Here is a 49,494-nt window from a genome sequence, read left to right as displayed (position 1 = left end):
ATCCAAGAAGATCCGCGCCTATCTCCGCGGCCGAGGCATCAAAGCAGCGATCCCTGAACGGATCGACCAGATCAACGGCCGCATCCGGCGAGGCGAGAGCAGGTGCCGACTCAACCGCGCGGCCTACCGCCGCCGCAACGTCGTCGAACGCTGCTTCAACCGGCTCAAGCACAACAAAGCCCTGGCCACCCGCTACGACAAACGCGCCCGCCACTACCAAGCCCTGGTCACCCTCGCCTGCCTGCGACTCTGGCTGCCCTGACTTTGCGGACACGACCTAGGTGGGCCGTCGGGCCGGCCGGGTCGGGGCCCTGGCGGCCCGCGGGGCTCCGCCCGTCCGGTCCCGGGTCCGCTAGTGGCCACGGCCCCGGTCGCCGTGCGGAGCCGGATACCCTGGAGGGCGACTGTCACTGCCCTCGACCGCAAGGAACCGCGACCGACGTGTTCGATACCCTGAGCGACCGCCTTGCTGCAACGTTCAAGAACCTCCGAAGCCGGGGCCGTCTTTCCGAGGCGGACATCGATGCCACCGCACGCGAGATCCGCATCGCCCTGCTCGAGGCAGACGTGGCGCTGCCCGTGGTTCGCGCGTTCATCAAGCAGGTCAAGACCAGGGCGCTGGGCGCCGAGGTCTCCCAGGCACTGAACCCGGCCCAGCAGGTCATCAAGATCGTCAACGAGGAGCTGGTGGGCATCCTCGGCGGTGAGACCCGCCGGTTGCGGTACGCCAAGCAGCCCCCGACCGTGATCATGCTCGCCGGCCTCCAGGGCGCCGGTAAGACCACCCTCGCCGGGAAGCTCGGGCGCTGGCTGAGGAACCAGGGCCACGCCCCCCTGCTGGTCGCCTGTGACCTGCAACGCCCCAACGCGGTCAACCAGCTCAGCGTGGTCGCGGAGCGGGCCGGGGTCGCGGTGTACGCGCCGCAGCCGGGCAACGGCGTCGGGGACCCGGTCCAGGTCGCCAAGGACTCCATCGAGTACGCCCGCACCAAGCAGTTCGACGTGGTGGTGGTGGACACCGCCGGCCGCCTCGGCATCGACGCCGAGCTGATGCAGCAGGCCGCTGACATCCGCGACGCGGTCAGCCCCGACGAGATCCTGTTCGTCGTGGACGCCATGATCGGCCAGGACGCGGTGACCACGGCGCAGGCGTTCCTGGACGGCGTGGGCTTCGACGGGGTGGTCCTCACTAAGCTCGACGGCGACGCCCGCGGTGGTGCCGCGCTGTCCGTGGCGCAGGTCACCGGCCGCCAGGTGATGTTCGCGTCGAACGGCGAGAAGCTCGACGACTTCGACGCCTTCCACCCCGACCGGATGGCCTCCCGCATCCTCGGCATGGGGGACGTGCTCAGCCTGATCGAGAAGGCCGAGGCCACGTTCAGCCAGGCCGAGGCCCAGAAGATGGCCGACAAGCTGGCGCGCGGCCCCAAGGAGTTCACCCTCGACGACTTCCTGTCCCAGATGGAACAGGTCCGCAAGATGGGCTCGATCTCCAAGCTGCTCGGGATGCTGCCCGGCATGGGCCACATCAAGGAGCAGATCAACAGCCTGGACGACCGGGACGTGGACCGGGTCGCCGCGATCATCAAGTCGATGACCCCGGCCGAGCGCGAGGACCCGAAGATCATCAACGGCTCCCGCAGGGCGCGCATCGCCCGGGGCTCCGGGGTCGAGGTCAGCGCCGTCAACAACCTGGTGGAGCGCTTCTTCGAGGCCCGCAAGATGATGTCCCGGATGGCCCAGGGCGGCGGCGTCCCGGGCATGCCGGGCATCCCGGGGCTGCCCGGCGCGGCCGGCGGCGGTGCCCGGAAGAAGACCAAGGCCACGGCGAAGAAGGGCAAGAAGCGCAGCGGGAACCCGGCCAAGCGGGCGGAGCAGGAGCGGGCCGCGGCCGAACGCGCGACGGCCGGCGGCGGGGCGTTCGGCCTGCCCGGCCAGGACCAGGTGCCGCAGGACTTCGAACTGCCCGAGGAGTTCAGGAAGTTCATGAGCTGAGGCGGGCACCCGGGCGCGGCCGGACCCCCTGCGGCCGTGCCCTGATCCCGTCCGGGCCGCCGCGGTTGCGATGATGGACGCATGCGCGTGCACATTCGCCCCCCGCTGCCCAGCGACGCTCCGGCCTACTCGGCCGCGGTGCTGCGCTCGGCCGACCACATCGGCCCCTGGAACCCGGTGGATCCCAACGGGCTCCACGAACTGCTGCGCCGCCAGGGCCCGACCCTGCGTTCGTACTTCATCCTCGACAACGAGGACGGCGGGATCGTCGGCAAGGTCAACGTCGCCAACATCGTGCGTGCCCGCTTCCGCAACGGGGCCCTGGGTTACGACTCCTACGTGCCCTACGCCGGGACCGGTCGGATGACCGAGGGCATGCGGCTGGTCGTCGACCGTTGCTTCAGGGACTGCCCGGACGGCCTCGGGCTCCACCGCCTGGAAATCAACGTGCAGCCGGACAACGTCCGCTCCATCGCCCTGGCCAAGCGGCTCGGCTTCCGGCACGAGGGGTTCTCCCCCCGGATGCTGTTCATCAACGACGCCTGGCGGGACCACGAACGGTTCGCCCTGACCGCGGAGGAGTGGCCGGGCCTGGAGGCCGCCGAGCCGCCGGTGCGCTGAGGCCCCGGCGGGGCGACCGGTCGTCCCTCAGGGCACCCTGGCGACGGCGTACCGGAACACGTTGTCCAGCCGGACGCCGCCGTCGGCCCGGCGGAAGCAGCGCAGCGCCCCGACCAGCTCCTTCCTGACCCGGGCGGCGCCGGTGGCCCGCACCGCCGCGTCCAGCAGGCCGGTCGACCACAGACCGCGCACCGCGCTGTCCACGTCCGGGTAGGCGAACGGGCACGCCACCCGCCCCGAACCGTCGGGCTCCAGCCCCGCGCGCAGGGCGATCCGCTCCAGTTCGTCCGGCCCGACAAGCCGGAACGGGTCCGTGGCCGGTGCCTGGAGGACCTGTCCGGCCGTCCGGGCGGCGACCCGCACCACCCGCTCGGTCGCGCACCGCTCCGGTGGTCCCCAACCGCCGAGCACCACGGCACTGCCCCGCTCGGCCAGGCGGGCCGCGTGGGCGAGCGCGCGCTCCGGTTCCGCGAGGGCCGGCAGCTCGTCGAAGACCGTGATCAGGTTGACCGGGACGTCCCCGGGGACCGCGTCCGGCACCGTGGGAAGCAACCGCACACGGCCCCGGCGGGTACCCGGGTCCGAATCCGGGTCGGGGCGCCACCGGCGAACGGGGTCCGCCGGCCCCGCCCCCTCGTGCGGCAGCAGCCGTTCCCGGGCCAGCTCCCGCCAGCGGCCGTCGCCCTCCACCCCGGTGACCCGGGCGCCACGGGCCGCCGCCATCAGCAGCGCCAGACCGGAACCGCAGCCGAGACCGAGCAGGTGGGTGCCGGGACCCACGTCGAGCCGGGCGTACACCGCCTCGTACAGGGGGACCAGCATGCGCTCCTGGACCTCCGCCCAGTCCCGGGCCCGGGTCCGGGCGTCGGGGACACCGTCCCCGCTCCGACGCTCCGACGCACGCCTCAACCCGGGACCGACCAGGGAGCCGTCGCCCAACGCCCCGTTCGCCCCGCCGCTCACCGCACTCGTCCGCGTGCCCCCGCCCCGTGCCTCCGCCACGCCGGGGAACCCCTGGTTCCAGGCGGAGTCCGCCAGGGAACCAGGGGTCGTCGAGGCTCCTTCCGGCGACTCGGAGCACCAGGCGCCGTTCCCGGCGCACCCGTGCGGATTCACGGTGGCGGCGGCGTTCGCCGTACCATCTGCGCCATGGCAAAGGCTCCCGTGCTCACTCCCCAGGCGGACGACTTCCCGCGCTGGTACCAGGACCTGATCAACAAGGCCGAACTGGCCGACAACGGCCCGGTGCGCGGCACCATGGTCATCCGACCGTACGGCTACTCGCTGTGGGAGCGGATGCAGCAGGAGCTGGACGCCCGGATCAAGGAGGCGGGCGCGTCCAACGCCTACTTCCCGCTCTTCATCCCCCAGTCTTACCTGACTCGGGAGGCCGAGCACGTCGAAGGGTTCAGCCCCGAGCTCGCCGTGGTCACCCACGGGGGAGGGAAGGAGCTGGAGGAGCCGGTGGTGGTCCGTCCCACCTCCGAGACGATCATCAATGAGTACTTCTCCAAATGGGTGCAGAGCTACCGCGACCTGCCGCTGCTCATCAACCAGTGGGCCAACGTGGTCCGCTGGGAGATGCGTCCCCGGGTCTTCCTGCGCACCTCGGAGTTCCTGTGGCAGGAGGGCCACACCGCGCACGCCACCTACGAGGACGCCCGTGCGTACGCCGAGCGCATCCTGCACCGGGTCTACGCGGACTTCATGGTGAACGTCCTGGGCATCTCGGTGGTGCCGGGTCGCAAGACCGCCAAGGAGCGGTTCGCCGGGGCGATCAACACCCTCACCCTGGAGGGGATGATGCGCGACGGCAAGGCGCTCCAGCTCGGCACCAGCCACGAGCTGGGGCAGAACTTCGCCAAGGCGTTCAACACCCAGTACCTCGCCGCGGACGGCGGGCGGGAACACGTGTGGCAGACCTCCTGGGGCGTGTCCACCCGGATGGTCGGTGGGCTGATCATGTCCCACGGTGACGACAACGGGCTGCGGGTTCCCCCCCGGCTGGCCCCGGTCCAGGCCGTGGTGCTGGCGATCAAGGAGGACGAGGCGGTGGTGGCCAAGGTCCGCGAGGTCGGCGAGCGGTTGAAGGCCGCCGGCGTGCGGGTCGTGGTGGACGACCGCACCGACACCCCGTTCGGCCGTCGCGCAGTGGACTGGGAGCTCAAGGGCGTTCCCGTGCGGGTGGAGATCGGCCCGCGCGACCTCCAGGGCGGCACCGCGATGCTGGCCCGTCGGATCGCCGGGGGCAAGGAGCCGGCGCGGATCGACGAGCTCCCGCAGACGGTCACCGCCGTGCTGGCGGAGGACCAGGAGCTGCTGCTGCGGCAGTCCCGGGAGTTCCGCGAGGCGCGGACCGCGGACGTGGCCACGCTGGGCGAGGCGGCGGAGGCCGCGGCCACCGGATGGGCCCGGATTCCCTGGTCGGAGGTGGGCCCCGAGGGCGAGGCCAAGCTCGCCGAGCAGGGGGTGACCGTGCGCTGCCTGGTCGCTGAGGACGGGTCGGTTCCGGACGACGACGACACCCCCGGTGTCCTCGCGGTCATCGGCCGCGCCTACTGAACCACCGGTCCGCGGGGGCCGGCTGCCGTCCGCCGTCGGCCCCCGCGGCGCTCGCGTGGCGGAGTGTTCCGTTCTGCGCGAGTGGACTCTGCGTGTCGGATGATCTAGGTGTACTGAGCCCTGCGTAGCCGTCCTCACGCACCGACGGTGGCGGCTTATCGCGGGTCCTCCGCTGTTATCCGCAGGGGTTGAGGGGGAAGCCAGGTGAACCGGTACTGACTAGTACGTGCAAATTATTTGGGATGGCCCGGAATCGGAACACCGGGCCATCCCGTTTCGTTGTCACGACGTGAGCACGACACCATTTGTTCTTGCCGCCGAGCTGGCAGCCGCGTGGGCCGACATCCAGCGTCACCACCCTGAGCTGCCAAATCTGGCCTCGCCCGAATCCCTGATCGGAGAGTCGTCGTCCGCTTGCGGCACCGAGCTCTCCTTCGAACGACTGCTGCACGAGGCCGTCCACGGCATCGCCGCCGCCCGCGGTGTCCGGGACACATCACGTGCCGGCCGGTACCACAACCGACGCTTTCTGGCCATCGCCGCCGAGCTCGGTCTCGAGCACTCTGAGCAACCGCATCCCAGTAGTGGCTTCTCCCTGGTGGTGATGACCCCGGCCACCAAGCGGCGTTACCGCTCCACCATGGAGCGGCTGCGCAAGGCCCTCGGCACCCACTCCAAGGTGACCACGGCGGACACCGCCAAGTCCTTCCGCGGCCCGGCCGCACGACACGGCTCCTCCGGTGGTGGGGTCCGGGTGAAGGCCGTCTGCGGCTGTGGCCGCAACGTGCGGGTGGTACCGTCCGTCCTCGCCCAGGCGCCGATCATGTGCGGAGCGTGCGGGCAGGCGTTCCGCATCCCCGAGGCAGTGCCGGTCGGGTAATCGCCCTGACCTGGAGTGTGGCAGAATGGCGAGCTGAGTACTCGGCAGCCGCCAGGACCCCTCTCTCCTTCGGCTGACGCGTCCGTTCGAGCGCTCGGCTCCCACTGCCCCACGTGTGTCCCGTGTGCTCAACCACGTCAACACCAGGAGACACCACTCCCGTGGCAGTCAAGATCAAGCTGAAGCGACTGGGCAAGATCCGGTCGCCGCACTACCGCATCGTCGTCGCTGACGCCCGCACCCGCCGTGATGGTCGCGCGATCGAGGAGATCGGCCTGTACCACCCGGTGCAGAACCCCTCCCGGATCGAGGTCGACTCCGAGCGCGCGCAGTACTGGCTGAGCGTCGGCGCGCAGCCAACCGAGCCCGTGCTGGCCATCCTGAAGGCCACCGGTGACTGGCAGAAGTTCAAGGGCCTGCCGGCGCCGCCGCCGCTGAAGGTCGCCCAGCCCAAGGCTGACAAGAGCGCCCTGTTCGAGGCCGCCGCCAAGGACCTCGGCGACGAGCCCAAGGGTGAGGCCATCACCCAGAAGGGCAAGAAGGGCGAGAAGAAGGACGGCGAGGCGGGCACCGCCGCGTCGGCCGAGACCGCCTCGTCCGGGGCCTGACCATGCTCGAGGAAGCCCTCGAGCACCTGGTGAGGGGCATCGTCGACAACCCCGACGAGGTCTCCGTCTCCGCTCGCGAACTGCGCCGCGGCCGGGTCCTCGAGGTTCGGGTGCACCCCGACGACCTCGGTAAGGTGATCGGCCGCAACGGCCGCACCGCGCGGGCCCTGCGCACCGTCGTGGGCGCTCTCGGGGGTCGTGGCGTCCGCGTCGACCTGGTCGATGTCGACCACGTTCGCTGAGTTCAGATGATCGCCGGCTCGGGCCGGGCGGGACCGGGTGTCCTGCCCGGCCCGAGGTCGCCTGTGGTGCGGTCGTGATCCGCGCCACCGCTCGAAGAGAGTTCCCCACGTGCAGCTCGTAGTAGGCCGGATCGGCCGCGCCCACGGGATCAAGGGCGAGGTGTCGGTCGAGGTGCGCACCGACGAACCGGAACTGCGACTCGGTCCGGGAGCCGTGCTCGCCACCGACCCGGCGGCGACCGGCCCGCTCACTGTGGAGTCCGGGCGGGTGCACAGCGGCCGGTTGTTGCTGCGGTTCGTCGGGGTGACCGACCGCACCGCGGCGGAGGCACTGCGCAACACCTTGCTCATCGCCGAGGTCGATCCGCAGGAGCGCCCGGAGGACCCCGAGGAGTTCTACGACCACCAACTCGTCGATCTGGACGTGGTGACCGTGGACGGCACCGAGGTCGGCCGGATCGAGTCCATCGCCCACCTGCCCGCCCAGGACCTGCTGGTCGTGCGGCGCCCGGACGGCGGCGAGGTGCTCGTCCCGTTCGTCACCGAGATCGTTCCCGAGATCGACCTCGAGGAACAGCGCGCCGTGATCACCCCACCGCCGGGCCTGCTCGGTGACGCCGGCACGGGCGGCTGACGGGTCCCCGCATGCGCATCGACGTCATCACGATCTTTCCCGAGTACCTGGAGCCGTTGAACGTCTCCCTCGTCGGGAAGGCGCACGCCCGCGGGCTGCTGCGGCTCGGGGTGCACGACCTGCGCCGGTGGACCCACGACCGGCACCGCACGGTGGACGACACGCCCTTCGGCGGCGGACCCGGCATGGTGATGAAGCCGGAGCCCTGGGGGGAGGCACTTGACGAGGTCACCGGTGCCGCAGGTCACCCGCAGGAGGGTTCCCCGGCCGGTGGTCCGGAGCCACAGCCCCCGGTGCTCGTGGTGCCCACGCCAAGTGGACGCCCGTTCACCCAGCAGGTCGCCGTCGAGCTCTCCCAACGGCCCTGGTTGGTCTTCGCCCCCGCGCGCTATGAGGGGATCGACCGCCGGGTGATCGAGGACGCCGGGACCAGGATGCCGGTGCGGGAGCTGTCCATCGGGGACTACGTGCTGGCCGGCGGGGAGGCCGCGGTCCTGGTGATGGTGGAGGCGGTGGCCCGGTTGCTGCCCGGGGTCCTCGGCAACGTCCGCTCGCACCAGGAGGACTCGTTCGCCCCGGGACCCATGGCGAACCTGCTGGAGGGGCCCGTCTACACCAAGCCGCCGGTGTGGCGGGACCGAGCGGTTCCCGAGGTGCTGCTGTCCGGGCACCACGGTCGGATCGAGCGTTGGCGGCGGGACGAGGCCCTGCGGCGGACCGCGGCCCTGCGCCCCGACCTCATCGAGCGCACCGAGCCCGACGCGTTCGACGCGGCGGACCGGAAACTGCTGGAGGAACTGGGCTGGGTGGCCGGGGACGGCAGCCGGTTTTGGCGGTCACCCGAGGCTGTGGAAGAATGAGCCGCTGTTGTCTGGCCGTCGAACGCCCAGGCCCACCCCGGTGAAGCAACCGCAGGCAGCGCGCTCACCACGGGTGCGGACGCCAGCGGTCAGCACCGGGTCGAGGCAACGAGGCGCGACCGGCGCCCCCGCCACAGGGGGAGCGTCGCTCGCCTGACCCGACAGCACCCTTCGGCATCACGAGACCGCTGATGACCTGTGGCATCAGCGAGGAAAGCAGACGGTCATGCATCTTCTTGACGCCGTCGACGCCGCCTCCGTGCGCGACGACATCCCCGCCTTCCGCCCCGGTGACACGGTCAACGTCCACGTGCGGGTCATCGAGGGCAACCGCTCGCGCGTGCAGCAGTTCAAGGGCGTGGTCATCCGGCGCCAGGGCTCCGGTGTCCGCGAGACGTTCACCGTCCGCAAGGTCAGCTTCGGTGTCGGCGTGGAGCGCACCTTCCCGGTGCACACCCCGATCGTGGAGCGCATCGAGGTCGTGACCCGCGGTGACGTGCGCCGCGCGAAGCTGTACTACCTGCGTGGGCTGCGCGGCAAGGCTGCCAAGATCAAGGAGAAGCGCGAGACGAGCTGAGCGTCGAGCAGCAGTCCGAGGTGTTCCTCGACGGCCGGATAGGCTCTGGCCCGATGGACACCGGCGACACGACGACCGAGCGCGACCCCGCCCCCGTTTCCGAGCGGCCCACAACGGCCCCGGAGGGGGAGCGGCGGTCGCGCTCCGGCGTTCTCCCGCGGACCAGGGGCCTGCTGTCGTCGTGGTGGCCTCCCGGGCTCCGGGCTCCGCGGCGGTTGCTGCCCAGCCGTGGTGCGAGGCGTGCGGCACTGTTCGGCCTCGTGGTGTGCGTGCTGACGCTGTCCCTGGTCAACGCCCTGGTGGCGCAGCCGTTCGTGGTGCCGAGCGGTTCCATGGAGAACACCCTGCGGGTCGGCGACCGGATCATGGTGAACAAGCTGGCGTACCGTTTCGGAGACGAGGTGCGGCGCGGAGACCTGATCGTCTTCGACGGCTCCGGCTCCTTCGTCCACGGGGGCGGGGCCGGCGACTCCGACCCGCTGACCGGGCTGTTCCACAAGGCCGCCGGCCTGGTGGGGTTCGCCAGGCCGGGCGAGACGGACTACACCAAGCGGGTGATCGGGATTGGCGGTGACAGGGTCACCTGCTGTGACGCCGACGGTCGGATATCGATCAACGGCATGGTGCTCGACGAGCGGGCGTACCTCTACCCGGGGGACCGGGGGTCGACGGTGCCGTTCGACGTGGTGGTGCCGGACGGGACGCTCTTCGTGCTGGGTGACCACAGGTCCGCGTCCAGTGACTCCCGCGACCACCTGGGTCAGCCGGGGGGCGGCATGGTCCCGGTGGACAAGGTGATCGGCCGGGCGGACTGGATCGTGTGGCCACCGTCACACTTCGGCGAGGTGGAACGCCCGCGGGTCTTCGCCCGGGTCCCGGACGGAACCCATGGGTAGTCACGGGGGACGCGCGGGTGGCGAGCCCCGGAACGGGGGACACGACCCGTATGGGAGCCTCCCGCGGTGGGCCGCCGAGCCCAACGGCGTACCGCAGCCACCCCCGGAGCCGCAGCCTCCCCTTGCTCCGACGCCGCGGGACGGGAGTCCGGCGCCGGCCGACCCGCGCGACGGCGGCGGTCCGCGCACGGGGCGCGCCGAGCGACGTCGTCAGGCGCAGCGGGCCAAGCGGCGCCGGCGCAGGTCGGCCGTCCGCGAGGTGCCGCTGCTGATCGGCGCCGCCTTGGTGATCGCCCTGTTGTTGAAGACCTTCGTGGTGCAACCGTTCTCCATCCCGAGCGGATCGATGGAGAACACCATCCACATCGGTGACCGGGTGGTGGTGGACAAACTGACGCCGTGGTTCGGGGCCAAGCCGTCCCGCGGTGACGTGGTGGTGTTCCGGGACCCGGGTGGCTGGCTCGAGGAGGAGCCGTCCTCCGGGGACGACCCGCCGGTGGTCCACGAGGTGAAGACGTTCTTCACCTTCGTCGGCCTGCTACCGTCGGAAGATGAGGACGACCTGATCAAACGGGTGATCGCGGTCGGTGGCGACACGGTGGCCTGTTGCGACAGCGCCGGGCGGGTCACCGTCAACGGGCACCCGATCGACGAGTCGTACCTGTACCCGGGGAACGAGCCTTCGACGATCACGTTCACAGTGGAGGTTCCCCGGGGAAGGCTGTTCGTCATGGGCGACCACCGGGCCAACTCCGCTGACTCCCGCTACCACCTCGACGAGCCCGGGCACGGCACCATCTCGGAGGACCTGGTGGTGGGGCGTGCCATGGTCGTTGCCTGGCCCACCGGCCACTGGCGGGGACTGGACGAGCCCGAGGTGTTCGCGGCGGTGCCGGACGCAGGGAAGCCGGTCTCCGCGCTCGACGGCGGGCGTCATCCGCGTGAATCGATCGTGGCCCCGGTTCTGGTGGAACTCCCGCTCGTTATGACAGTGGTGGGCGTGCTTCCGTACCGAGGAGCGGCCCGGTTGGAACGCAGCGTCCGCAGACGGGCGTGGGGCGAAGCGCACTGTAGGGAGGAGTAGCTGTGGGGGACCTGGTGGTCGGCGCGCGGTCCGGGTCGGGTGAGCCGGAGGGGCGGGACGCCCCGGCTCAGCCGGCGCGACCTGCGAGCGGCGACACGTCCGAGGAGTCCGGCACCGCCGCCTTCCCACCCGTGCGGGACGGGGGTGCGGGCGCCGACCCCGCGCCGGCGCCCGGTGCGGACGACCCCGCGCGCTCCGGCGCCGACGACGTCGCCGACCGGATTCCGCCCGAGCCCCGGGGGGAGCCGCTGGCCGACGAAGCGCCTGGTCCCCCGGAGCGGAACGTGGATCAGGCGCCCGACGCCCCGGCCCGCGGCGAGGCGGACGGGCCGGATGGCTCGGACGAGGACTCCGCCGAGACCGCACAGGGGGAGCGTGGCGAGACCCGCAAGCAGCGTTCCTTCTGGAAGGAACTGCCGATCCTGATCGGCATCGCCCTGATCCTGGCGCTGGGCATCAAGACCTTCTTCGTGCAGGCCTTCTCGATCCCCTCCAACTCCATGCAGAACACCCTGCAACAGGGGGACCGGGTGCTGGTGGACAAGCTGACCCCGTGGTTCGGGAGCAAGCCCGAACGCGGCGAGGTCGTGGTCTTCCACGATCCCGGAGGGTGGCTCAACGAGCCGACCGAGGAACAGAACCCAGTGCAGAAGGCCCTGAGCTTCATCGGGCTGATGCCTTCGTCCGAGGAGAAAGACCTGATCAAGCGGGTGATCGCGGTTGGCGGTGACACGGTGGAGTGCACCGGCGACGGACCGGTCAAGGTGAACGGCAAGGCACTGGACGAGCCGTACGTCTACCCCGGTGTCAAGCCCTGCAGTGACCACCCCTTCGGTCCGATCAAGGTCCCCGAGGGACGGCTGTGGGTGATGGGCGACCACCGGAACGACTCCATGGACTCGCGGTACCACCAGAACCTCCCGGGCAAGGGCACGATCGACGAGGACCAGGTCGTGGGCCGCGCCTTCGTGGTGGCCTGGCCGATCGACCGGTGGGCCACGCTTCCGGTGCCGGGCACCTTCGACCAGCCCGGGTTGGCCGCCGCGGCCGGTGCCGCCCCCGCGGCCCTGGGGCTGCTCGGTGCGGTTCCGCTGACCCTGTTGAACCGCCGCCGGCTGCTGCGCACCGGGACCGGGAGGGCCGGGACGGGCGCTGCCCCGGGTCAGGAGTGACCCGACGCGGGCAAGGGCACGCCACGGGCCGACGTCCGGGGGTGGCGCGGTCCGGGGAGTGCGGCGAACACTGCTGACTGGGTGAGGTACCGGCGGGTAAGGTGCGCCTGTCGGGCGTCATTTCCAGCAGGGCGGAGGCCGGCCCATGAGCAGCACCGCAGCGGTGGACGACAGCACCGGGGGCGACGGCGAGGCCGCGGCTCCCCCACGCTCCCGACGGCTCACCAACCTGTCCAACGCCGCCGTGGGCATCGGTCTGGTGTTGCTCGTCGGCGGTTTCCTGCTGGCCGTGCTGGAGTACCGGCCGTTCTCCGTGCCGACCGATTCCATGGCCCCCACGGTGTCCCCCGGAGACCGGGTGATCGCCCAGCGCATCGACGGTGACGAGGTGCGCCGCGGCGACGTCGTGGTCTTCGAAGATCCGGTGTGGGGCGACGTCTCCATGCTCAAGCGGGTGATCGCGGTGGGCGGCGACACCGTCGCCTGCTGTGACGACGAGGGAAGGCTGACCATCAACGGCGTCCCCGTGCGGGAGCCGTACCTCGGGGGTGGCCGCGCGTCGCTGACCGAGTTCGAAGCCACGGTGCCGGAGGGACGGCTCTTCCTGCTCGGGGACAACCGCGGCACCTCCCAGGACTCCCGGATGCACCTGGCCGACCACCAGGGCACCGTGCCGGCGTCGGCGGTGACGGCGCGGATGGACGGCACGGTGTGGCCACCGAGCAGGATGGGGTTCGGCGGGCACGAGGAGGCGTTCGGCGTCGTCGGTCCGGTCTCGGCCCCCGGGCCGCTGCGCTGGCTGGTGGTGGCCTGCCTGTCGGGTTCCGTGCTGATCCTCGGAGGTGCGGCCGCGGGCCCGGTGGCTGACCGGGTCGGCCGGCGTGGAACTGCCCGGCGTTCCGGTGGCTGAGGACGTGGCGTCCGTCGGGCTCCGGCTCACGGCCAGGGTGGTGCTGCTCGACCCCGCCGACCGGATTCTGCTGGTCCACGGCTTCGAGCCCGCCGATCGGGCGACCGATTGGTGGTTCACCCCGGGAGGCGGGGTGCGTCCGGGGGAGGGTCTGGAGCAGGCGGCGCGGCGCGAGGTGGCCGAAGAGACGGGGATCACCGACCTCGACCTCGGACCGTGGCTCTGGCGGCGGCGCAGCACCTTCACCTTCGCCGGCCGGCTCTGGGACAACGACGAGCGGTACGTCCTCGGAAGGACCAGGACAACCCGCCTGGACCAGTCCGGACGCACGGCGTTGGAACGAGTCTCCACCGACGAGCTGCGCTGGTGGACGGAGGCCGAGCTGCTTGCCACCGACCAGACGGTGTACCCGCCGGAGCTGGGGGAACTCCTCGGCGCGCTGCTGGAGAGCGGCCCGCCCCCCGTTCCGCTGGTGCTGGACCCGCAGAACGAGTGACTGGTTCACAATGGGGGGACGTAAGGCAGAAGGGGACATGCCATGAGCGCGGAGGACCTCGAGAAGTACGAAACCGAGATGGAGCTCAAGCTCTACCGGGAGTACCGGGACGTCGTCGGGCTGTTCAAGTACGTGATCGAGACCGAGCGCCGGTTCTACCTCACCAACGACTACGAGATGCAGGTCCACTCTGTGCAGGGTGAGGTGTTCTTCGAGGTTTCCATGGCGGACGCCTGGGTCTGGGACATGTACCGACCGGCGCGGTTCGTCCGCAAGGTGCGGGTGCTGACGTTCAAGGACGTCAACATCGAGGAGCTGACCAAGAGCGATCTGGAGCTTCCCTCCGGTAGCTCCATGTGACCCCCGTCGCTTCAGTGATCCGCAGCTCAGTGATCCGTGGCCCGGTGGCTTGTGGCCCCGGTGGTTCAGTAGCGCCGCAGGTGTCCAGCGGCGCCGGTGGTTCGGTTTGGTTGGTAGTGGCGCCGGTGGTTCAGCGCGTCGGCTGAGGTTGAGTAGGAGCCCGGCGCGCCATCGCTGAGTGAGCCGCTGACCCGCCACTCGTCACTGAGTGTACCTGCTCAGCAACTCATTCGGAATCGGCTGTCGGACAGGGAGCCCCGAGCCGGTGACGTTCACCCGTCAGGATGACGGAGTTGTACACAGGCGCTGAGTTCTCCCCAGCTCGCCATGGAGATCAGCACGGTCACTGCCTGATCCGTCACCCTCGGTCACGGAGGTGGTGGCCGATGAACGCCCGAGGAGCGCTCGCCCGTTACGGGGAGGCGGTGGCGGCCCGCTGGCTCGTCGCTGCGGGCATGACGATCCTGGACCGGAACTGGCGGTGTCGGGACGGGGAGCTGGACATCGTCGCGAGGGACGGCGACGCCGTGGTGATCTGCGAGGTGAAGACCCGCACCGGGGACGGCTTTGAGCATCCGCTGGCAGCGGTGGGAAGGGCCAAGGTCAGGCGGTTGAGGTGCCTGGCCGAACGCTGGCTGGCCGACCACGGCGGCGCACCGCCGGGCGGGGTGCGCATCGACGTGGTGGGCGTGCTCAGGGCCCGGCGGGGGCCAGCCCGGGTCGATCACGTTCGCGGGGTGACGTGATGGCGTTCGCCCGTACCTGCGCGGTGGCCCTGGTCGGGGTGGACGGTGTGGTCGTCGAGGTCCAGGCCGACCTGGAGCCGGGCGTGCCCACCTTCACCCTGGTGGGTCTGCCCGACAAGAGCCTGTCCGAAGCCCGCGACCGGGTGCGTGCCGCGGTGGTCAACAGCGGTGAGCAGTGGCCGCAGCGGAAGCTCACGGTGGGGCTCAGTCCCGCCTCCGTGCCCAAGAGCGGCAGCGGCTTCGACCTCGCCGTGGCCTGCGCGGTGCTCGCGGCGGCCGAGCGCATCGCGGCCAAGGACATCTCGAACGTGTTGATGGTGGGCGAGCTCGGCCTCGACGGGAGGGTGCGTCCGGTGCGGGGAGTGCTGCCCGCGGTGCTGGCCGCCGCTGAGCTGGGGTACCGGCACGTGGTGGTGCCGGAGCGGTCAGCGGCCGAGGCGGCGCTGGTGCCCGGGGTGTCCGTCATCGGAGTGCGCTCGCTGCGCCAGGTCATCGCCGTCCTCAATGACGAGCCGGTGCCGGACGAGGAGCCGGACGCCCCCGGCCCCGACCACCCCGACCCGCTGCTCGCCGGATTGGTGGTGCCCGGCGGTGGCCTGCACGCAGCCGCCCCGGCGCCGGACATGGCCGACGTGGCGGGGCAGTTCGCGGCGCGCCGGGCCCTGGAGATCGCCGCGGCCGGAGGGCACCACCTCCTTCTTCAGGGCCCGCCAGGTGCGGGGAAGACGATGCTGGCCGAGAGGCTGCCAGGGCTACTGCCCCCGCTCAACCCCGAGCAGGCCCTGGAGGTCACCGCCGTGCACTCGGTGGCGGGGCTGCTCCCCGCGGGCAGGCCGCTGGTGGAGGTGCCCCCGTACTGCGCTCCGCACCACTCGGCGACCATGCCGGCCATCGTGGGCGGCGGCAGCGGCCTGCCCCGGCCCGGGGCCGTCTCGCTGGCTCACCGTGGAGTGCTCTTTCTGGACGAGGCACCCGAGTTCTCCGGGAGGGTGCTCGACGCCCTGCGCCAGCCGCTGGAGTCAGGGCACGTGGTGGTCGCCAGGTCGGCGGGTTCGCTGTGTCTCCCGGCCCGCTTCCTGCTGGTGCTGGCGGCGAACCCGTGCCCCTGTGGACGGTACGCGCCACACCGGGACGGCTGTGAGTGCTCCTCGGCGATGATCAGGCGCTACCAGGCACGGCTGTCCGGGCCGCTGCTGGACCGGGTTGACCTCAGGGTCCGGGTGGAGCCGGTCGGGCGGGAGGAGCTGCTGGGGCGCGGCCAGGACGTGGAGTCCACCCAGCAGATCGCTGCCCGGGTGGCTCAGGCCCGGGAGCGTGCCGCGCACCGGTACGCGCAGGCCCCCTGGCACACCAACAGCGAGGTCCCCGGGCACGAGCTGCGCACCCGGTGGACGCCGGCCCCCGGTGCGATGGCCGGTGTGGAGCGGGAGATCGAGCGGGGGCTGCTGACCGCCCGCGGCCTGGACCGGGTTCTCAGGGTGGCCTGGACGGTGGCCGACCTCGCCGGCCGCGGGCGTCCCGGCGAGGAGGACGTGCGCACGGCGCTGGAGCTGCGCACCGAGGTCAGCCGGGGCGCACTGGCTCCTGGAGGGCCACGGTGACCGGGGGGTCCGGTGTCCCTGACGAGGAGCGTCTCGCCCGAGCGGGGTTGACCAGGCTCGCCGAGCCGGGGGACGGGGTACTCGGGGGGCTGCTGGAGCGCCTGGGAGCGGCGGAGACCCTGCAACGGCTGCGGCGGGGCGGCCCCCTGGAGGGGGTGTCGCGGGCCCGCGCCCAGGGCTACCGCGTCCGCCTGGACGGCCTCGATCCCTCGGAGGACCTGGCGAGGATCGAGGCGCTCGGTGGGCGCTTCGTCTGCCCCGGGGACAGCGAGTGGCCCAGCCAGTTGGACGACCTGGGGCACCAGCGCCCGATCGGGCTGTGGGTGTGCGGCGTGCCGTCACTGCGGCTGTTGGCGCTGAGATCGGTGGCCGTCGTCGGCTCGCGTGCGTGTACCGCCTACGGCAACCACGTCGCGGGGCACCTCGCCGCTGATCTGGCGGACCTCGGCTGGGTGGTGGTCTCCGGCGCTGCCTACGGGATCGACGGTGCGGCCCACCGGGGTGCCCTGGCCGTCGGCGGGGCGACCGTCGCGGTGGTCGCCAGTGGTGCCGGGGTCCCCTACCCACGGGGACACACGGAGCTGCTGCGCCGGATCACGGACCATGGGCTGCTGGTGGGCGAGTTGGCTCCGGGGGAGCGCCCGACCCGCACCAGGTTCGTCCAGCGGAACCGGGTCATCGCGGCGTTGACGCCGGGCACCGTCGTCGTGGAGGCGGCGCACCGCAGTGGGGCGCTGGTCACCGCCAGGCGGGCGGCGGCGCTGGGGCGGTTCACCATGGCCGTCCCCGGCCCGGTCACCAGCGCCCTGTCCGGTGGGGCGCACGAACTGGTCCGTGAGGGGGCGGTGTTGGTCACTCGGGCGGCGGAGGTGGTGGAGCTCTGCGGCAGCATCGGGGAGTTGGCCTCCCCCCGGCGGGTTCCGCTGTTGCCGAGGGACCTCCTCGGAATGACCGCGACCTCGGTGCTGGAGGCCCTGCCGGCGCGCGAGTCGGTCACGGCGGAACAGGTGGCCAGGGGCGCCGGTCTGGGGTTGGACGACACCCTGCGCACGCTGCACGAGTTGCTGCCGCTGGGATTCGTCGAACGTGAGGGGTCCGTGTGGCGCCTGGTCCTCGAGGTGGCGAACGGCTGTGCACACAATCCCCCGTAGGCGGGTCAACACACCATCAGGTGACAAGACGGTTCTTGACCTCGGCCGGTCAGGTGAAGAGTTTGAGGGAGTGACCGCACACCCCACGAGCTGGCCAGCGGTTCCTGGCCGCCTGTCCGCAACACCCTCGGTGCCGTTGTCCTGGCGCCCACGAGGCCCCAGGGGCCGGGCCGGGTGGTATCCCCAGGCGCAGTGGCACGCGTCGGCGGGCCGCCTGCGCGCCGGTCGCACCACGGCGGTGAGAATGCCACTCGAGCGCGATCGTCGCGCTCCGGAACCGTCCGGTGACGCTAGGCTCGCAGCGAACCAGATCGAGACCCACGTATCCGTAGAACGGCGCAAGGCGACGCATGCCCAAGCACACCTCGGGGCCTGACCACACGTCCGCCGCGACCACCACCCGTGAGACGGCGGCGCTCGCCGAGCTGTGGAGCGCCTACAAGTCCAGCGGCGACGCGCGGCTGCGTGAGCAGTTGATCCTGCACTACTCACCGTTGGTGAAGTACGTCGCGGGGCGGGTGAGCGTGGGCCTGCCTGCCAACGTGGAGCAGGCCGACTTCGTCTCCTCGGGTGTGTTCGGACTCATCGACGCGATCGAGAAGTTCGAGCCCGAGCGCTCCATCAAGTTCGAGACGTACGCCATCAGCCGCATCCGAGGGGCGATGATCGACGAGCTTCGCGCCCTGGACTGGATCCCACGCTCGGTGCGCCAGAAGGCCCGTGCGGTGGAGCGTGCCTACGCCACGCTCGAGGCCAGGCTCCGACGCACCCCGAGTGAGCCCGAGGTGGCCCAGGAGATGGGCATCTCGCTGGACGAGCTGCACGCGGTGTTCAGCCAGCTCTCCCTGGCCAACGTGGTGGCCCTGGAGGAGCTGCTGCACGTCGGCACCGAGGCAGGGGACCGGCTGAGCCTGGTCGACACCCTGGAGGACACCGCCGCTGACAACCCGGTGGAGGTCGCCGAGGACCGCGAGCTGCGGCGCCTGCTGGCCCGCGCGATCAACACCCTCCCCGAGCGGGAGAAGACCGTGGTCACGCTCTACTACTACGAGGGGCTCACCCTCGCCGAGATCGGGCAGGTCCTCGGCGTCACCGAGAGCCGCGTCAGCCAGATCCACACCAAGGCCGTGTTCCAACTGCGGGCCAAGCTGGCGGACTCGGGCCGGTGACCGGCATGGCGCCGCCCGGACTCGCCCGGGGTGACCCGGAACCCACGCCGCCAGGGCCGCATGGGTGTTCGAGTTGCCCTGGCTGGGGGGTGCGGGGCTCCGTAGAGTGGAGACCGTGCCGAAGATTCGAGCGGCCTCGGTGGCCGAGCACCGGACCATGCAGCGCAACGCCCTGCTGGACGCGGCACGGGCGCTGTTGTCCGAGGGCGGCGGCAAGGCCCTGACCTTCCCCGCCCTCGCACGGCGCACCGGGCTCGCCCGGTCCTCCGTCTATGAGTACTTCCGCTCCAGGGCCCAGGTGGTCGAGGAGCTGTGCGCGGTTGACTTCCCGGTCTGGGCGGCCGAGGTGGAGGCGGCGATGCGCCTCGAGGCCACTGCCGAGGGCAAGGTCGAGGCGTACGTACGCGGCCAGCTCGCGCTCGTCGGTGACCAGCGGCACCGCGCGGTGGTCGCGATCTCGGCGGGAGAGCTCGAGGAAGGAGCCCGGGAGAAGATCCGTGCCGCCCACGGCCAGCTCGTCGCGTTGGTGGTCGACGCGCTGGGGGCGCTGGGGCACGAGCAGCCCCGGCTGACCGCCGCCCTGCTCCAGGGCGTGGTCGACGCGGCGGTGCGTCGCATCGAGCTCGGCGGCGCCGCGGAGGACACCGAGCAGATCATCGACGCCGCGGTGGCCATGGCCAGGAACGGCGTCTGCCTCCGGTGACGGCGCGGGGCCCGCGACGCCGGGGCCGGGTGGCCAGTGCGCCAGCCGCGAGCGGCACCGCGGCCGGCCACCCCCGGCGCTCCCGCACCGGCTCGCCGGCCGTGCCACCGGGTGGCGGCACACCGAAGACCGGGAGCAACCTGGAGGGCCCGCCCCGGCGCAGCTTCGCGGGCAGCAGCGACAGCGGGTCCAGGTACCGGGGGCCGCGCCGCAGGCCCCAGTGCACACACCGGGCCGCGCAGTGCGACGTGCCGGCGCGCTGTACCGTCCCCACCCGGGCCCCGGCCGCGACCCTGGCCCCCTCCGGGACCGTGGCCAACACCGGCTCATAGGTCGTGCGCAGCGCCGGACGCCCGCTGCCCGCCAACTCCACTGTCACCACTCCGCGCCCGGCGACGTCCCCCGCGAAGACCACGGTGCCCGCCGCTGCCGACCGCACCGGGTCCCCGGCCGCGGCGCCGAGGTCCACCCCCCGGTGGCCGGGGCCCCAGGGGGTGGCCGGTGGCTCCCACCCACGCAGCACCGGCGGCCTCCCCGGCCCACCCACCGGCCAGACCCCGGCACCGTGCGGTGCGCCCGACGCGTCACCCGCCTGGTCGACCACGCCCCGGTGGGGCCGGGCGAGGAGCTCGCCTTCCGTCCCACCTCGACCTCCCCCCGGGCCGTCAGCCATCCCCGGGCGCGCCATCCCCGGACCGGCCAGCCCAAGGCCACCAGGCCGGGGAGCCACCATCCCCGGTGTGCCGGTGGCGGCCCGCTGGGCAGCGGCCCACCGGGCACCGGCAGACGTGGCGCCGCTCGAGGCCGTCGGTGGTCTCTCCGCGGCATCAGCGTCGCCGCCGACCGCACGCGCCGCTCCCGGCCCGGGCCACAGGACCGCCGCCAACAGCGCCGCCACCAGCCTCCCCAACGCGCAGGTCCAGCCCTTGCCCACCGCCGAGCCCATGTCGTCCCCCGCCCCCCGGGTCCCGCCTCGGTCTGCCTCGTGCCTCGACGATGCCCCATTCCCACCGACAGGCGCTGATCTTGAGCCTGCCCTGTGGATAACTGTCCGCGCCCCCCGGCGACGCCACCCGTTCCGCCCCAACCGGCCAGTCGCTCGGCGCTCAACCGGTCCCGTACACTTCCCTTGGCGATCCGGCTGTCCGGATCGACTTCGCACGCCCCGCCACCGCTGACGAAGGCCCCTCCAGCCCCAGCGGTGGTAGCGCTCTCGGTCCTGGGGAACCACGGTTCCCACGGCGCGGCGCGATCGGGGCGACAGGCACGGTGGTCACCCGGCCGCCGTGGGCAAACCGGGAAGAAGCCCCCAGCACCACGGGGCGCAACATCAATAGGAGGACGGCCATGGCCGTCGTCACGATGCGGGAGCTGCTGGAAAGCGGCGTCCACTTCGGGCACCAGACCCGCCGTTGGAACCCGAAGATGAAGCGGTTCATCTTCACCGAGCGCAACGGCATCTACATCATCGACCTGCTCCAGTCGCTGTCGTACATCGACCGCGCCTACGAGTTCGTCAAGGAGACCGTGGCCCACGGCGGCTCGGTGCTCTTCGTCGGCACCAAGAAGCAGGCCCAGGAGGCCATCGCCGAGCAGGCCACCCGCGTCGGCATGCCGTACGTGAACCAGCGCTGGCTGGGCGGCATGCTCACCAACTTCTCGACGGTGCACAAGCGGCTGCAGCGCCTCAAGGAGCTCGAGGAGATCAACTTCGAGGACGTGGCCGGTTCCGGCATGACCAAGAAGGAGCTCCTGGTCCTCCAGCGGGAGAAGGACAAGCTCGAGCGCACCCTCGGTGGTATCCGGGACATGCAGCGCGTCCCCAGCGCGGTGTGGATCGTGGACACCAAGAAGGAGCACATCGCCGTCGGCGAGGCGCGCAAGCTGCGCATCCCGGTGGTGGCGATCCTGGACACCAACTGCGACCCCGACGAGGTCGACTACAAGATCCCGGGCAACGACGACGCGATCCGTTCGGTCACCCTGCTGACCCGGGTCATCGCCGACGCCGTCGCCGAGGGTCTGATCGCTCGCGCCGGTGCCGCCACCGGTGACACCAAGGTGGAGCCGGGCGCCGACCAGCCGCTGGCCGACTGGGAGCGCGAGCTCCTCGAGGGCGAGAAGGCGGCCAAGGCCGAGGCTGCCAAGTCCGAGGCGGCCAAGACCGAGGAAGCCAAGGTCGACGAGCCCCAGCAGGCCGGTGCCGCCGAGGCCGAGGCGGGGGAGAAGCCCGCCGAGGCGTCCGCCGCCGAGGGCGACAAGGCGTAGTCCCCGCGAACGCGGGTTCATCCGGGCGCCGTACGGCATCCGACGGCGGGGGCGCACCTGGCCCCCGCCGTTCCCCGGTATCCACCGACATTCGAGAAGAGACACACAGACCATGGCGAACTTCACCGCCGCCGACGTCAAGAAGCTGCGCGAGCTCACCGGCGCCGGCATGATGGACTGCAAGAACGCGCTGGGCGACGCCGAGGGCGACGTCGAGAAGGCCGTCGAGATCCTGCGCGTCAAGGGCCAGAAGGGCGTCGCGAAGCGGGAGGGCCGCAGCGCCTCCAACGGGGCTGTCGTCGCCCTGCTCGAGGACGCCAGGACCGGTGTCCTGGTCGAGCTGAACTGCGAGACCGACTTCGTGGCCAAGGGCGACCGGTTCGTCGATGTCGCCAACGCCATCGCCAAGCACGTGGCGGCCACCAAGCCCGCCGACATCGAGGCGCTGCTCGCCTCGGAGATCGAGGCCGGGAAGACCGTCCAGGCGTTCGTGGACGAGGCCAACGCCACGCTCGGCGAGAAGATCGTGCTGAGCCGCTTCGCCCAGTACGACGACGGGTACGTCGCCTCCTACCTGCACCGGACCAGCCCCGACCTGCCCCCGCAGATCGGTGTCCTGGTCGAGCTGGCGCAGGAGGGCGTGCCGGACGACGTCACGGCCGTCGTCGCCAAGGACGTCGCCCAGCACATCGCGGCGTTCCCGGCCAAGTACCTCTCCCGGGAGGAGGTGTCCGAGGAGACGGTGGAGAACGAGCGCCGCATCGCCGAGGCCACCGCTCGCGAGGAGGGCAAGCCGGAGGCCGCCCTGCCGAAGATCGTCGAGGGCCGGCTCAACGGCTTCTTCAAGGAGAACGTCCTGCTCGAGCAGGCGTTCGCCAAGGACAACAAGAAGACCGTCAGCAAGGTCCTTGAGGAGGCCGGCGTGACGCTGAAGCGCTTCACCCGCTTCCGCGTCGGCGTCTGACCGCCGGGCACCCGCTAGGGTCGAAGGCGGTCGGCTTTCCCGGCCGACACCAGTAGTGACGCGAGGAGGCCATTGCCGTGCAGGGAACCGGACCGGAACCCGCGGCAGTGGCCTCCTCGTACGTGTACGAGGAGACGTCCATGCAACCCGATGCCGCTAAGGCCGAATCGACGGACGGCGGCACCCACCGCCGCGTCCTGCTCAAGCTCTCCGGCGAAGCGTTCTCCGGAGGAGGCGGCCTCGGTGTGGACCCCGACGTCGTCCATGCCATCGCCCGCCAGATCGCGGCCGTGGTCCGCGGTGGCACCCAGATCGCCGTGGTCATCGGCGGCGGGAACTTCTTCCGCGGTGCGCAGCTCCAGGTCCGCGGCATGGACCGGGCCCGATCCGACTACATGGGCATGCTCGGCACCGTGATGAACTGCCTCGCCCTCCAGGACTTCCTGGAGAAGGAGGGGATCGAGACGCGGGTGCAGACAGCGATCACCATGGGCCAGGTCGCCGAGCCGTACATTCCCCTGCGGGCCATCCGGCACCTGGAGAAGGGCCGCGTTGTGATCTTCGGCGCCGGTATGGGCATGCCCTACTTCTCCACCGACACCACCGCGGCCCAGCGGGCCCTGGAGATCCACGCCGAGGCGCTGCTGATGGCCAAGAGCGGAGTGGACGGCGTCTACGACTCGGATCCCAAGCACAACCCGGATGCGGTGAAGTTCGACTCGCTGGAGTACGCCGAGGTGCTCGCCCGTGGGCTGAAGGTCGCCGACGCCACCGCGATCAGCCTGTGCATGGACAACAAACTGCCGATCCTCGTCTTCGAGCTCCTCACGGAGGGCAACATCGCCCGGGCGGTGCGCGGGGAGAAGATCGGCACGCTCGTCAACCATCACGGTGGCCGGGACTGACCGCACGAGCCCGCGCCGGGCGCACGGCCCGCGCGACGGGATGGACAATCCGCTGCCGTTCGCAGATCGTGCAGGTGAACCAGCGGGCAGGGGCAAGGGACAGGGAGCTGTGAAGTGATCGAAGAGACACTCCTCGAGGCCGAGGAGAAGATGGAGAAGGCCGTCGTGGTCGCCAAGGAGGACCTCGCCGCCATCCGTACCGGGCGCGCGCACCCGGCGATGTTCAACAAGATCACGGCGGAGTACTACGGCACCCAGACGCCGATCAACCAGCTTGCGTCGTTCTCGGTGCCCGAGCCGCGGATGGCCGTGGTGACGCCGTTCGACAAGTCCTCACTGCGGGCCATCGAACAGGCCATTCGGGACTCGGACCTGGGCGTCAACCCGAGCAATGACGGATCGATCATCCGCGTGGTGTTCCCCCAGCTCACCGAGGAGCGCCGTCGGGACTACATCAAGGTCGCCAGGGGCAAGGGCGAGGACGCGAAGATCGCCATTCGCAGCGTCCGCCGCAAGGCCAAGGAGGCCCTGGACAAGCTCGTCAAGGACGGTGAGACGGGCGAGGACGAGGTGCGCCGCGCCGAGAAGGAGCTCGAGGACACCACACACAAGTACGTGGCCCAGGTGGACGAGCTGCTCAAGCACAAGGAATCCGAACTCCTCGAGGTCTGATGAACGAGTCTTCCTGGGGGACTCCGTCGGGAGACCGGCGGCCTCACCAGCCGCCGGCAGCCCCCGGGCCGCACCCCCCGCACGGCCACTCCGAACGGGGGGCGCCCAGGTACTACGTCAACCCCGCGGACCAGGAGCAAACGCAGGCGCTGCCACCCGTCACCGACCGCCACGACGGCGCCTACGTGACCGCTCACCACGGCTGGGGGACGCACTCGGCCCCGCCCCCCCCGCCCGTCGGCGAGGGACGGTGGGGCCCGGCGGGCCAGCCGCCCGGCGTAGGCCACCAGACGGACGCCGTCAGCTCCGCGGGCGGGCGGGCCGGCGGGCCGTTCTTCCGTGACGAGGTCGGTACCTCGGCGGCGGTCGAGGAGACGGCGGTGCTGCCGCCGGTCACCGCCGAGTCCCCGCGCCCGCCGGGCCACGACGACGGGGAGGGCCACCGGCCACGGCGGGGCCGTCGTCACGGTGCGCCGGCGGAGGGTGGCGCGGTCCCGCCTCCCGGTTCCGGCGATGCCCGTGGCACGGCCTCCCAGGGCCGGCCCGGTGCCAACGGGACCGGGCCCCGAGACGGTCGTCGCGGACGCTCAGCCGCGCCCGCCCCGTCCCCCCCGCCGGCTCACGGCGTGCCGCCCGCACCGGGTTCGGCTCCGACCCCGTCCGGGTCCGGTTCCGCGCCGTCCGGTTCCGCGCCGGCCCAGAAGAAGCACCGGGGCGGGCGTAACCTCCCGGCGGCCATCGGTGTGGGGCTGGCCCTCGGTGTGGTGATCATCTCGTCGTTGTTCGTCGTCAAGGCGTTCTTCCTCGGCGTCATCGTGGTGGCGGTCGTGGTGGGTCTGTGGGAGCTGACCTCGCGGCTCGCCGAACGCAAGCAGACCAACGTCCCCCTCGTCCCGCTCGCCGCAGGCGGCACCGGCATGGTGATCGCCGGCTACGTCCAGGGCGCGGAGGCGGCGCTGGCGGCGATGGGCCTGACCGTCCTGGCGTTGCTGGTCTGGCGCATGGCCGCCCCGCCGCAGGACTACCTGCGCGACGTCACCGCGGGCACCTTCGCCGCCTTCTACGTGCCCTTCCTGGCCACGTTCGTCGCCTTGATGCTCGCCGAGGACGACGGTGCCTGGTGGGTGCTGACCTTCCTGGTGCTGACCGTCTGCAGCGACACCGGCGCGTACGCCTTCGGATTCCGCTTCGGCAAGCACAAGTTGGCGCCGAGGATCAGCCCGGGCAAGACCCGGGAGGGTCTGGCCGGCGCCATCGGCTGTTCGATGGTCGCCGGCGCCCTGTGCATGCAGTTGGGTGTGGAAGGCGGAAGCTGGTGGCAGGGACTGGTGCTGGGGCTGCTGGTGGCCTGCAGCGCCACCCTGGGGGACCTCGGCGAGTCCATGATCAAACGTGACCTGGGAATCAAGGACATGGGCGCGCTGCTTCCCGGGCACGGCGGTGTGATGGACCGCCTCGACTCGCTGCTGCCCACCGCCCCGGTGGCCTGGCTGGTCCTCGTGCTCTTCCTGTAGCCCGATCCCGTGGCGGCGCGGGACCCCGCGCCGCCGGGAACCGGCGTCGGCGCTGCCGCCGACCCGGCCCCCCCGCCGCGTCTGCGACACTGAAGGAACCATGCCTGCACCCGGAGAACTCACCTTCGCCGCCCCGCGCGGGGCCATGCCGCCCCGGCACCTCGCCGACCTCGACCCCGAGGGGCGCCGCGAGGCGGTGGTCGCGCTGGGCGAGAAGCCGTTCCGTGCCAACCAGGTCGCGCGGCACTACTTCGCCAGGCTGGCGGACGACCCCGCGCAGTGGACCGACGTCCCCGCGGCCGCCAGGGAGCGCATCGCCGCGGAGCTGTTCCCTGAGCTGATGTCCGTGGTGCGGCACGTCTCCTGCGACAACGACACCACCCGCAAGACACTGTGGCGGCTGTTCGACGGCACCCTGGTCGAGTCGGTGCTGATGCGCTACCCCGACCGGGTGACCATGTGCGTCTCCTCACAGGCGGGCTGCGGGATGAACTGCCCGTTCTGCGCGACGGGTCAGGCGGGGCTCACCCGCAACCTGTCCACCGCGGAGATCGTGCACCAGATCGTCTCGGGGATGCGGGCGCTGCGGGACGGCCAGCTCGGGGCGGTGGAGTCGGTGTCCACCGGCGACGGGGCCCCGGAGTCCACGGTCGGTTCGGCTGCCCGGCTCAGCAACATCGTCTTCATGGGCATGGGCGAACCGCTGGCGAACTACCGCCGGGTGGTGGAGGCGACCCGGCGGCTCACCGACCCCAACCCGCACGGCCTCGGGCTCTCCCAGCGAGGCATCACCGTCTCCACCGTCGGCCTGGTCCCCGCGATGTACCGGCTCGCCGACGAGGGGCTCAAGGTGCGGCTGGCGGTCTCGCTGCACGCACCCGACGACGAGCTGCGGGACACCCTGGTGCCGGTGAACACCAGGTGGCGGGTCCGTGAGGTGCTCGACGCCGCCTGGCACTACGCCGCGAGCAGCGGGCGCCGGATCTCCGTGGAGTACGCGTTGATCAAGGACATCAACGACCAGCCGTGGCGGGCCGACCTGCTCGGCCGGTTGCTGCGCAACCACCGGGTCCATGTGAACCTCATCCCGCTGAACCCCACCCCCGGGTCGAAGTGGACCGCTTCCCGGCCGGAGGACGAGAAGGAGTTCGTCCGGTGTCTGGAGAACCACGGGGTGCCGGTGACCGTGCGCGACACCCGGGGCCAGGAGATCGACGGGGCCTGCGGCCAGCTCGCCGCCGCGGAGCGCTGACCGGCTCGTCCGTTCGGACATCGGGTGACACCCCGTCCCCGTGCCCAGTGAGCAGGCGGCTCCGGCGGCGCCGGGCCCGGCGCGCGGGTGTCAGTGCAGCGGCGACGCGGCCAGTTCGGCGACCGCCCAGGTCAGTGGCCCCAGCAGACCCACAAGCACGCTCCCGCGGAGCAGGGCGGCGCGACGCAGCAACGAGGCAGGGGCGCCGAACCCGGCCATGGTGGCGCGGGTGCCGGCCCTGAGCTGGTGCGCCCGCGCGGTGGCCGTCAGCGCCGTGGCGACGACGCAGAACAGGATCAGGGCGGCACCCAGCACGGTCAGCGGCTCCAGCCGCACGCTGCCGGAGTCCTGGGCCAGCCGGGTGCCGGCGAGGACCGCGCAGCCCGCGGCGCACACCAGCCCCATCGGGTGACCCAGCCGTACGGCGTCGGCCTCCAGCCCGCGCCCGGCGAGCAGCCGCAGCACCCCGGGCCGGACGCTGGCCAGCAGACGGCCGCCCAACCCGATCAGGCCGGGACCGGCCATGGCGAACCCGGTGACCGTCAGCGTCCACCCGACCAGCACCCCCACCGGCACCGGGGCCAGTCCGCCCGGCGGCTCGATCTGCCGACCGGGGCCGAGCCGGTCGGCGCCCAGTTCCACGGCGAGTCCCACCGCGGTCACGGCCGCGCCGTCGCGCAACCAGCGCCACGGCAGTGGGGAGCCGGGGGCCCGCCGGCCGGTCGGCCCCGGCCGCAACCGGTGTGCGGCCAGCGCGGACCCGGCGCTGACCAGGGGGACCACGGACAGCAGGGTCACGGTGCCGGCCAGCGGCAGCGACGGCGTCCGGGGGGCCGTGGCCCGTTCGTCGGCGACGAGGTCCACGACCGTGTCGCTGAGCGGCAGGAAGACGAGCAGGGCGAGGGCACTGCCGAACGCGCCGGCCAGGGCGGTGGCGGTGGCCGCGACCCCGGCGAGCCGGCGACTGCCGTTTCCGCTGGCGGCCAGGCTCCGGTCCAGGTTGCCCCCGGTGGCGAGCCGTGAGCAGGCGGCGGCGAGCGGGGCCGTGGCCGCGACAGGCAGCAGGCACCAGAGCAGTTGGGTGATGGCCGGGGTGGTCTGCTCCGGATGGGTGAGGGCGCGGGTCAGGGTGGCCAGCAGGAGGAACCCCACCCCGCCGGAGACGACGGCGAGGAGCAGTCCGCGCAGCAGGGGGATGGGGCGGGAACCGCGGGCTAGGCGGAGGCAGAACACCGGTCCGCGCTCTTCGGCAGGGGTGTGGTGGCGGAGGCGGGGACCGCGGCACCCGGTTTCGCGGGGCGACGGGACTCCCCGCCCGAGCGACGGCCCTCCCGCAGCGCCACCGTGCGGTCCGCCTGCTCGGCGACCTCCTCGTCGCTGGTGGCCATCACCACGGCGATGCCGGAGGACCGGCAGACGGCGACCAGGGTGCGCAGGACCTGCACCCGGTCGGTCTGGTAGAGCAGCGGAGCGGTGGGCTCGTCGGCGAACAGCACGCTGGGCCGGGTGACCAGGGCCCTGGCCACGGCCACGCGCTGGCGGCTGGCCTGGGACAACCGGTCGGGGCGCAGGTCCGCGTGGGCGGCGGCGTCGAGGCGGTCCAGCCACTCCAGGGCCGTTGCCTTGGCCGCTCGACGGGGGACACCGCTGAGCAGCAGGGGCAGGGCCACGTTCTCCCTGGCGGTCAGCTCGGGGACGAGGTGGGGCTCGGTGGCGATCCAGCCGAACCGCTCCCGGCGCAGCCGCTCCCGTTCGGCCTCCGGCAGGGCGTGCACCGGTCTGCTGTGGAACCACACCTCGCCCTCGTCCGGGACGAGCTGTCCGGACAGGCAGTGCAACAGCGTGGACTTGCCGCTGCCCCGGGGGCCGGTCACGGCGAGGAACTCACCGTCCGCGACCCCGAGGGAGACGCCTCGCAGGGCGGGGGAACCGGCGGCGTCCGTCCGGCCGCCGGGCTTGCGGTAGGACGTCACGAGCGCGCGTGCCCACAGCACGTCGTTGTCCGGCGGGGCCACGGTCAAGAGCACCTCCGGTGTTGTCACCTCTGGGGGTGAACGAGGACGAGGTGGCGTGGGGCACGCCCACCACACAGGTCCGGGCGTTTTGTCGCATAAAGAACCTTACGTTCTACCGTCGATTTCCGCTGTACCGACGCGCGGAAGCAATGCGGGAACCGCGGGCTAGGCTGGTTGGCCACAGCCTCACGGCGCCGCGATCCGGTGACCGTTCCTGGCTGGCCGTGACCGTGTAGAGGACAGGAGAGACGCTGTGAGCGAGCTCCGCACGCTGCGCAACCACATCAACGGTGAATTCGCCGACGCCGCGGACGGCCGCACCACCGAAGTGGTCAACCCGGCGACGGGCCAGGTGTACGCGACAGCACCGCTGTCCTCGGGGGCTGATGTGGACGCCGCCATGGAGGCTGCCGCCGCCGCGTTCCCGAGCTGGCGGGACACCACCCCCGCCGTGCGCCAGCTCGCCCTGCTCAAGATCGCTGACGCGATCGAGCGCCGGGCGGACGAGCTGATCGCCGTCGAGTGCGAGAACACCGGCAAGCCGGTCGCCCTGACCCGGGACGAGGAGATCCCGCCGATGGTCGACCAGATCCGGTTCTTCGCCGGCGCTGCCCGGATGCTGGAGGGCAAGTCGGCCGGTGAGTACATGGACGGCATGACGTCCATGATCCGGCGCGAGCCGATCGGGGTCTGTGCCCAAGTCACGCCGTGGAACTACCCGATGATGATGGCGGTGTGGAAGTTCGCCCCGGCCATGGCGGCGGGGAACACCGTGGTGCTCAAGCCCTCGGACACCACGCCCGCGTCCACGGTGCTGCTCGCCGAGATCATCTCCTCGGTCCTCGCCGACCTGCGGCTGCCCAAGGGCGTGTTCAACGTCATCTGTGGGGACCGGGAGACCGGCCGGCTGATGGTGGACCACCGGATCCCGGCGATGGCCTCCATCACCGGATCGGTCCGTGCCGGGATCGAGGTCGCGTCGAGCGCCGCCAAGGACCTCAAGCGGGTCCACCTCGAGCTCGGCGGCAAGGCCCCGGTGGTCGTCTTCGACGACGCGGACCTGGCCAAGGCCGCCGAGGACATCGCGGTGGCGGGCTACTTCAACGCGGGGCAGGACTGCACCGCGGCCACCCGCGTGCTGGTCCAGGACGGCGTGCACGACGAGTTCGTCGCGGCGCTGACCCAGCAGGCAGCCGCCACCAGGACCGGGCGCTCGGACGACGAGGACGTGCTGTACGGCCCGCTGAACAACGCCGACCAGTTGGAGCGGGTGGCGGGCTTCATCGAGCGGCTCCCCGGCCACGCCAAGGTCCAGACGGGCGGGCAGCGGGTCGGCGACGAGGGCTACTTCTACGCGCCCACCGTGATCTCCGGGGTGCTCCAGGACGACGAGATCGTGCAGAACGAGGTCTTCGGGCCGGTGATCACGGTGCAGCGGTTCTCCACCGAGGAGGAGGCGGTCACCTGGGCCAACGGCGTCCGGTACGGCCTGGCGTCCTCGGTGTGGACCAAGGACCACGGCCGGGCGATGCGGATGTCGAAGGCACTGGACTTCGGCTGCGTGTGGATCAACACCCACATCCCCCTGGTGGCCGAGATGCCGCACGGCGGCTTCAAGCAGTCCGGCTACGGCAAGGACCTGTCCGGTTACAGCTTCGAGGACTACACCCGGGTCAAGCACGTGATGACGTCGCTGGACGGGTGACGCCGGCAGGGCGTCCCCCACGTCTCCCTCCCCGGTCCCCCGCCGGGGCGGGAGGGCGTCCCCGCGGCCCACACCACCCGCCGGCCACCGGTGGACGGTGTGGGCCGTCGTCGTGTGCGCCGACGTGTGCTGACCGAACCATGTCACAAGTTATCCACAGCACGTCGCGGTTCCCACGGTTGCGGTCCTACCCTGTTCACCAGTGACGGGGGGATCACCAGCATGTTTCGCAGGTCAGCGGGAGGCACGGCGTTACCCGGCACCTCACTGCGGGGTGCCACCCAGATCACCGATCGGATGCTCGAGGAGTTCCTGGCTCCTGACGACGCCCTCGCGGGCGGTCGCGGTGGGCCGGAGCTGCCCCTGGTGGTGCTGCTCGGCCCGCGCGGCAGTGGAAAGAGCGCCGTGCTCCGGCGGATGCAGGAGCGCTGCCGCGAACACGTCGTTCCGGTGGCCCGTCTCGATCTCGACGGGCGGGAGCAGACCAGCCCGGGCCACGTCGCCTCCGCCCTCGCCTTCGCGCTCGCCCAACGGCTGGACGGGGTGCCCAGTCCCTTCTTCCCACGGCTGCTCCTCGGCCAGCTCGTCCTCGACGCAGAGCTGGACCGCGGCGATCCGGCCAGGGCCCGCAAGCAGATCGAGTCGCTCCTGCGCAACCGCCGGGAGCGCCACGACCACGCCTGGGACAGCGAGGGGATGAGCGAGGTCCTCGGCCTGCTCCCGGCGGCCAACGGGTTACCCGTCACCTCCAGCGTGGCCATGGCGGTGGGCGGTCTCGCGGTGCGGGGCCTGGAGGTGGCGATCGGCACGTCCAAGAAGCAGCACCGCGCCGCCCTCGACTGGTACGGGCGGGACACCGCCGATCCCAGGGACGCCCTGGCCACCCTGCACCGGTACTGGCACGACGGGGACCCCAACGAACGGCGCAGCGTGGACGAGGCCCAGTGCGGGGCGTTCCTCGCGGACATGCGCGCCTACCGGGCCGAGCGTCGCAGCCGGGTGTGCGTGGCCCTGCTGGACAACGCGGACTCCCCCGCGGGGGCGGGTTTCCTCGACACGTTGATCCGGGTCCGGGAAGCCTGGGACATGACCGGTCCCCGAGACCGGGACTCCCTGCTGATCGTCGCGACGAGTCGCCGTCGGCCCCGGGCCTGGAGCGCGGTCGCCCCCAGCGAGGACCAGGTGCCGCCCCGCCTACCCGACCAGGCCGGGCACGCGGACTGGGCGGGGATCAGGCGGGAGCTCAACAGCGACGGCTCCTGGTGGTACCCCGTGCTCCTCCGGGGGTTCGGTCTCGGTGACCTCGACGCCGTCGCCGCGGTGGAGACCCGTCGGGCGCGGGCGGACGCCCCGGAGCGCGCAGCGACCCTCACCGACCTCACCGCGGCGGTGCACCGAGCCACCGGTGGTCACCCCTGGGCCGTGCGCGCCGTCATCGGCGCGGTGCTGAACCGGGACGGGGACACCTCCCGTGCCGACGCGCTGCGCCGGTCCCTGGACCGCCCCGTGCACCTGCCGGGCGGCGACCACCCGGACCCCGACCCCCTGACGGTCACCGCCGGTGAGCCGACGTCCCTCACCCTGGGCGAGTACGCCCTCGACAGGATGCTGCGGGGAGCCTTCGAGCCCCCGGAGGTCGCCGCCCTCACCGGACTCGCCGCCGCGTGGGACCCGCACGACTCGGCGGAGCTCGGCCGGTGGGCGCCCATGACCGGCCTGCCGCAGCTCTACCAGAAGCTGAAGGACCACCTCTGGCTCGTCGAGGACGCCCCGGGAGACCCACGTCGCCGACCGAACCGGGGCACGGTCGCCTTCATACCCCAGCCCGGGCGGGCCAGCCACATCCACCCCTGGCTGCGCACCCTCCTGCTGCACCGGCTGGCCCGGGGCGGTGGGGAAGGGGACGGCGCCGACCCCTGGCGCCGGATGCACCAGGAGCTGCGCCAGGACTACCAGCGCGAGGCCGCCACCGCCCGGGACGAGGCGGGGCGCCGGCGGCTCGCCGTCCGCGCCCTGCACCACCAGCTCGCCGCGGACGGCCTCGGGGACCCGGTCGCCCACCTGATCCGGCGTTGGGACGACCGCGACATCGGGGCCGCCGCCTGGCTGGAGGACTTCAACGCGCTGACCGCCGCACCGAACCGGCTGCCCCGGCTCAGCGAGCCACGGGTCGTCCTGGACCAGCTCACCGCACCCGCGGCGGACCTGTCCGAGCTGCACCGACTGCTGTGGCGGTTGACCGCGGCCCGGTGGTTGCTGTGCGACCCCATGGCCGACCCGGCGGGAGACCTGCGCGGGCCGGTGGGTGACCTGCTGCGCACACTGGGCGCCTACTCACGGGCAGGGTTCCAGCTCTTCTACGACGAGGCGGACAAGTACCGCTAGCGGAGGCATCAGGTGAGTCACCCACGTCTGGGTCCAGGCCCCTTCTACTACCGGCACCCCCTCCTCACGGCGCTCATCGTGGTCGCCGCGCTGGCGACGGTGACCGGAGGCGTCGTGGGCTGGCGCCACCTGCGCGACCAGGACGACTGCGGCTCGGGCCTGGAGGCGCGCGGCGAGCAGTGCGTCGGGCTCACCGACGGCGGGCACCCCTTCTTCGACGAGCTCCGCGGCGTCTCGCAGAGGATCGAAGCGGAGAACGACCGGGTCGAGCAGACCGGGAAGGAGTACGTGACCATCGCCTTCGCGCGGCCGATGGGCGAAGGGCAGAGCGGTGCCATCCGGGACAGTCTCGCAGGGGCGTACGCCGCCCAGTGGCGGGCCAACAGGGGCGTGAGGGGGGAGAGCCCGCTGATCCGGCTGGTCATCGGGAACTTCGGCGAGCGCTCGGAGCACTGGAAGGTCACCGCCGAGAAGATCGTGGAGGAGTCGAAGGAGGACAACGGCGTGGTCGCGGTCGCCGGGATCAGCCGCAGCACCAAGGCCAACGGCGAGGCCATGCGCTACCTGTCCGAGCACGGCATCCCCATGGTCAGCGACGTGCTCACCGTGGACGAGGTCCCCGGCGTGCGGACGCTGGCCCGGGTCGCCCCCACCAACAGCGACCAGGCCACGGCGGCGGCGGAGTGGCTGAAGGACCAGAAGGTCCGCAGGGTACAACTCGTCTTCGACCGCGACGAGAACGAGACGTACTCCACCAGCCTGCGCACCGCCTTCCGTGAGGCGTACGCAGGAGACGGCCACGCCCTGGTGGAGGAGCGAGGCTCCTACGCCGGGCGGTTGCCCTCGCTGGGTGACCGGTTCTCCGCACTGATCGACAACCTGTGTTACTCGAACACCAGAACAATCTACTTCGCCGGGCGTTCCGACGCGCTCAGGGTGTTCGTGGCCCAACTGGGCAACCGTGGCTGCCAGGACGTCGGGTTCACCGTCGTCACCGGCGACGACGCGACCCTGCTGCGCTCCGACGAACAGCTCGACCAGGCGCTGGCCGGCAGGATCAGGCTGGTCTACACCGGCCTGACCCATCCCGGAGTGTGGGACAGGGCCGAGGTGAACAGGCCGGCGGTGCGATTCTTCACCGAGACGTTCACCAGCAAGGACTGGTTTCCCGACGCCACGCTGACCGATGGGCACGCGGTGATGGCCCACGACGCGGTGTTGACCGCCATCGCCGCGATACGGTACCGCACCGATCAGGGACCGTCGTCGCTCTCCCCGGAGGCCGTGCAACAGAAGCTCCAGGTGCTCAACGGGGTGCACAGGGTCCCCGGCGCCAGCGGAGACATCTCCCTGGACAACGAGGGGTATGCCCAGAACAAGGCGGTTCCGGTGCTCGAGCTGCGCCCCCACGGCGGGGTCGAGCTGAGGGACGTCTCCTACCCGGACGGCCACCCGCCCCGGTAGCCGCGCCGGTGACCCGCGGGCGGACCCGGGGGCGGGACCGCGGGCAGGCTAGGCGATGGCGCCCTGGTCGGCCTGCGTGGGGGTGTCACTCGCGCTGGCTGCCCTGGCGAGCGCCGACGGCAGGTCGGAGAAGACGTCGAAGGCCCGCAACAGCCTGGTGACCTGGAGCAGCCGCAGGATGTGCCGGCGATTGGTCACCACGTACAGCCGGCCGCCCCGGGCTGCGGTCCTGGCCCGCACCCGGCACAGCGCGGTCAGCGCCCCGCAGTCCATGAAGGCCAACTGCCGCAGGTCAAGGACGAGGGCGGGGCGCGGCTGGACAGTCAGGGCGTCGAGCCGGGCGGACAGCCGGGGCGTGGCGAACAGGTCGAGTTCGCCGCGCAGCTCCACCACGATGGTGTCGCCGACGCGCCTCTCCCGGACGCTGAAGGTCAGTTCGTCGTGATACATGGCCTGTGCCCCCTCAACTGATCGCGGGGCAGCGGGGCTGCGAGGCGTGTGGGTGGTGGGCGGCGAGGGCGCGGCAGCGCCGTTCGCCCGACGCGCAGGCATCCGCGCTTCCGCAGACGCTGCCGGGGACCTGGGTCGGCGGCTGCGGGGTATCGGGTAGGAGATACCCGTTCACCAGGGGAAAACGCCCGGACAGCGCAGACAGCACAAGTTGTCCGGAAGCAGGCCCTGCCGGTGCGGGCACATCCGGGCGCCAACACACGGGCAGTGATGGGGCGACGCGCATAGACCGCCGCCCCACCGTACGACGGTGCCTCAGGACCCCCAGTTCGCCAGGTAGGTGTCGATCGACGCGGTCAGCTCGGCCTTTCCGGGGGCGTCCAGGAAGGACACCGACACGGCGTTCTTGGCCAGTTCCGCGACCCCGGCCTCGTCCAGCCCCAGCAACCGGGCGGCGACCGCGTACTCGGTGTTGAGGTCGGTGCCGAACATCGGGGGGTCGTCGCTGTTGACGGTCACCACCAGACCCGCCTCGACCATCCGGCGGATCGGGTGCTCGTCCAGGTCTGCCACCGCGCGGGTGGCGACGTTCGACGTCGGGCAGACCTCCAGCGGAATGCGGTGCTCACCGAGATGGTCCACCAGGGCCGGGTCCTGGACGACGCTGGTGCCGTGCCCGATCCGTTCGGCTCCCAGGTGGCGCAGGGCGTCCCACACCGTCTGCGGCCCCGTCGTCTCCCCCGCGTGCGGAACGCTGTGCAGGCCGGCGGCCCGCGCCCGGTCGAAGTACGGCTGGAACTGCGGGCGGGCCACCCCGATCTCCGGGCCGCCGAGTCCGAAGCTCACCAGTCCCGCCGGCTGGACCTCGGTTGCGATGCGCACCGTCTCCTCGGCCGCCTCGAGTCCCGCCTCACCGGGGATGTCGAAGCACCAGCGCAGCACCACGCCCAGTTCGGCCTCCGCGGCCCGTCGGGCGTCCTCGATGGCGTCGCAGAACTCCCGGTCCGGGATGCCCCGCCGGGTGGAGCTGTACGGGGTCACGGTGAGCTCGGCGTAGCGGATGTTCTGCCGGGCCATGTCCCGGGCCACCTCGTAGGTGAGCAGGCGCACGTCCTCGGCGTCCTGCACCAGGTCCACCACGCTCAGGTAGACCTCGATGAAGTGGGCGAAGTCGCGGAACGTGAAGTACTCGGCCAGCGCGGCGGGATCGGTCGGGACCGGTGCGCCCGGGTGTCGGGCGGCGAGCTGCGCCACGATGCGGGGCGACGCCGAACCCACGTGGTGCACGTGCAACTCCGCCTTGGGGAGCCCGGCTATGAACGCGTCGATGCCCTGGGGACTGGTGGTCTGGGACATGTGGTGTGACCTTCCTGCCTGCGGGGTGGCGCGGGCCATCGTAGTCCGCGACGCGGGGCGGGACCCCGGACGTGGTACGGCGTGCCTGGCCCCGGGGAGCCCCCGGTGGAGGCCGACCCGGGCGGGACGTTGGCTTCGGCGGACGCTGACCGGGTGTGCCCCGGGTGCCGGGGCTGTGGTGGCCCCGCCCCCGCGCACGCCGACACCCCCGCCCCCGCCCCCGCGCACGCACACGCCGACACCCACGGCCACGCCCGGGCCGGGGAGACGCCGTGGGCAGGGGGCATTGCGGGGCGGGCTGGCCACCATGAGACTGGCGGTTCGGGAGTTGTCCCCCATAGGAGGGTCGGCACTGGTGAGCAACCACATTTCCCACTGGATCGCGGGCCGGACCTGGTCCGGTACCGCGCAGCGGCGCGGTGACGTGTACGACCCGGCCACCGGAAGGGTGACCGGGCAGGTGGACTTCGCCGGCACGGCGGAGGTGGACGAGGCCGTCCGGGCCGCCAGGGAGGCGTACCCGCGGTGGCGGGACACCTCGGTGGCCCGGCGGGTCAGCGTGTTGTTCGCGTTCCGGGAGCTGCTGAACTCCCGGCGGGAGGAGCTGGCCTCGATCATCGTCTCCGAGCACGGCAAGGTGCACGCGGACGCCCTGGGCGAGGTGGCCCGCGGCCTGGAGGTGGTGGAGTTCGCCTGCGGGGTGCCGCACCTGCTCAAGGGCGGGTTCACCGAGAACGCGTCGACCGGGATCGACGTCTACTCGGTCCGCCAGCCGCTGGGTCCCGTCGCGGTCATCTCACCGTTCAACTTCCCGGCCATGGTGCCCATGTGGTTCTTCCCCATCGCCATCGCCGCGGGCAACACGGTGGTGCTCAAGCCCTCGGAGAAGGATCCGTCGGCCGCCAACTTCCTGGCCGGTCTCTGGCGCGAGGCGGGGCTGCCCGACGGCGTGTACAACGTGGTGCACGGGGACAAGGTGGCCGTGGACCGACTGCTGGAACACCCCGACATCAAGGCGGTGTCCTTCGTCGGCTCGACCCCGATCGCCCGGTACGTGTACGAGACGGGCACCCGGCACGGCAAGCGGGTCCAGGCGCTCGGCGGAGCCAAGAACCACATGCTGGTGCTGCCCGACGCCGATCTGGACCTGGCCGCCGACGCCGCGGTCAACGCGGGTTTCGGGTCCGCGGGGGAGCGCTGCATGGCGGTCTCGGTGCTGGTCGCGGTCGACCCGGTGGGCGACGACCTGGTGTCAAAGATCAAGGACCGGATGGCTGGCCTGCGGGTGGGGCCGGGCTGCCGCGCCGACTCGGAGATGGGCCCGCTCGTCACCGGCCAGCACCGGGACAAGGTGACCGCCTACCTCGACGCGGGGGTCGCCGAGGGGGCGGAGCTCGCGGTGGACGGCCGTCGCCACCCGGTGGGCGGGGAGGACACGGCTGACGGCTTCTGGCTGGGCCCCACGCTCTTCGACCGGGTGAAGCCCGGGATGTCCGTCTACGACGACGAGATCTTCGGGCCCGTGCTCTCCGTGGTGAGGGTGCCGTCCTACGACGCCGGTCTGGAGCTGGTCAACAGCAGTCCCTACGGCAACGGCACTGCGGTGTTCACCAACGACGGCGGTGCCGCCCGCAGGTTCCGCAACGAGGTCGAGGTGGGCATGGTGGGGATCAACGTGCCGATCCCGGTACCGGTCGCCTACTACTCCTTCGGAGGGTGGAAGGCGTCCCTGTTCGGCGACAGCCACGCCTACGGCATGGACGGGGTGCACTTCTTCACCCGGAGCAAGGCGGTCACCCAGCGCTGGCTCGACCCGTCCCACGGGGGGATCAACCTGGGTTTCCCGACCAACCGCTGACCGCTACCGCCCGACCTCGACCGACCCGGCCGCCGCCCGGTCCCGCCAGCCCGGCCCGGAGCGCGAGGAGCACCGTCCCGGACAGGCACCAGGCGGCCACCACGTCCAGCGCCCAGTGGTAGCCGCACCAGACCAGGGCCACCCCCACGGCCGCGTTCAGCGCCGCGGCGGCCCAGGTCAGGCCCCGGCGGCCGGCCGGCGCGAGCAGCACCGCGGCGCCGTAGCACACGGCCGCGGTGGCGGTGTGCCCGGAGGGGTAGAAGCCGAGCTGGCCGGGATCGAGTGTCCCGTCCGGCCCCTCCCGGCCCACGACCGCCTTCATGGGGACCACCAGCAACGGGACCGCCGCCCCGGCGACCGCGGCCCAGACGAGGGGAAGCCACCAGCGAACAGCGTCCCGGCGACGGTTCCACCAGGCGGAGCCCAGCGCCGCCGCGGCCAGCACCGGACCCGCCACCAGCGTGCCCCCGAGGTCGGCGAGGAGTTCCGCCGCCCACGGCCGCACCGGCTCGTCGGCACCCCGGTGCGGCACCGCGTCCCGAGCCCGTTCGTCGAGGACCAGCAGGGCCCCGTCGTCCACCACCTGCCAGGTGATCAGGACCAGCAGCACCAGCATTCCGAGCGCCAGCAGGGACCACCCGGGGAACCGGGGGCCGAGCGGAGGAACGACCCACCGGGGAAGCACGCGGCGCCGCCCCGGAACGGGGGGGAGAGTTCCGGGGCGGCTGTGGCGATCCTCGGCCCGGCCGCCCCGGGGGGTGTGGGGCGACTGGTCGAGTGACCGGCGATGGTTGCCGCGGCTTTCGGCTGCGGCGCCGTGCGCGAGGGCACGTGCGTACCGGAGGTGGGGAGCCCCCGGTGGGGTGTCGCTCGCGTGCTGCTGCGAACTGGGTGTTTCAGCCATCTGAAAGAGACCGTACGGGAGCGGGGGGCCAGCGGGCGAGTCGGATCACCCGTCCGCCATCAGGCTCGCACAGGTTCTTCACTGACCCCCGGGCAACCCGTCCGACCCCCGTCCGAGCGTCCACCCCCGGGCGTGACCTCCCGCCCGTGCCCGCCGCCCGGCTCCGCGGGACGCCAGAACTGACACGCCCTCGGCCGCACGTGGCAACTCGACTACATTGAGTGGCAGTTCAGGGTGGTGGCACGGTACGGAGGGAACGCGCGCTATGGACGGTGGCGGCAGCATGGGTTTCCAGCAGCCGGCGGACGCCGATCCGGCGCCCAGCCCGGCCGGGCAGGTGCCCCGGCCGGCCGGCCCGCCACCGGTGCCCCCCCGCCCCGCGGCTCCCCCCTCGCCCCACCGTGACCTGGTGACCTGGGTGCACACCGAACGTCCCGTGGACGTCCCGGGTGTCTACCGGTTCGGTCACGTCCCCCGCCCGCCGGAGGACCCCGACCGGATCACCAACCGCCGGCTGCTGCTCGGTGCGCTGCTGTCCCCGGTACTCGGCTGGGTGGTCTGGCGACTGGTCTACCTCGACGTCATCCCGGCCTGGCGGTTCCTCGCGCTGGTCAGCCCGGAGTCCTGGGACGACGAGGAACTCATGTGGGACTCGTACTTCTGGTTGCTGCGTCTGACGGTGGTCGCCGGCGTCCTGTACTTCGGGCAGTGGCTGGAGGTGTACCGGCGGTTCGTGGAGCCCCGGGTGCCGCCCCGGGTGCTGGCCCTGCCCCCGCTGCGCCGGTTCACCACGCCCGAACTGCTCCGCGACGCCCCGTCCCCGCACACCGCGGTCCCCGCCCACGACCGCCGCAGGCGGGGCGCCGACACCCCGTCCCCCCGGCTGCTGGTCCAGGCCCTCCTCACCGCCGTGCTCGGCTGGGTGGTGTGGCGGCTGATGTGGGAGGACACCATCCCGGTCTGGTGGTTCCTCGAGCGGATCGCCCCCGAGTCGTGGTTGGACGAGGACCTCGTCTGGGACTCGTACGCCTGGTTGCTGCGTCTGACGGTGGTCGCCGGCGTCCTGTACTTCGGGCAGTGGCTGGAGGTGTACCGGCGGTTCGTGGAGCCCCGGGTGCCCCCCCGGGTGCTGGCCCTGCCCCCGCTGCGCACGTTCACCGCCCGCCGGCCACCCCGCCGGCCGGAGCCCCCCCTGCCGGCCCCCGCCTCCGCCTGGCCGGACCTCCGGGCGGCCGGCGCCACGGCGCTCGCCGACCGACTGGACGCCGAGGTGCGCTCGGGGCGGATGACCGACGTGGACTACGTGCGGATCAGCCGGGCCTGGGAGAACGCCAGGATGCACGCCGAACGGTCCCGCGTGGTCACCGAGACCGTGCTGCGCCAGGGCGGCGCGTCGTTCACCCACCCGTCCGGCGCGCGGGACCTGCCAGCCAGGAGCGAGGCCCGGCACGACCTCCTGGTGTCGCAGCTTCGCCTGGGGCTGGCCCCGGACCAGGAGAAGAACCCCTGGGCCTACCGGAACGCGGCCATCGCCCTGGACCCGGGCATGCTCAGCACCTCCCTGGTGGCCGTGGGGCCGCCGGGCTCTGGCAAGACCCGCTCCGTGCTGCGTCCGGTGGTGGAGAGCCTGAACCTCCAGGCACTGTGCGGCCGGGCCGCGGTGGTGGCGGTGGGGCCGGCCGAGGCGGACCTCGGGCCCCGCGAGGCGTTCGACGTGGTGATCTCGCTCGGGGACCCGGCGTCCGACTACGACTTCGACCTCTACGGGGGCGCCGCCGACCCCGACGAGGCGGCGGCCTGCCTGGCCGAAGCGCTGCTACCCGAGGGGGAGGTGGACAGCCGTGCGGCCAGGACGGCGCTGGGGCAGCTCCTCGGCCCGTTCCACGCCGCCCACGGGCGCTACCCAGCGGTGGGCGAGCTGCGCGAACTCCTGGACGGCACCCCCGACGCCTTCGCGGCGTTGCGTGGCGTGCTGGACGCCGCGGGCGCCCACCAGCACCTGCGTGACCTGATGGCCCGGGAACGCCTGCACGGCCGGCCCGAGGACGTCGGCCCCGCGCTGGCCGACCGGGTGGCGCTGCTCAACCGCCCGGCCTTCGCCGGCTTCTTCGACGTGCACGGCCTCAGCCACCCGTTCTCGCTGCGCGCCCTGGAACATCCGCTGCGGGTGCGGATCTGCCTTCCCGCCAGGGGCCACGCCGAGGCGAGCCGCATCCTCACCCGACTGGTCCTGGCGCAGTTCGCCGCGGCGGTGGCGGCCCGCGCCGACCGGTCGCTGTTCGCCTGCCTGGTGGTGGACGACGCCGCCCACGCGGTGACCGAGGAGACGGTACGGGACCTCCAGCGCCTGCGGTCCGGGCACGCCGGGGCGGTGCTGGCGCTGCGTTCCCTCGACGACGTCCCCGAGCCGCTGCGCGGCGCGCTGCTCGGAGCGGTGGGCTGTCACGTGGCGCTCGCCGGGATCAACACCTGGGACGGTGGCTACTTCGCCGAGACCTGGGGGAAGACGTGGGTGGACGACCCGCGGGTGACCCGCGCCCCCGACCACTACGGGGGTTCGTTCCGGCGCAGCATGAACACCCTGCGCAAGCTGGTCACCGGCCGGGCGGTGACGACGGAGTCGGTGACCGTGCGCAAGGTGGAACGGGAACGGTGGTCCGCCTCCGAGCTGGCCCACTCGGTGCCGCCGGGCCACGCCGTGGTCTCGCTGGTCACCGCGTCCGGCGAGCGGGTGCCCCCGCTCCTGGTGGACCTGAACGGGTGAGCTCCCGCCCGGCGGGCGTCCCCGCGGGGGGCGGCCCGTCCGGGCGGTGGCTCCGGACCGGCCGCACCCCGGGCGTCAGGGAGTGAGACGGTGCAGGTCGCGTGGGAACAGCGTGACGCGACGGACGTTGTCGGCCGCCGTGAGGCGGGCGGTCCAGCGTTCCAGGCCCAGGGCGAAGCCGCCGTGCGGGGGCATGCCGTGTCGGAAGGCGGCGAGGTACCCCGCATACGGTTCCGGTGACTCGCCACGGGCCGACAGGGCGGCGAGGTAGTCCTCGTGGCGGTGCAGGCGCTGGCCACCGGTGACCAGTTCCAGGCCGCGGAAGAGCAGGTCGAAGCTGTTGGAGTACTGCGGCCTGCCGGGTTCGGGATGGGTGTAGAAGGGGCGCTTGGCCATCGGATAGCCGGTGACGAAGAGGAACTCGCTGCCGTGCTCACGCAGCGCCCACCGGGACAGCCACCGCTCGTGGGCCGGGGACAGGTCCGGCTCGCCGCGGGGGTCCTCATCGGTGTGGGCGGCGAGCAGTTCCTGGGCCTCGGCGAAGTGGAGCACCGGGATGCGCTCCGGGACCTCCGGCGGTGTGACGCCCAGCAGCGCGCAGGCCTCGCCGGCCCGCTCCTCCACCGTCGCCGTCATGACGGCGAGGACCTCGCGCAGCACGGCCATGACGTCGTGGTGGTCGGCGACGAATCCGAGTTCGGCGTCGAGGGAGGTGTACTGCGCCAGGTGGCGTGCCGTGTCGTGGGGTTCGGCACGGAACACCGGGCCCGTTTCGTAGACGCGCTCGAAGACACCGACCATGGCCTGCTTGAAGAACTGCGGTGACTGGGCGAGGTAGGCGGTGCGGCCGAACCAGTCGAGGGAGAAGACGTTGGCGCCCGACTCGGTAGCCGAGGCCACCACCTTCGGGGTGTGGATCTCGGTGAAGCCCAGCGCGTCCAGCGCCGCCCGGAAGCCGGCGACCGACGCCGCGGCGAGGGTGTGCGGGGCCCGCAGCAGCGGGTGGCGCAGGGCGACGGGGGCGTGGTCGAGGACGGTCGGCAGCGTGGCGGGCACCACGGGGCGGTAGAGGTCGAACGGCGGAGGCGCGGCCGGCCCGGACAGGGCGGACACGGTCGGGGAGGTCACCTCGACTCCGCCGGGGGCCTGGGCCCGTGCGGTCGCGGTGCCGGTGACCTGCAGGACGGTCTCTTCGGGCAGGGCACAGAGCGCGGCCACGGCCCGGGGTTCGGAGAGCACGGCCTGGGCCAGCCCGGAGCGGTCCCGCAGGACGAGGAAGGCGACCGACTTCAAGACCCTCTTGCGGTGGAGCCAGCCCTTGAGGGTCACCTGCCGACCGATCCGTGCCGTGAGCTCCGCGGCCAGGGTTCGGGGAAAGGGGACGGGGAGGGTGGGGATGGGTTTCGGGGAGATCATCACAGTCCTCGGGTGAGCGCGTGGTGATCCCTTGGGAGTGCGGGCGAGAAGGGGAACTCGCGGTACCACCGCACCTTCGCCGCCGCCGTGACGGGCGGCGGCCTCGACGGGCCCGGTGACGGGGGCCGGCCGGCGGGGCATTGGGCATCGGTGCCGTTCCTCCCCGCACTCGGGAGGGTCTTCGCCACCAGGGGCAGGTCCGCCTTCCCAGCTACCGGCGGCTCTCTCCACCTGCCCGGACCCGGTGACTACTCGTCTCCGTCAGCGCGTTACCCGGAGCGTACGGGCGCGTTGGCGCGGGCGGCAACCGGATACCGGGGACCCGGGTGACCACCCGGCCGGGCGGTTGCGTCCCCCGGCCGCGGCAGCAGGGGGCGCAGCCAGTGGCGTGATTCCACCGGTCGGCGGTCCGGTGGCGATAGGGCAGGGCGAAGCGGGGTATTACGGTCAAGTAGCACTGGCCGGTAACCGGCACTCACCGCCCGTGGGAGGGCGTGTCCGGCGAACGCCCAGGCCGGACGGGCGATCCGCCCGGTGGCGCGTCGCCCCTCCCCGCCCTGCTCCGCGGGAGTCCGTTCCCCCTGCCCGAGGGCGGGGTTTCCCCGGAGGATTCGATGACCGCAGCGTCCACGCCGCGCAGCCGGACAACGATCAGCGAGGCAGAGGCCCGTAGGGTCGCGGAGGCCGCCCGGGAGAAGGACTGGCGCAAACCCAGCTTCGCCAAGGAGCTGTTCCTCGGCCGGTTCCGCCTCGACCTGATCCATCCGCACCCGCTGCCCGCCCCCGAGGACCAGGCACGGGGCGAAGCGTTCCTGCACAGGCTGCGCGAGTTCTGCGAGACGCGGATCGACGGCGCCCGGGTCGAACGGGACGCCAGGATCCCCGACGACGTCCTGCTGGGCCTGAAGGAACTCGGGGCGCTCGGCATGAAGATCGACGAGCAGTACGGCGGCCTCGGACTCACCCAGGTCTACTACAACCGCGCGCTGGCCCTGGTCAACAGCGTCAGCCCCGCCGTCGGCGCGCTGCTCTCCGCGCACCAGTCGATCGGGGTTCCCCAACCGTTGAAGCTGTTCGGAACCCCCGAGCAGAAGGAGCGTTTCCTGCCCCGGTGCGCACGCTCGGACATCTCCGCCTTCCTGCTCACCGAACCCGACGTGGGCTCGGACCCGGCGCGGCTGGCCACCACCGCGGTCCCGACCGAGGACGGCGACGCCTACGTCGTTGACGGGGTCAAGCTGTGGACCACCAACGGCGTGGTGGCCGACCTGCTGGTGGTGATGGCCCGGGTGCCCGCGGGCGAGGGGCACCGGGGCGGCATCACCGCCTTCGTCGTCGAGGCCGACTCCCCGGGCATCACCGTGGAGAACCGCAACGCCTTCATGGGCCTGCGCGGCATCGAGAACGGCGTCACCCGCTTCCACCAGGTCCGGGTCCCCGCCGCCAACCGCATCGGTGCCGAGGGCGCCGGGCTGCGGATCGCCCTGACCACGCTCAACACCGGACGGCTCTCGCTGCCCGCGGCCTGCTCCGGGGCCGCCAAGTGGTGTGTGCGGATCGCCCGCGAGTGGTCCTGCGCCCGGGAGCAGTGGGGCCGGCAGATCGGCCGGCACGAGGCGGTGGGCACCAAGGTGGCGTTCATCGCGGCCACGGCGTTCGCCCTGGAGTCCGTGGTCGAGCTGGCCAGCCAGATGGCCGACGAGGAACGCAACGACATCCGGATCGAGGCCGCCTTGGCCAAACTGTACGGGTCGGAGATGGCCTGGCTGGTCGCGGACGAGCTGGTCCAGATCCGAGGTGGCCGCGGCTTCGAGACCGCCGAGTCGCTGGCCGCCCGCGGTGAGCGGGCGGTGCCCGCGGAACAGGTGCTGCGGGACCTGCGGATCAACCGGATCTTCGAGGGGTCCACCGAGATCATGCACCTCCTGATCGCCAGGGAGGCGGTGGACGCCCACCTGTCCGTGGCCGGCGACCTGATCGACCCGGAGAAGGACCTGCGGAGCAAGGGCAGGGCCGCGGTGCGCGCCGGGGGCTTCTACGCCCGCTGGCTGCCCAGGCTCGTCGCCGGCCCCGGGCAGGTGCCCGGCAGCTACGCCGCGTTCCACCCGCCCGGTCACCCGGACCTCGCCCGCCACCTGCGCTTCGTCGAACGCAGCGCCCGTCGTCTGGCCCGTTCCACCTTCTACGGGATGTCCCGCTGGCAGGGCCGGATGGAGACCAAGCAGGGCTTCCTCGGCAGGGTCGTGGACATCGGCGCCGAACTGTTCGCGATGAGCGCGGTCTGCGTCCGCGCACAGATGCTCCGTGAGCAGGCCGCGACCGGGACGGAGGACCCCGGCGGCACACCGGGGACGGCCGCGTACGAACTGGCCGACCTGTTCTGCTGCCAGGCCAGGCTGCGGGTGCAGGAGGTCTTCCACCGCCTGTGGCACAACACCGACGAGCTCGACGGCAAGGCGGTGCGCCGGGTCATGGCCGGCGACTACGCGTGGCTGGAGGAGGGCGTCCTCGATCCCTCGGGCGACGGGCCGTGGATCGCGGAACCGGCCCAGCAGCCCCCGGCAGACAGGAATCTGCACCGCCCCGTGCACTGAGGTGCGGGGCACGGGCCCCGCGCACCGGTCCACAATGGGGGGATGACGCAGACCTCACTGGCCGATCCCCACCTCCTGCCTCCCACGGTCACCGCCGAAGGCGACGGCGGCTGCCGGGACGTGGTCGTCCTGGGCTCCACCGGTTCCATCGGCACCCAGGCGATCGACGTGGTGGTGCGCAACCCGGAGCGTTTCCGGGTGGTCGCGCTGTCCGCCTCGGGCAGCCGGGTGGAGCTGCTTGCCGAGCAGGCGCACCAACTCGACGTCCGAGCCGTGGGTGTCGCCGACGAGGCGGCGGCCGGACCGCTCCGTGAGGCGCTGCGGGCCCGGTACGGGACCCGCCGGCTGCCCGAGCTGGTGGTCGGTCCGGACGCTTCGACGGAACTCGCCGGCCACCCCTGTGACACGGTGCTCAACGGCATCACCGGTTCCATCGGTCTCGCGCCCACCCTGGCGGCGCTGCGTGCCGGGCGCATCCTGGCCCTGGCCAACAAGGAGTCACTGATCGTCGGTGGCCCACTGGTGCGGGAGCTGGCCTCGCCCGGTCAGATCGTCCCGGTGGACTCGGAGCACTCGGCCCTGTTCCAGGCGCTGCGCGGGGGGTCCCGCCCCGAGGTGCGCCGGCTGCTGGTCACCGCCAGCGGGGGGCCGTTCCGCGGCCGCACCCGGGAGGAGCTGGAAGGGGTCACCCCCGAGCAGGCGCTGGCCCATCCGACCTGGGACATGGGTCCGGTGATCACGATCAACTCGGCAACCCTGGTCAACAAGGGGCTCGAGGTGATCGAGGCCCACCTGCTCTACGACATCCCGTTCGACCGGATCGACGTCGTGGTCCACCCGCAGTCGTACGTGCATTCGATGGTCGAGTTCGTGGACGGTTCGACGCTGGCCCAGGTCAGCCCGCCCGACATGCGGATGCCGATCGCCCTGGCACTGGGGTGGCCACACCGGGTGCCGGACGCCGCGCCGGCCTGCGACTGGACCAAGGCCAGCCGATGGGAGTTCTTCCCCCTCGACGACGCGGCGTTCCCCGCCGTCGCGCTCTCCCGGCAGGTCGGTACCCTCGGAGGGACAGCGCCCGCGGTGTTCAACGCCGCCAACGAGGAGTGCGTGGCCGCGTTCATGGCCGGGCGGCTGCCCTTCAACGCGATCGTGGACACGGTCGCCAGGACGGTGCAGGAGCACGGGACGCCCCCGGCGGGCAACCAGTTGTCGCTCGGCGACGTCCTGGAGGCCGAGGAGTGGGCCAGGGCCAGGGCCAGGGAGCTGGCCGGAACGCAGGCGGGGACGAGGACAGGGACGACTGTATGACGGAACTGATGACGGTCCTGGGCATAGTCGTCTTCTTCCTGGGGTTGCTGTTCTCCATCGCCTGGCACGAGCTGGGGCACCTGTCCACGGCCAAGCTCTTCGGCATCCGGGTGCCGCAGTACATGGTCGGCTTCGGGCCGACGATCTGGTCCCGGCGCAGGGGCGAGACGGAGTACGGCATCAAGGCACTGCCGCTGGGCGGCTACATCCGGATGATCGGGATGTTCCCACCCGGGGACGACGGGAAGGTCACGGCACGTTCGACCTCCCCGTGGCGCGGCATGATCGAGGACGCCCGCTCCGCCGCCTACGAGGAGTTGCAGCCCGGCGACGAGGGCCGGATGTTCTACACGCGCAAGCCGTGGAAGCGCGTGATCGTGATGCTCGCCGGGCCGTTCATGAACCTCATCCTGGCGGTGGCGCTGTTCGCCGGTGTGCTGATGGGGTTCGGAGTCAGCACCCCGACCACCACCGTGGGCAGCGTCGGCGACTGTGTGGTGCCGGCCTCAGCCAATTCGGACACCTGTCCGAAGGGGGCCAAGGACACCCCCGCCGAGACGGCGGGGCTCCGGGCCGGTGACAAGATCATCTCGTTCGACGGCCGCCCCATGCAGGACTGGGGCGCGCTGCAACGGGCCATCCGGGACTCCTCCGGCACGGTCGCCATCGGCGTCGAGCGCGGCGGCAAGGAGGTGACCCTCACGGCCGACGTGGTGCGCAACGAGGTCACCAGGATCGACGGGGACGGCGACTACGTTCCGGGCGAGACGGAGAAGGCCGGATTCCTGGGCTTCACCCCGGCGTCCGGCATCGTCAAGCAGAGTCCGTCGCAGACCGCCGACCGTATGGGCGACATCGTGGTGGACGGTGTCGAGCGGCTGATCGAGATCCCCTCACGGGTCCCCGCGCTGTGGGGTGCGGCCTTCCAGGGGGAGGAGCGGGAGGCCGACTCGCCGATGGGCGTGGTGGGCGCGGCCAGGGTCGGCGGTGACGTGTTCGCCCTCGACGCCCCGCCGGAGCAGCGGGTCGCGTTCATGCTGTTCCTGGTGGCCGGATTCAATCTGTCGCTGTTCCTGTTCAACATGTTGCCGCTGTTGCCGTTGGACGGCGGGCACGTCGCCGGGGCCCTGTGGGAGTCGATCCGACGGCACGCCGCCCGGGTGTTCCGCCGGCCAGATCCCGGGCCGTTCGACGTGGCCCGGCTGATGCCGGTCGCCTACGTGGTGGCCGGGGTCTTCATCTGTTTCACCTTGTTGGTCCTGGTAGCGGATCTGTTCAATCCGGTTCGGATCAACTGATGCGGCGATCGGCGGATGATCGGGTGCGCTCGCCCGGTGATCGGGAAGCTGTACCGAACCACAAGCGTCATGCCGCATCATGGGTTGCCGTACCGTTGGTCGTCGAGGTCCGTGTGTCAATGTCATTGAGCCACGTGGGGATGCACATCTAATGAGTTCCGTTTCGCTCGGAATGCCGTCCGTTCCGGTCAAGCTCGCCGAGCGTCGTAAGACTCGGCGGATCAATGTGGGTTCGGTTCCTGTGGGGGACGGGGCTCCGGTGTCGGTGCAGTCGATGACGACGACGGTCACCGCGGATGTGGGTGCGACGTTGCAGCAGATCGCTGAGTTGACGGCGTCTGGTTGTCAGATCGTGCGGGTGGCGTGTCCGAGTCAGGATGATGCGGAGGCGTTGGCGCAGATCGCGCGGAAGTCGCAGATTCCGGTGATTGCGGACATTCATTTTCAGCCGAAGTATGTGTTTGCGGCGATTGATGCCGGGTGTGCGGCGGTTCGGGTGAATCCGGGGAACATCCGGCAGTTCGATGACAAGGTGAAGGAGATCGCGCGGGCGGCGTCGGCGGCTGGGGTGCCGATTCGGATCGGGGTGAACGCGGGGTCGTTGGACAAGCGGTTGTTGGCGAAGTACGGGCGGGCGACTCCTGAGGCGTTGGTGGAGTCGGCGTTGTGGGAGTGTTCGTTGTTCGAGGAGCACGGGTTCCGGGACATCAAGATCTCGGTGAAGCACAACGATCCGGTGGTGATGGTCAATGCGTACCGGTTGTTGGCGAGTCGGTGTGATTATCCGTTGCATTTGGGTGTGACGGAGGCGGGTCCTGCGTTTCAGGGGACGATCAAGTCGGCGGTGGCGTTTGGTGCGTTGTTGTCGGAGGGGATCGGGGACACGATTCGGGTGTCGTTGTCGGCGCCTCCGGTGGAGGAGGTGAAGGTGGGGGCGCAGATTCTGGAGTCGTTGGGGTTGCGGGAGCGGCGGTTGGAGATCGTGTCGTGTCCGTCGTGTGGTCGGGCGCAGGTGGATGTGTATCGGTTGGCGGATGAGGTGACGGCGGGGCTGGATGGTATGGAGGTGCCGTTGCGGGTGGCGGTGATGGGGTGTGTGGTCAATGGTCCTGGTGAGGCCAGGGAGGCTGAT

44 protein-coding genes are annotated in these 49,494 nt (G+C 71.9%); 36 read left to right on the top strand and 8 right to left on the bottom strand.

The features are described from left to right. From A3IG_RS0116905 to A3IG_RS0116895, 3 genes are all read left to right on the top strand, one after another. Window positions 1–262 (top strand): IS5/IS1182 family transposase (locus A3IG_RS0116905; RefSeq protein WP_018384765.1); only part of this gene is annotated, 262 nt, incomplete at its 5' end. A gap of 179 nt (window positions 263–441) precedes the next feature. Continuing rightward, the gene (gene ffh, locus A3IG_RS0116900; RefSeq protein WP_018384764.1) at window positions 442–1,995 is read left to right on the top strand and encodes a signal recognition particle protein; all 1,554 of its coding nucleotides are present in this window, start codon (window positions 442–444) and stop codon (window positions 1,993–1,995) included. A gap of 81 nt (window positions 1,996–2,076) precedes the next feature. Next, window positions 2,077–2,616, top strand: coding sequence for a GNAT family N-acetyltransferase (locus A3IG_RS0116895; protein ID WP_018384763.1), 540 nt, complete (start codon window positions 2,077–2,079; stop codon window positions 2,614–2,616). Between the two features lie 27 nt (window positions 2,617–2,643). On the opposite strand, the gene A3IG_RS0116890 is transcribed toward A3IG_RS0116895, so the two are convergent. Next, window positions 2,644–3,438 carry an SAM-dependent methyltransferase gene (locus A3IG_RS0116890; RefSeq protein ID WP_236719046.1) on the bottom strand — a complete coding sequence of 265 codons (795 nt, stop codon included), beginning with the start codon at window positions 3,436–3,438 and terminating at the stop codon, window positions 2,644–2,646. Window positions 3,439–3,765: 327 nt separating this feature from the next. Between A3IG_RS0116890 and proS the strand changes: the two genes are divergently transcribed. The 18 genes from proS (at window position 3,766) to A3IG_RS0116800 (ending at window position 19,267) form a co-directional block, all read left to right on the top strand. Next, window positions 3,766–5,178, top strand: a complete 1,413-nt coding sequence (proS, locus tag A3IG_RS0116885) for a proline--tRNA ligase (RefSeq protein ID WP_018384761.1) — start codon at window positions 3,766–3,768, stop codon at window positions 5,176–5,178. A gap of 289 nt (window positions 5,179–5,467) precedes the next feature. After that, entirely contained in the window at window positions 5,468–6,058 is a 591-nt protein-coding gene (locus A3IG_RS0116880; protein WP_026220346.1) for a DUF4102 domain-containing protein, read from the top strand. A gap of 161 nt (window positions 6,059–6,219) precedes the next feature. Beyond that, a complete protein-coding gene (gene rpsP, locus A3IG_RS0116875) occupies window positions 6,220–6,666 on the top strand; it encodes a 30S ribosomal protein S16 (protein ID WP_018384759.1) in 447 nt (148 codons plus the stop codon). Between the two features lie 2 nt (window positions 6,667–6,668). Then, on the top strand, window positions 6,669–6,908 hold the full coding sequence (locus tag A3IG_RS0116870) for an RNA-binding protein (protein WP_018384758.1): 240 nt from the start codon (window positions 6,669–6,671) through the stop codon (window positions 6,906–6,908). Between the two features lie 109 nt (window positions 6,909–7,017). Next, window positions 7,018–7,542 carry a ribosome maturation factor RimM gene (gene rimM / locus A3IG_RS0116865; RefSeq protein WP_018384757.1) on the top strand — a complete coding sequence of 175 codons (525 nt, stop codon included), beginning with the start codon at window positions 7,018–7,020 and terminating at the stop codon, window positions 7,540–7,542. Between the two features lie 11 nt (window positions 7,543–7,553). Next, window positions 7,554–8,402: a tRNA (guanosine(37)-N1)-methyltransferase TrmD gene (gene trmD, locus A3IG_RS0116860; protein ID WP_018384756.1), complete on the top strand. Its 849-nt coding sequence runs from the start codon at window positions 7,554–7,556 to the stop codon at window positions 8,400–8,402. Between the two features lie 226 nt (window positions 8,403–8,628). Continuing rightward, the gene (rplS, locus tag A3IG_RS0116855; protein WP_018384755.1) at window positions 8,629–8,979 is read left to right on the top strand and encodes a 50S ribosomal protein L19; all 351 of its coding nucleotides are present in this window, start codon (window positions 8,629–8,631) and stop codon (window positions 8,977–8,979) included. A 269-nt stretch (window positions 8,980–9,248) separates the two neighbouring features. Continuing rightward, window positions 9,249–9,875: a signal peptidase I gene (lepB, locus tag A3IG_RS30085; protein ID WP_407701029.1), complete on the top strand. Its 627-nt coding sequence runs from the start codon at window positions 9,249–9,251 to the stop codon at window positions 9,873–9,875. 259 nt (window positions 9,876–10,134) lie between these two features. Beyond that, window positions 10,135–10,959 (top strand): signal peptidase I, encoded by an 825-nt coding sequence (gene lepB, locus A3IG_RS30080; protein ID WP_018384753.1) that lies wholly within the window; start codon window positions 10,135–10,137, stop codon window positions 10,957–10,959. Window positions 10,960–10,961: 2 nt separating this feature from the next. Then, window positions 10,962–12,131: a signal peptidase I gene (gene lepB, locus A3IG_RS0116840; protein WP_018384752.1), complete on the top strand. Its 1,170-nt coding sequence runs from the start codon at window positions 10,962–10,964 to the stop codon at window positions 12,129–12,131. Between the two features lie 145 nt (window positions 12,132–12,276). Continuing rightward, window positions 12,277–13,041 (top strand): signal peptidase I, encoded by a 765-nt coding sequence (gene lepB / locus A3IG_RS0116835; protein WP_018384751.1) that lies wholly within the window; start codon window positions 12,277–12,279, stop codon window positions 13,039–13,041. Further along, window positions 13,034–13,537, top strand: a complete 504-nt coding sequence (locus tag A3IG_RS0116830; protein WP_026220345.1) for an NUDIX hydrolase — start codon at window positions 13,034–13,036, stop codon at window positions 13,535–13,537. The genes lepB (A3IG_RS0116835) and A3IG_RS0116830 overlap by 8 nt, the downstream gene beginning before the upstream one ends. Window positions 13,538–13,579: 42 nt before the next feature. Beyond that, window positions 13,580–13,897, top strand: a complete 318-nt coding sequence (locus tag A3IG_RS0116825) for a DUF2469 domain-containing protein (RefSeq protein WP_018384749.1) — start codon at window positions 13,580–13,582, stop codon at window positions 13,895–13,897. Window positions 13,898–14,283: 386 nt separating this feature from the next. Then, entirely contained in the window at window positions 14,284–14,643 is a 360-nt protein-coding gene (locus A3IG_RS0116820) for a YraN family protein (protein WP_018384748.1), read from the top strand. After that, a complete protein-coding gene (locus A3IG_RS0116815) occupies window positions 14,643–16,244 on the top strand; it encodes a YifB family Mg chelatase-like AAA ATPase (protein WP_018384747.1) in 1,602 nt (533 codons plus the stop codon). Before A3IG_RS0116820 ends, A3IG_RS0116815 begins: the two co-directional genes overlap by 1 nt. Further along, window positions 16,241–17,395, top strand: coding sequence for a DNA-processing protein DprA (gene dprA, locus A3IG_RS0116810; RefSeq protein WP_040911726.1), 1,155 nt, complete (start codon window positions 16,241–16,243; stop codon window positions 17,393–17,395). Before A3IG_RS0116815 ends, dprA begins: the two co-directional genes overlap by 4 nt. A gap of 350 nt (window positions 17,396–17,745) precedes the next feature. Then, window positions 17,746–18,564 (top strand): RNA polymerase sigma factor WhiG, encoded by an 819-nt coding sequence (whiG, locus tag A3IG_RS0116805; RefSeq protein WP_018384745.1) that lies wholly within the window; start codon window positions 17,746–17,748, stop codon window positions 18,562–18,564. A 139-nt stretch (window positions 18,565–18,703) separates the two neighbouring features. Next, window positions 18,704–19,267 (top strand): TetR/AcrR family transcriptional regulator, encoded by a 564-nt coding sequence (locus A3IG_RS0116800; protein ID WP_018384744.1) that lies wholly within the window; start codon window positions 18,704–18,706, stop codon window positions 19,265–19,267. Here A3IG_RS0116800 and A3IG_RS0116795 read toward each other — a convergent pair. Next, window positions 19,218–19,790, bottom strand: coding sequence for a murein hydrolase activator EnvC family protein (locus tag A3IG_RS0116795; RefSeq protein ID WP_322887997.1), 573 nt, complete (start codon window positions 19,788–19,790; stop codon window positions 19,218–19,220). The two genes, A3IG_RS0116800 and A3IG_RS0116795, sit on opposite strands and share 50 nt — an antisense overlap. A gap of 824 nt (window positions 19,791–20,614) precedes the next feature. On the opposite strand from A3IG_RS0116795, the gene rpsB reads away from it, so the two are divergent. From rpsB to rlmN, 6 genes are all read left to right on the top strand, one after another. Next, entirely contained in the window at window positions 20,615–21,535 is a 921-nt protein-coding gene (gene rpsB / locus A3IG_RS0116790; RefSeq protein WP_018384742.1) for a 30S ribosomal protein S2, read from the top strand. 112 nt (window positions 21,536–21,647) lie between these two features. Next, window positions 21,648–22,499 carry a translation elongation factor Ts gene (gene tsf / locus A3IG_RS0116785; protein ID WP_018384741.1) on the top strand — a complete coding sequence of 284 codons (852 nt, stop codon included), beginning with the start codon at window positions 21,648–21,650 and terminating at the stop codon, window positions 22,497–22,499. A gap of 140 nt (window positions 22,500–22,639) precedes the next feature. Next, window positions 22,640–23,404 (top strand): UMP kinase, encoded by a 765-nt coding sequence (gene pyrH / locus A3IG_RS0116780; protein ID WP_026220343.1) that lies wholly within the window; start codon window positions 22,640–22,642, stop codon window positions 23,402–23,404. 114 nt (window positions 23,405–23,518) lie between these two features. Beyond that, complete coding sequence (gene frr, locus A3IG_RS0116775) at window positions 23,519–24,076, top strand: ribosome recycling factor (RefSeq protein WP_018384739.1); 558 nt, start codon at window positions 23,519–23,521, stop codon at window positions 24,074–24,076. Between the two features lie 383 nt (window positions 24,077–24,459). Continuing rightward, complete coding sequence (locus A3IG_RS35260; protein WP_407701030.1) at window positions 24,460–25,590, top strand: phosphatidate cytidylyltransferase; 1,131 nt, start codon at window positions 24,460–24,462, stop codon at window positions 25,588–25,590. Window positions 25,591–25,690: 100 nt separating this feature from the next. Beyond that, the gene (gene rlmN / locus A3IG_RS0116765; protein WP_018384737.1) at window positions 25,691–26,842 is read left to right on the top strand and encodes a 23S rRNA (adenine(2503)-C(2))-methyltransferase RlmN; all 1,152 of its coding nucleotides are present in this window, start codon (window positions 25,691–25,693) and stop codon (window positions 26,840–26,842) included. A gap of 90 nt (window positions 26,843–26,932) precedes the next feature. Here rlmN and A3IG_RS0116760 read toward each other — a convergent pair whose 3' ends face one another. Together A3IG_RS0116760 and A3IG_RS30070 are read right to left on the bottom strand one after the other, a co-directional pair. Then, on the bottom strand, window positions 26,933–28,075 hold the full coding sequence (locus A3IG_RS0116760; protein ID WP_018384736.1) for a hypothetical protein: 1,143 nt from the start codon (window positions 28,073–28,075) through the stop codon (window positions 26,933–26,935). Continuing rightward, on the bottom strand, window positions 28,057–28,869 hold the full coding sequence (locus A3IG_RS30070) for an ABC transporter ATP-binding protein (RefSeq protein WP_018384735.1): 813 nt from the start codon (window positions 28,867–28,869) through the stop codon (window positions 28,057–28,059). The genes A3IG_RS0116760 and A3IG_RS30070 overlap by 19 nt, the downstream gene beginning before the upstream one ends. A gap of 241 nt (window positions 28,870–29,110) precedes the next feature. On the opposite strand from A3IG_RS30070, the gene A3IG_RS0116750 reads away from it, so the two are divergent. The 3 genes from A3IG_RS0116750 (at window position 29,111) to A3IG_RS0116740 (ending at window position 34,411) form a co-directional block, all read left to right on the top strand. Beyond that, window positions 29,111–30,562, top strand: coding sequence for a gamma-aminobutyraldehyde dehydrogenase (locus A3IG_RS0116750; RefSeq protein WP_018384734.1), 1,452 nt, complete (start codon window positions 29,111–29,113; stop codon window positions 30,560–30,562). A gap of 222 nt (window positions 30,563–30,784) precedes the next feature. After that, window positions 30,785–32,947 (top strand): ATP-binding protein, encoded by a 2,163-nt coding sequence (locus A3IG_RS0116745; RefSeq protein ID WP_157862233.1) that lies wholly within the window; start codon window positions 30,785–30,787, stop codon window positions 32,945–32,947. A gap of 12 nt (window positions 32,948–32,959) precedes the next feature. Beyond that, window positions 32,960–34,411 (top strand): type 1 periplasmic-binding domain-containing protein, encoded by a 1,452-nt coding sequence (locus A3IG_RS0116740; protein ID WP_018384732.1) that lies wholly within the window; start codon window positions 32,960–32,962, stop codon window positions 34,409–34,411. A gap of 48 nt (window positions 34,412–34,459) precedes the next feature. Here the strand turns inward: A3IG_RS0116740 and A3IG_RS30065 are convergent, their stop codons facing one another. Both A3IG_RS30065 and A3IG_RS0116730 read right to left on the bottom strand, forming a co-directional pair. Then, window positions 34,460–34,861: an STAS domain-containing protein gene (locus A3IG_RS30065; RefSeq protein ID WP_018384731.1), complete on the bottom strand. Its 402-nt coding sequence runs from the start codon at window positions 34,859–34,861 to the stop codon at window positions 34,460–34,462. A 315-nt stretch (window positions 34,862–35,176) separates the two neighbouring features. Then, window positions 35,177–36,217, bottom strand: coding sequence for an adenosine deaminase (locus A3IG_RS0116730; protein WP_018384730.1), 1,041 nt, complete (start codon window positions 36,215–36,217; stop codon window positions 35,177–35,179). A 307-nt stretch (window positions 36,218–36,524) separates the two neighbouring features. Here A3IG_RS0116730 and A3IG_RS0116725 point away from each other — a divergent pair, with 307 nt between their 5' ends. Next, window positions 36,525–38,075, top strand: a complete 1,551-nt coding sequence (locus tag A3IG_RS0116725; RefSeq protein ID WP_201787456.1) for a CoA-acylating methylmalonate-semialdehyde dehydrogenase — start codon at window positions 36,525–36,527, stop codon at window positions 38,073–38,075. Here A3IG_RS0116725 and A3IG_RS30060 read toward each other — a convergent pair. Continuing rightward, window positions 38,047–38,760: a phosphatase PAP2 family protein gene (locus A3IG_RS30060; protein WP_018384728.1), complete on the bottom strand. Its 714-nt coding sequence runs from the start codon at window positions 38,758–38,760 to the stop codon at window positions 38,047–38,049. The two genes, A3IG_RS0116725 and A3IG_RS30060, sit on opposite strands and share 29 nt — an antisense overlap. 484 nt (window positions 38,761–39,244) lie before the next feature. Between A3IG_RS30060 and A3IG_RS30055 the strand changes: the two genes are divergently transcribed. Continuing rightward, entirely contained in the window at window positions 39,245–41,743 is a 2,499-nt protein-coding gene (locus tag A3IG_RS30055) for a hypothetical protein (protein WP_018384727.1), read from the top strand. Window positions 41,744–41,818: 75 nt separating this feature from the next. On the opposite strand, the gene aspS is transcribed toward A3IG_RS30055, so the two are convergent. Next, complete coding sequence (gene aspS / locus A3IG_RS0116710) at window positions 41,819–43,159, bottom strand: aspartate--tRNA(Asn) ligase (protein ID WP_018384726.1); 1,341 nt, start codon at window positions 43,157–43,159, stop codon at window positions 41,819–41,821. 614 nt (window positions 43,160–43,773) lie between these two features. Between aspS and A3IG_RS0116705 the strand changes: the two genes are divergently transcribed. The 4 genes from A3IG_RS0116705 to ispG form a co-directional block, all read left to right on the top strand. After that, a complete protein-coding gene (locus A3IG_RS0116705; protein WP_018384725.1) occupies window positions 43,774–45,753 on the top strand; it encodes an acyl-CoA dehydrogenase family protein in 1,980 nt (659 codons plus the stop codon). Window positions 45,754–45,795: 42 nt separating this feature from the next. Next, on the top strand, window positions 45,796–47,064 hold the full coding sequence (gene dxr / locus A3IG_RS0116700; RefSeq protein WP_018384724.1) for a 1-deoxy-D-xylulose-5-phosphate reductoisomerase: 1,269 nt from the start codon (window positions 45,796–45,798) through the stop codon (window positions 47,062–47,064). Continuing rightward, window positions 47,061–48,362, top strand: a complete 1,302-nt coding sequence (locus tag A3IG_RS0116695; protein ID WP_018384723.1) for a M50 family metallopeptidase — start codon at window positions 47,061–47,063, stop codon at window positions 48,360–48,362. Before dxr ends, A3IG_RS0116695 begins: the two co-directional genes overlap by 4 nt. Window positions 48,363–48,513: 151 nt before the next feature. After that, a partial coding sequence (gene ispG / locus A3IG_RS0116690; RefSeq protein WP_078500594.1) for a flavodoxin-dependent (E)-4-hydroxy-3-methylbut-2-enyl-diphosphate synthase occupies window positions 48,514–49,494 on the top strand: 981 nt, incomplete at its 3' end.

Origin of the sequence: Wenjunlia vitaminophila DSM 41686, assembly GCF_000380165.1 — a bacterium.
Classification (GTDB): domain Bacteria; phylum Actinomycetota; class Actinomycetes; order Streptomycetales; family Streptomycetaceae; genus Wenjunlia; species Wenjunlia vitaminophila.
Note: the sequence above shows the minus strand (reverse complement) of the source record. Positions and strands in the feature narration are given on the sequence as shown.

Coding starts and splice junctions, on each gene's coding strand:
- A3IG_RS0116895 (WP_018384763.1), top strand. CDS start 2,077: ATGCGCGTGCACATTCGCCCCCCGCTGCCCAGCGACGCTCCGGCCTAC.
- A3IG_RS0116890 (WP_236719046.1), bottom strand. CDS start 3,438: ATGCTGGTCCCCCTGTACGAGGCGGTGTACGCCCGGCTCGACGTGGGT.
- proS (WP_018384761.1), top strand. CDS start 3,766: ATGGCAAAGGCTCCCGTGCTCACTCCCCAGGCGGACGACTTCCCGCGC.
- A3IG_RS0116870 (WP_018384758.1), top strand. CDS start 6,669: ATGCTCGAGGAAGCCCTCGAGCACCTGGTGAGGGGCATCGTCGACAAC.
- trmD (WP_018384756.1), top strand. CDS start 7,554: ATGCGCATCGACGTCATCACGATCTTTCCCGAGTACCTGGAGCCGTTG.
- rplS (WP_018384755.1), top strand. CDS start 8,629: ATGCATCTTCTTGACGCCGTCGACGCCGCCTCCGTGCGCGACGACATC.
- lepB (WP_018384751.1), top strand. CDS start 12,277: ATGAGCAGCACCGCAGCGGTGGACGACAGCACCGGGGGCGACGGCGAG.
- A3IG_RS0116825 (WP_018384749.1), top strand. CDS start 13,580: ATGAGCGCGGAGGACCTCGAGAAGTACGAAACCGAGATGGAGCTCAAG.
- A3IG_RS0116820 (WP_018384748.1), top strand. CDS start 14,284: ATGAACGCCCGAGGAGCGCTCGCCCGTTACGGGGAGGCGGTGGCGGCC.
- A3IG_RS0116815 (WP_018384747.1), top strand. CDS start 14,643: ATGGCGTTCGCCCGTACCTGCGCGGTGGCCCTGGTCGGGGTGGACGGT.
- whiG (WP_018384745.1), top strand. CDS start 17,746: ATGCCCAAGCACACCTCGGGGCCTGACCACACGTCCGCCGCGACCACC.
- rpsB (WP_018384742.1), top strand. CDS start 20,615: ATGGCCGTCGTCACGATGCGGGAGCTGCTGGAAAGCGGCGTCCACTTC.
- tsf (WP_018384741.1), top strand. CDS start 21,648: ATGGCGAACTTCACCGCCGCCGACGTCAAGAAGCTGCGCGAGCTCACC.
- pyrH (WP_026220343.1), top strand. CDS start 22,640: ATGCAACCCGATGCCGCTAAGGCCGAATCGACGGACGGCGGCACCCAC.
- rlmN (WP_018384737.1), top strand. CDS start 25,691: ATGCCTGCACCCGGAGAACTCACCTTCGCCGCCCCGCGCGGGGCCATG.
- A3IG_RS0116745 (WP_157862233.1), top strand. CDS start 30,785: ATGTTTCGCAGGTCAGCGGGAGGCACGGCGTTACCCGGCACCTCACTG.
- A3IG_RS30065 (WP_018384731.1), bottom strand. CDS start 34,861: ATGTATCACGACGAACTGACCTTCAGCGTCCGGGAGAGGCGCGTCGGC.
- A3IG_RS0116730 (WP_018384730.1), bottom strand. CDS start 36,217: ATGTCCCAGACCACCAGTCCCCAGGGCATCGACGCGTTCATAGCCGGG.
- A3IG_RS0116725 (WP_201787456.1), top strand. CDS start 36,525: ATGAGACTGGCGGTTCGGGAGTTGTCCCCCATAGGAGGGTCGGCACTG.
- A3IG_RS30055 (WP_018384727.1), top strand. CDS start 39,245: ATGGACGGTGGCGGCAGCATGGGTTTCCAGCAGCCGGCGGACGCCGAT.
- aspS (WP_018384726.1), bottom strand. CDS start 43,159: ATGATCTCCCCGAAACCCATCCCCACCCTCCCCGTCCCCTTTCCCCGA.
- A3IG_RS0116705 (WP_018384725.1), top strand. CDS start 43,774: ATGACCGCAGCGTCCACGCCGCGCAGCCGGACAACGATCAGCGAGGCA.
- dxr (WP_018384724.1), top strand. CDS start 45,796: ATGACGCAGACCTCACTGGCCGATCCCCACCTCCTGCCTCCCACGGTC.
- A3IG_RS0116695 (WP_018384723.1), top strand. CDS start 47,061: ATGACGGAACTGATGACGGTCCTGGGCATAGTCGTCTTCTTCCTGGGG.